The sequence below is a fragment of the Mesorhizobium sp. WSM4809 genome, assembly GCF_055811655.1.
Map to the genome: position 1 here is coordinate 1 of NZ_JBVVQW010000005.1, position 54,622 is coordinate 54,622.

At 63.8% G+C, this 54,622-nt stretch carries 57 protein-coding genes (1 of these 57 cut by a window edge); 26 read left to right on the forward strand and 31 right to left on the reverse strand.

Annotated features, from left to right (window positions below; all coding sequences use genetic code 11):
- Window positions 1-351 precede the first annotated feature (351 nt).
- The gene (locus AC0L24_RS13920; protein ID WP_292695260.1) at window positions 352-534 is read left to right on the forward strand and encodes a hypothetical protein; all 183 of its coding nucleotides are present in this window, start codon (window positions 352-354) and stop codon (window positions 532-534) included.
- Between the two features lie 153 nt (window positions 535-687).
- Here the strand turns inward: AC0L24_RS13920 and AC0L24_RS13925 are convergent, their stop codons facing one another.
- Window positions 688-1,200 carry a hypothetical protein gene (locus tag AC0L24_RS13925; protein WP_164895779.1) on the reverse strand — a complete coding sequence of 171 codons (513 nt, stop codon included), beginning with the start codon at window positions 1,198-1,200 and terminating at the stop codon, window positions 688-690.
- A 289-nt stretch (window positions 1,201-1,489) separates the two neighbouring features.
- Between AC0L24_RS13925 and AC0L24_RS13930 the strand changes: the two genes are divergently transcribed.
- Entirely contained in the window at window positions 1,490-2,557 is a 1,068-nt protein-coding gene (locus tag AC0L24_RS13930; protein WP_128289832.1) for a cyclic nucleotide-gated potassium channel, read from the forward strand.
- Window positions 2,558-2,678: 121 nt separating this feature from the next.
- On the opposite strand, the gene lepA is transcribed toward AC0L24_RS13930, so the two are convergent.
- Window positions 2,679-4,484: a translation elongation factor 4 gene (gene lepA, locus AC0L24_RS13935; RefSeq protein WP_128289831.1), complete on the reverse strand. Its 1,806-nt coding sequence runs from the start codon at window positions 4,482-4,484 to the stop codon at window positions 2,679-2,681.
- Between the two features lie 258 nt (window positions 4,485-4,742).
- Here lepA and AC0L24_RS13940 point away from each other — a divergent pair, with 258 nt between their 5' ends.
- From AC0L24_RS13940 to msrA, 4 genes are all read left to right on the forward strand, one after another.
- Complete coding sequence (locus AC0L24_RS13940) at window positions 4,743-5,795, forward strand: TadE/TadG family type IV pilus assembly protein (RefSeq protein ID WP_473563854.1); 1,053 nt, start codon at window positions 4,743-4,745, stop codon at window positions 5,793-5,795.
- Between the two features lie 146 nt (window positions 5,796-5,941).
- On the forward strand, window positions 5,942-6,634 hold the full coding sequence (locus AC0L24_RS13945) for a DUF1223 domain-containing protein (protein WP_473563855.1): 693 nt from the start codon (window positions 5,942-5,944) through the stop codon (window positions 6,632-6,634).
- A 101-nt stretch (window positions 6,635-6,735) separates the two neighbouring features.
- Window positions 6,736-7,014, forward strand: a complete 279-nt coding sequence (locus tag AC0L24_RS13950; RefSeq protein ID WP_473563856.1) for a hypothetical protein — start codon at window positions 6,736-6,738, stop codon at window positions 7,012-7,014.
- Window positions 7,015-7,332: 318 nt separating this feature from the next.
- Window positions 7,333-8,064 (forward strand): peptide-methionine (S)-S-oxide reductase MsrA, encoded by a 732-nt coding sequence (gene msrA / locus AC0L24_RS13955; protein WP_473563858.1) that lies wholly within the window; start codon window positions 7,333-7,335, stop codon window positions 8,062-8,064.
- 184 nt (window positions 8,065-8,248) lie between these two features.
- Here the strand turns inward: msrA and AC0L24_RS13960 are convergent, their stop codons facing one another.
- Both AC0L24_RS13960 and AC0L24_RS13965 read right to left on the reverse strand, forming a co-directional pair.
- A complete protein-coding gene (locus AC0L24_RS13960) occupies window positions 8,249-9,253 on the reverse strand; it encodes a cytochrome d ubiquinol oxidase subunit II (RefSeq protein WP_473563859.1) in 1,005 nt (334 codons plus the stop codon).
- 295 nt (window positions 9,254-9,548) lie between these two features.
- Window positions 9,549-10,910, reverse strand: a complete 1,362-nt coding sequence (locus AC0L24_RS13965; RefSeq protein ID WP_473563860.1) for a cytochrome ubiquinol oxidase subunit I — start codon at window positions 10,908-10,910, stop codon at window positions 9,549-9,551.
- A gap of 260 nt (window positions 10,911-11,170) precedes the next feature.
- On the opposite strand from AC0L24_RS13965, the gene AC0L24_RS13970 reads away from it, so the two are divergent.
- Window positions 11,171-12,097, forward strand: coding sequence for an ABC transporter ATP-binding protein (locus tag AC0L24_RS13970; RefSeq protein WP_127268578.1), 927 nt, complete (start codon window positions 11,171-11,173; stop codon window positions 12,095-12,097).
- Window positions 12,094-12,855 (forward strand): ABC transporter permease, encoded by a 762-nt coding sequence (locus tag AC0L24_RS13975; protein WP_127268577.1) that lies wholly within the window; start codon window positions 12,094-12,096, stop codon window positions 12,853-12,855. The genes AC0L24_RS13970 and AC0L24_RS13975 overlap by 4 nt, the downstream gene beginning before the upstream one ends.
- A 175-nt stretch (window positions 12,856-13,030) precedes the next feature.
- Here AC0L24_RS13975 and AC0L24_RS13980 read toward each other — a convergent pair whose 3' ends face one another.
- Window positions 13,031-14,068, reverse strand: coding sequence for a phosphatidylglycerol lysyltransferase domain-containing protein (locus AC0L24_RS13980; RefSeq protein WP_473563861.1), 1,038 nt, complete (start codon window positions 14,066-14,068; stop codon window positions 13,031-13,033).
- Between the two features lie 352 nt (window positions 14,069-14,420).
- Between AC0L24_RS13980 and AC0L24_RS13985 the strand changes: the two genes are divergently transcribed.
- On the forward strand, window positions 14,421-15,611 hold the full coding sequence (locus tag AC0L24_RS13985) for a flavin-containing monooxygenase (RefSeq protein ID WP_473563862.1): 1,191 nt from the start codon (window positions 14,421-14,423) through the stop codon (window positions 15,609-15,611).
- Here the strand turns inward: AC0L24_RS13985 and AC0L24_RS13990 are convergent.
- Together AC0L24_RS13990 and AC0L24_RS13995 are read right to left on the reverse strand one after the other, a co-directional pair.
- On the reverse strand, window positions 15,603-15,827 hold the full coding sequence (locus tag AC0L24_RS13990; protein WP_013528677.1) for a hypothetical protein: 225 nt from the start codon (window positions 15,825-15,827) through the stop codon (window positions 15,603-15,605). The two genes, AC0L24_RS13985 and AC0L24_RS13990, sit on opposite strands and share 9 nt — an antisense overlap.
- Before the next feature lie 225 nt (window positions 15,828-16,052).
- A complete protein-coding gene (locus tag AC0L24_RS13995; RefSeq protein WP_473563863.1) occupies window positions 16,053-18,056 on the reverse strand; it encodes a PhoX family protein in 2,004 nt (667 codons plus the stop codon).
- Between the two features lie 558 nt (window positions 18,057-18,614).
- On the opposite strand from AC0L24_RS13995, the gene AC0L24_RS14000 reads away from it, so the two are divergent.
- Window positions 18,615-19,082 carry a hypothetical protein gene (locus AC0L24_RS14000; protein WP_473563864.1) on the forward strand — a complete coding sequence of 156 codons (468 nt, stop codon included), beginning with the start codon at window positions 18,615-18,617 and terminating at the stop codon, window positions 19,080-19,082.
- 282 nt (window positions 19,083-19,364) lie between these two features.
- Here the strand turns inward: AC0L24_RS14000 and AC0L24_RS14005 are convergent, their stop codons facing one another.
- Together AC0L24_RS14005 and AC0L24_RS14010 are read right to left on the reverse strand one after the other, a co-directional pair.
- A complete protein-coding gene (locus AC0L24_RS14005) occupies window positions 19,365-20,024 on the reverse strand; it encodes a response regulator (protein ID WP_023813468.1) in 660 nt (219 codons plus the stop codon).
- Window positions 20,021-21,415 (reverse strand): sensor histidine kinase, encoded by a 1,395-nt coding sequence (locus AC0L24_RS14010; RefSeq protein WP_292635536.1) that lies wholly within the window; start codon window positions 21,413-21,415, stop codon window positions 20,021-20,023. Before AC0L24_RS14010 ends, AC0L24_RS14005 begins: the two co-directional genes overlap by 4 nt.
- 172 nt (window positions 21,416-21,587) lie before the next feature.
- Between AC0L24_RS14010 and AC0L24_RS14015 the strand changes: the two genes are divergently transcribed.
- The 5 genes from AC0L24_RS14015 (at window position 21,588) to AC0L24_RS14035 (ending at window position 26,703) form a co-directional block, all read left to right on the forward strand.
- Window positions 21,588-21,929, forward strand: a complete 342-nt coding sequence (locus AC0L24_RS14015; RefSeq protein WP_013528672.1) for a hypothetical protein — start codon at window positions 21,588-21,590, stop codon at window positions 21,927-21,929.
- Between the two features lie 14 nt (window positions 21,930-21,943).
- On the forward strand, window positions 21,944-22,663 hold the full coding sequence (locus tag AC0L24_RS14020) for a phosphatase PAP2 family protein (RefSeq protein ID WP_127267185.1): 720 nt from the start codon (window positions 21,944-21,946) through the stop codon (window positions 22,661-22,663).
- A gap of 244 nt (window positions 22,664-22,907) precedes the next feature.
- Window positions 22,908-23,186: a helix-turn-helix domain-containing protein gene (locus AC0L24_RS14025; protein ID WP_127320695.1), complete on the forward strand. Its 279-nt coding sequence runs from the start codon at window positions 22,908-22,910 to the stop codon at window positions 23,184-23,186.
- Between the two features lie 69 nt (window positions 23,187-23,255).
- A complete protein-coding gene (locus tag AC0L24_RS14030; RefSeq protein ID WP_473563865.1) occupies window positions 23,256-24,989 on the forward strand; it encodes a SulP family inorganic anion transporter in 1,734 nt (577 codons plus the stop codon).
- A 625-nt stretch (window positions 24,990-25,614) separates the two neighbouring features.
- Window positions 25,615-26,703: an adenylate/guanylate cyclase domain-containing protein gene (locus tag AC0L24_RS14035; protein ID WP_473563866.1), complete on the forward strand. Its 1,089-nt coding sequence runs from the start codon at window positions 25,615-25,617 to the stop codon at window positions 26,701-26,703.
- Between the two features lie 128 nt (window positions 26,704-26,831).
- Here the strand turns inward: AC0L24_RS14035 and AC0L24_RS14040 are convergent, their stop codons facing one another.
- The 4 genes from AC0L24_RS14040 to AC0L24_RS14055 all read right to left on the reverse strand — a co-directional run bounded on the left by AC0L24_RS14040 (window position 26,832) and on the right by AC0L24_RS14055 (window position 28,245).
- Window positions 26,832-27,116: a hypothetical protein gene (locus AC0L24_RS14040; protein WP_292682818.1), complete on the reverse strand. Its 285-nt coding sequence runs from the start codon at window positions 27,114-27,116 to the stop codon at window positions 26,832-26,834.
- Between the two features lie 118 nt (window positions 27,117-27,234).
- The gene (locus AC0L24_RS14045; RefSeq protein ID WP_128307096.1) at window positions 27,235-27,753 is read right to left on the reverse strand and encodes a hypothetical protein; all 519 of its coding nucleotides are present in this window, start codon (window positions 27,751-27,753) and stop codon (window positions 27,235-27,237) included.
- Entirely contained in the window at window positions 27,746-28,090 is a 345-nt protein-coding gene (locus AC0L24_RS14050; RefSeq protein ID WP_127398858.1) for a hypothetical protein, read from the reverse strand. Before AC0L24_RS14050 ends, AC0L24_RS14045 begins: the two co-directional genes overlap by 8 nt.
- A gap of 11 nt (window positions 28,091-28,101) precedes the next feature.
- Window positions 28,102-28,245, reverse strand: coding sequence for a hypothetical protein (locus AC0L24_RS14055; protein ID WP_127331916.1), 144 nt, complete (start codon window positions 28,243-28,245; stop codon window positions 28,102-28,104).
- Window positions 28,246-28,420: 175 nt separating this feature from the next.
- On the opposite strand from AC0L24_RS14055, the gene AC0L24_RS14060 reads away from it, so the two are divergent.
- Entirely contained in the window at window positions 28,421-29,392 is a 972-nt protein-coding gene (locus AC0L24_RS14060) for an AraC family transcriptional regulator (protein ID WP_473563867.1), read from the forward strand.
- 72 nt (window positions 29,393-29,464) lie between these two features.
- Here AC0L24_RS14060 and AC0L24_RS14065 read toward each other — a convergent pair whose 3' ends face one another.
- From AC0L24_RS14065 to AC0L24_RS14075, 3 genes are all read right to left on the reverse strand, one after another.
- Window positions 29,465-30,271, reverse strand: coding sequence for a C40 family peptidase (locus AC0L24_RS14065; RefSeq protein ID WP_127808496.1), 807 nt, complete (start codon window positions 30,269-30,271; stop codon window positions 29,465-29,467).
- Between the two features lie 81 nt (window positions 30,272-30,352).
- Window positions 30,353-31,285, reverse strand: coding sequence for a CHAD domain-containing protein (locus tag AC0L24_RS14070; RefSeq protein ID WP_127268426.1), 933 nt, complete (start codon window positions 31,283-31,285; stop codon window positions 30,353-30,355).
- Complete coding sequence (locus AC0L24_RS14075) at window positions 31,282-31,755, reverse strand: CYTH domain-containing protein (protein ID WP_127268427.1); 474 nt, start codon at window positions 31,753-31,755, stop codon at window positions 31,282-31,284. Before AC0L24_RS14075 ends, AC0L24_RS14070 begins: the two co-directional genes overlap by 4 nt.
- Before the next feature lie 90 nt (window positions 31,756-31,845).
- Here AC0L24_RS14075 and AC0L24_RS14080 point away from each other — a divergent pair, with 90 nt between their 5' ends.
- The 4 genes from AC0L24_RS14080 to AC0L24_RS14095 are packed head-to-tail and all read left to right on the forward strand — an operon-like array spanning window position 31,846 to window position 35,549.
- A complete protein-coding gene (locus tag AC0L24_RS14080; protein WP_127397826.1) occupies window positions 31,846-32,532 on the forward strand; it encodes a CerR family C-terminal domain-containing protein in 687 nt (228 codons plus the stop codon).
- 13 nt (window positions 32,533-32,545) lie between these two features.
- The gene (locus AC0L24_RS14085) at window positions 32,546-33,499 is read left to right on the forward strand and encodes an HlyD family secretion protein (protein WP_023813487.1); all 954 of its coding nucleotides are present in this window, start codon (window positions 32,546-32,548) and stop codon (window positions 33,497-33,499) included.
- Entirely contained in the window at window positions 33,496-34,416 is a 921-nt protein-coding gene (locus AC0L24_RS14090; RefSeq protein WP_127808494.1) for an ABC transporter ATP-binding protein, read from the forward strand. The genes AC0L24_RS14085 and AC0L24_RS14090 overlap by 4 nt, the downstream gene beginning before the upstream one ends.
- Window positions 34,413-35,549, forward strand: coding sequence for an ABC transporter permease (locus AC0L24_RS14095; RefSeq protein WP_127808492.1), 1,137 nt, complete (start codon window positions 34,413-34,415; stop codon window positions 35,547-35,549). The genes AC0L24_RS14090 and AC0L24_RS14095 overlap by 4 nt, the downstream gene beginning before the upstream one ends.
- An 83-nt stretch (window positions 35,550-35,632) precedes the next feature.
- On the opposite strand, the gene AC0L24_RS14100 is transcribed toward AC0L24_RS14095, so the two are convergent.
- From AC0L24_RS14100 to AC0L24_RS14110, 3 genes are all read right to left on the reverse strand, one after another.
- Window positions 35,633-36,232 (reverse strand): DNA-3-methyladenine glycosylase, encoded by a 600-nt coding sequence (locus tag AC0L24_RS14100; protein ID WP_127808490.1) that lies wholly within the window; start codon window positions 36,230-36,232, stop codon window positions 35,633-35,635.
- 97 nt (window positions 36,233-36,329) lie between these two features.
- Window positions 36,330-37,313: a threonine/serine dehydratase gene (locus AC0L24_RS14105; protein WP_127808488.1), complete on the reverse strand. Its 984-nt coding sequence runs from the start codon at window positions 37,311-37,313 to the stop codon at window positions 36,330-36,332.
- 295 nt (window positions 37,314-37,608) lie between these two features.
- Window positions 37,609-37,932 (reverse strand): hypothetical protein, encoded by a 324-nt coding sequence (locus AC0L24_RS14110; protein WP_127808486.1) that lies wholly within the window; start codon window positions 37,930-37,932, stop codon window positions 37,609-37,611.
- Window positions 37,933-38,108: 176 nt separating this feature from the next.
- Here AC0L24_RS14110 and mbfA point away from each other — a divergent pair, with 176 nt between their 5' ends.
- Window positions 38,109-39,092, forward strand: a complete 984-nt coding sequence (mbfA, locus tag AC0L24_RS14115; protein ID WP_127269751.1) for an iron exporter MbfA — start codon at window positions 38,109-38,111, stop codon at window positions 39,090-39,092.
- 165 nt (window positions 39,093-39,257) lie between these two features.
- Here the strand turns inward: mbfA and AC0L24_RS14120 are convergent, their stop codons facing one another.
- From AC0L24_RS14120 to AC0L24_RS14130, 3 genes are all read right to left on the reverse strand, one after another.
- Window positions 39,258-39,602, reverse strand: a complete 345-nt coding sequence (locus AC0L24_RS14120; protein ID WP_473563869.1) for an antibiotic biosynthesis monooxygenase family protein — start codon at window positions 39,600-39,602, stop codon at window positions 39,258-39,260.
- The gene (locus AC0L24_RS14125) at window positions 39,599-39,931 is read right to left on the reverse strand and encodes an NIPSNAP family protein (RefSeq protein WP_013528650.1); all 333 of its coding nucleotides are present in this window, start codon (window positions 39,929-39,931) and stop codon (window positions 39,599-39,601) included. The genes AC0L24_RS14120 and AC0L24_RS14125 overlap by 4 nt, the downstream gene beginning before the upstream one ends.
- A 63-nt stretch (window positions 39,932-39,994) precedes the next feature.
- Window positions 39,995-40,210 (reverse strand): DUF1127 domain-containing protein, encoded by a 216-nt coding sequence (locus AC0L24_RS14130; RefSeq protein ID WP_473563870.1) that lies wholly within the window; start codon window positions 40,208-40,210, stop codon window positions 39,995-39,997.
- Window positions 40,211-40,278: 68 nt separating this feature from the next.
- Here AC0L24_RS14130 and AC0L24_RS14135 point away from each other — a divergent pair, with 68 nt between their 5' ends.
- Entirely contained in the window at window positions 40,279-40,953 is a 675-nt protein-coding gene (locus AC0L24_RS14135; protein WP_292137191.1) for an ArsR/SmtB family transcription factor, read from the forward strand.
- Between the two features lie 12 nt (window positions 40,954-40,965).
- Here AC0L24_RS14135 and ligD read toward each other — a convergent pair whose 3' ends face one another.
- Both ligD and ku read right to left on the reverse strand, forming a co-directional pair.
- Complete coding sequence (gene ligD, locus AC0L24_RS14140; protein WP_473563871.1) at window positions 40,966-43,482, reverse strand: DNA ligase D; 2,517 nt, start codon at window positions 43,480-43,482, stop codon at window positions 40,966-40,968.
- A 12-nt stretch (window positions 43,483-43,494) separates the two neighbouring features.
- Window positions 43,495-44,364, reverse strand: coding sequence for a non-homologous end joining protein Ku (gene ku, locus AC0L24_RS14145; RefSeq protein ID WP_473563971.1), 870 nt, complete (start codon window positions 44,362-44,364; stop codon window positions 43,495-43,497).
- 376 nt (window positions 44,365-44,740) lie between these two features.
- On the opposite strand from ku, the gene AC0L24_RS14150 reads away from it, so the two are divergent.
- Together AC0L24_RS14150 and AC0L24_RS14155 are read left to right on the forward strand one after the other, a co-directional pair.
- Complete coding sequence (locus AC0L24_RS14150) at window positions 44,741-44,881, forward strand: hypothetical protein (RefSeq protein WP_013528645.1); 141 nt, start codon at window positions 44,741-44,743, stop codon at window positions 44,879-44,881.
- A 253-nt stretch (window positions 44,882-45,134) separates the two neighbouring features.
- Window positions 45,135-45,521 (forward strand): thiol-disulfide oxidoreductase DCC family protein, encoded by a 387-nt coding sequence (locus tag AC0L24_RS14155; protein WP_281062270.1) that lies wholly within the window; start codon window positions 45,135-45,137, stop codon window positions 45,519-45,521.
- 43 nt (window positions 45,522-45,564) lie between these two features.
- On the opposite strand, the gene AC0L24_RS14160 is transcribed toward AC0L24_RS14155, so the two are convergent.
- The 3 genes from AC0L24_RS14160 to AC0L24_RS14170 form a co-directional block, all read right to left on the reverse strand.
- Window positions 45,565-45,948 (reverse strand): DUF1850 domain-containing protein, encoded by a 384-nt coding sequence (locus tag AC0L24_RS14160; RefSeq protein ID WP_473563872.1) that lies wholly within the window; start codon window positions 45,946-45,948, stop codon window positions 45,565-45,567.
- Complete coding sequence (locus tag AC0L24_RS14165; RefSeq protein ID WP_127395884.1) at window positions 45,945-48,050, reverse strand: TRAP transporter permease; 2,106 nt, start codon at window positions 48,048-48,050, stop codon at window positions 45,945-45,947. The genes AC0L24_RS14160 and AC0L24_RS14165 overlap by 4 nt, the downstream gene beginning before the upstream one ends.
- A gap of 86 nt (window positions 48,051-48,136) precedes the next feature.
- A complete protein-coding gene (locus AC0L24_RS14170; RefSeq protein WP_127395885.1) occupies window positions 48,137-49,096 on the reverse strand; it encodes a TAXI family TRAP transporter solute-binding subunit in 960 nt (319 codons plus the stop codon).
- Between the two features lie 259 nt (window positions 49,097-49,355).
- Between AC0L24_RS14170 and AC0L24_RS14175 the strand changes: the two genes are divergently transcribed.
- On the forward strand, window positions 49,356-49,724 hold the full coding sequence (locus AC0L24_RS14175) for a YciI family protein (RefSeq protein ID WP_473563873.1): 369 nt from the start codon (window positions 49,356-49,358) through the stop codon (window positions 49,722-49,724).
- Window positions 49,725-49,731: 7 nt separating this feature from the next.
- Window positions 49,732-50,976, forward strand: a complete 1,245-nt coding sequence (locus tag AC0L24_RS14180; protein ID WP_127382779.1) for an RNA polymerase sigma factor — start codon at window positions 49,732-49,734, stop codon at window positions 50,974-50,976.
- A gap of 3 nt (window positions 50,977-50,979) precedes the next feature.
- On the opposite strand, the gene AC0L24_RS14185 is transcribed toward AC0L24_RS14180, so the two are convergent.
- The 4 genes from AC0L24_RS14185 to AC0L24_RS14200 form a co-directional block, all read right to left on the reverse strand.
- The gene (locus AC0L24_RS14185) at window positions 50,980-51,606 is read right to left on the reverse strand and encodes a glutathione S-transferase family protein (RefSeq protein ID WP_127267554.1); all 627 of its coding nucleotides are present in this window, start codon (window positions 51,604-51,606) and stop codon (window positions 50,980-50,982) included.
- A 130-nt stretch (window positions 51,607-51,736) separates the two neighbouring features.
- Window positions 51,737-52,717 (reverse strand): cysteine synthase A, encoded by a 981-nt coding sequence (cysK, locus tag AC0L24_RS14190; protein WP_127267553.1) that lies wholly within the window; start codon window positions 52,715-52,717, stop codon window positions 51,737-51,739.
- 194 nt (window positions 52,718-52,911) lie between these two features.
- A complete protein-coding gene (locus tag AC0L24_RS14195) occupies window positions 52,912-53,529 on the reverse strand; it encodes a LysE family translocator (RefSeq protein WP_473563874.1) in 618 nt (205 codons plus the stop codon).
- A gap of 278 nt (window positions 53,530-53,807) precedes the next feature.
- On the reverse strand, window positions 53,808-54,622 hold the 3' portion of the coding sequence (locus AC0L24_RS14200; protein ID WP_128362857.1) for a PQQ-dependent sugar dehydrogenase. It continues 535 nt past the right edge of the window; the window shows 815 of its 1,350 coding nt (coding positions 536-1,350); its start codon lies beyond the right edge, outside the window; its stop codon occupies window positions 53,808-53,810.

Consider the following 54,622-nt stretch of genomic DNA (forward strand, 5'->3'; position numbering starts at 1 on the left):
GTTCGCCGCAGCGCCGCGCCAACCCAACCGCTTGGCGCTGCCGCGAACCCATCATAAGGGGGAAAACTGTTACCTATCTATCCGGTTCAAACTGTTACCCATCTATCGGCTGGACACTGGCAGGCAGGTGAGGGGCAGCGCCCACATTGGTCTTCCCTGCTCCGTGAGGTTGAGGCAAGGCGCGTCAGCGCGCATCGCCAGCACCTATATTTCATGTACGGCGCAAAACGTGCGGTGCCAGGCGGTGGACCGCCGCCGCCACAGGGCGCATGGTTGCGCTGTCGCTGGCCACTGTATGGGCGCTGGTGCTTGAGAGTGTCAGCGTGCTCCCGCCCCGTCGGGAGCAATGCAATGGAAGGACCCCACGGCCCCGCGCTCACTTTCCATGCGTTGCGAAGGGCATTCAAGACATCCATTGCCGAACGCCTCATCCCTGAGGCGCAATGGGCGGACCACGCCAAGGCCTTGGTGCGCAAACTCACTGATAAGGCGCATGTCGACAGCGGCCTCGTCGACTGGATCATTCGCAAGTGAAGCAGAAGTGGCCGGCGCGAATGCCGGTGAGGCAGTTGCCTGAGCCCGCGCCGGCCACTGGCGACCTGATAAGGTCCGCCGCCCGGATTTTTTACCGTTCCGGCGATGCCGGATCAACCAGGTCGGACGTTTGGTACGGAAGCGGACAAAGGCTCACCGTTCCGCCCTCAGCAACGTCCAGATCCAGCCAACAAAGGTCAGCACCAGGAACGGATAGCCGGCGGCGGGCAGCGGCGCCGAGGTTGGCAGCAAGGGCGCGCCCCAGAGGATCATGCAAGCCGAGATGACAAACAGCACGGCAGCCACCAGCGCGGTGAGCCGCATCCACAGGGCGAAAGTCTTCGGCGCGCTGACCATGACCAGTGCCGCCGCCCACAGCGAGATGCCGCCGACATAGGAGGGCACGCTGGCCTCCAGTCCTGCCGCATTGCCCGCCAGCAGCAGGGTCTCGCCGGCGAGGAAGGTCAGGAAGCCGGCAGCTATGCAGTCATTGCCCAACCGCTGATATTTCATGGTCAGCAGGGCGGTCGCCACCACGAGTGCCACGCCGTCGATCGTCCAGAGCGTTTCGCGCAGCGGGGCGCTGGCGACGAAGGTGCCGGCTAGGCCGAAGGCACCGCCGATGGCGAGGCCGATCGCGGCGATGGTGTCTAAAGTGGTGCGCATTTGATGTCTCCCCAAGCTGGCTCGAGGATACCGCAGGACGGTGTCTGATCCAATGCTCGCCGATGGCGAGGCGCTCTCACCTGTTTGACTTCCCGACGCGGCTCCAGTGTCAGCCCGAAATCGACAAGGCGTGAAGGCAGAGACTGTCGAGAGAGCGGTCCGCAGCGCGTCCGCAGTTGACAAAGTCAGCCTTGCCCGAGAACCGATATCGGCGGATCGCAGCAAGCACCTTTACGCTTCCCTTGAAGGCAGCCTACTTTGGCAAATAGTAGCCGCTCGTGGGCACAGAATGTCGGTACTGCCTTTCCTGAGAATTTACGCGCCGCTCAACGCGGTGCTGGCTGCCCCTGGGCTTCTGGTGGTGGCTGCGCTCACGACACCGAACCTGTCCGGACGAAGCAGACTGGCTCTGACCGCACTGCTCGCGGTCATTTGGGGCGCCTATCTTCTGCAGATGGCCGCGACGCTGCTCAAGCACCGGGCGGGAGACCTTCGGGACAGGACGCCGGCAATCGCCATCGATGTGCTCGCGGTTTTGGTTCCACTCGCCGCATTTCTGCTCGGCGGCACGCCCGACTGGAGCCTCTACTGTGGTGTCTGGCTGCTGAAACCGCTGCGCGACTCGACCTTCTTCCCGGTGCTGGGCAGGGTGCTGGCCAACGAAGCGCGCAACCTGATCGGCGTCACCACGCTCTTCGGCGTCGTTCTGTTTGGTGTCGCACTCGCCGCCTATGTCATCGAGCGCGACATCCAACCGGAAAAGTTCGGCAGCATCCCCGAGGCAATGTGGTGGGCGGTGGTCACGCTGTCCACCACCGGCTATGGCGACCACATTCCGCAAACCTTCGCCGGCCGCGTCCTTGCCGGGGCGGTCATGATGACTGGCATCGGCATCTTCGCGCTCTGGGCCGGCATTCTTGCCTCCGGCTTCTATCAGGAAATCCGTCGCGAGGATTTCGTCCGCAATTGGCAATTGGTCGCCGGCGTGCCCTTGTTTGAGAAGCTCGGCCCGGCCGTGCTGGTCGAGATCGTGCGCGCGCTAAGACCTCGCAACTTGCCGGCGGGCGCCGTGATCTGCCGCAGTGGCGAGACCGGGGATCGGATGTTCTTCGTCGTGGAGGGGCGCGTCAGCGTCGCGACGCCGAACCCGGTGGAGCTTGGCCCTGGCTCCTTCTTTGGCGAGATGGCGCTGATCAGCGGCGAACCGCGTTCGGCGACCGTCAACGCCGCGACAGCGGTCTCCCTCCTGTCGCTGCACGCGGCGGATTTCCAGATGCTGTGTAGCAGCAGCCCGGAGATCGCGGAAATCATCCGCAAGACCGCGCTCGAGCGCCGCGGCGCGGCACCGATGGCTTGATCCCAATCGTGCAGCTCCACCGCCGCGCTGGCAGGGTGCGCGCTGCCTCCGGCAGCTCCCACCCGGACTTGTGCTCGCATCGACCAACCGGGTCGATGCGTTCGGCCGAAGGCCGAACCGCTTAGTCGCCCATCTTAAGCGCCTGGATAAACGCCTCCTGCGGAATATCCACCTTGCCGAACTGCCGCATCCGCTTCTTGCCTTCTTTCTGCTTGTCCAGCAGCTTGCGTTTGCGCGAGACGTCGCCGCCGTAGCATTTGGCGGTGACGTCCTTGCGCAGCGCCGAGATGGTTTCCCGCGCAATGACCTTGCCGCCGATGGCGGCCTGGATCGGAATCTTGAACAGATGGTTCGGGATCAGCTCCTTCAGCTTCTCGCACATCTGCCTTCCGCGCTTTTCCGCCGCCGTGCGGTGCACCAGCATGGAGAGCGCGTCGACCGGCTCCTCATTGACCAGGATCGACATTTTTACCAGGTCGCCCTCCTTGTAGTCGGTCAGGTGATAGTCGAAGGAGGCGTAGCCCTTGGAGATCGACTTCAGCCGGTCGTAGAAGTCGAAGACGACTTCGTTGAGCGGCAGATCGTAGATCAGCATGGCGCGCTTGCCGACATAGGAGAGGTCGGCCTGGATGCCGCGCCGGTCCTGGCAAAGTTTCAGGATGCCGCCGAGATAGTCGTCGGGCGTCAGGATGGTGGCGCGGATCCATGGCTCCTCGATCGCCGAGATCTTCACCACGTCGGGCATGTCGGCCGGGTTGTGCAATTCCTTCATCGAGCCGTCGGTCAGAGCCAGCCGGTAGACGACGCTCGGTGCCGTGGCGATCAGGTCGAGGTTGAACTCGCGCTCCAGCCGCTCCTGGATGATTTCCAGATGTAAGAGGCCAAGGAAGCCGCAGCGATAGCCGAAGCCGAGTGCGGCGCTGGTTTCCATTTCAAAGGAGAAGCTGGCGTCGTTGAGGCGCAGCTTGCCGACCGCGGCGCGCAGATCCTCGAAATCGGCGGCGTCGACCGGGAACAGGCCGCAGAACACCACCGGCTGCGCCGGTTTGAAGCCGGGCAGCGCCTTGGCCGTGGTGCGCTTGTCCTCTGTGATGGTGTCGCCGACGCGGGTGTCGGCCACCTCCTTGATCGAGCCGGTGAAGAAGCCGAATTCGCCGGGGCCGAGCTCGTCGACATTGATGCGGGCCGGCGTGAACACGCCGGTGCGCTCGACCAGGTGCTTGGCGCCGGTGCCCATCATGCGGATGGTCTGGCCCTTTTTCAGCACGCCGTCGATGACGCGCACCAGCACGATGACGCCGAGATAGGCGTCATACCAGGAGTCGACCAGCATCGCCTTCAACGGGGCCGACGCGTCGCCTTCGCGCGGCGGCGGCAATTGGTGGACGATGGCCTCCAGCACGTCGGGAATGCCAAGGCCGGTCTTGGCCGAGATCAGCACGGCGTTGGAGGCGTCGATGCCGATCACCTCCTCGACCTGCTCGCGGATGCGCTCGGGCTCGGCGGCCGGCAGGTCGACCTTGTTCAGCACCACGACGATCTCGTGGTTGTTGTCGATCGCCTGGTAGACATTGGCCAGCGTCTGCGCCTCGACGCCCTGGGAGGCGTCGACCACCAGCAGCGAACCCTCGCAGGCGGCCAGCGAACGCGACACTTCATAGGCGAAGTCGACATGGCCGGGAGTGTCGATCAGGTTGAGGATATAGTCCTCGCCATTGTTGGCGCGGTACTTCAGCCTCACCGTCTGCGCCTTGATGGTGATGCCGCGCTCGCGCTCGATGTCCATCGAGTCCAGCACCTGCTCCTTCATGTCGCGCAGCTCCAGTCCGCCGGTCAGCTGGATCAGCCGGTCGGCAAGCGTGGATTTGCCATGGTCGATATGGGCGACGATGGAGAAATTGCGGATGTGGTCGAGGGGCGTGCTCATGGCGCGCGTTTAGCAGGGGGCGCTTGTCCGGGCAAGCGGCAGGCTGCCGCCGCACATGTGGCGCGGCCCGCTGCCTGGCAAGCCGTACAGCCGCTGCCGGGAAAGCAGAGCAGGCGGCTGCCGAGGCGAGTGGTGCGGGCGCTTGTCGCCTTTCCCCCGGATTCCTCGAAAAATAGATAAATTTTAACCACACGCGTTAGAGCATAATTTGTGATCGGCATGTTAGCGGAGGGAAATATCTGATGTAAGGACGAAGGCATGCGGGGGCTTGCAGGCAGTTTTATCGAGTCGCGGAGCGGCTCGTTCGCACCGATACTTGTTCTCGCCATGATACCGCTGATCACCGCGGTCGGCTTTTCCGTCGACTACACCTCCGGGGTTCAGACCAGGTCGAACGAGCAGGCGGCACTCGACGCCGCGATCCTGTCCATCACCACGATGGATACGGCCTCGACGAAGCCGCAGCGCCAGGTGGTGCTCCAGGATACCTACAGAGAAAACGGCGGACGGGGCGCAGCGACCCTGAACAGCTTCGACGTCAGCGCCAACGGCACCGCCACCGCGCTGGCCGAGGCGAGTTTCGCCATGCCAACCGTGTTCATGCAGATCGCCAGGATCCCCACGGTGGCGATCGGTGTCTCGTCGGCGGTGAACAAGGCGCCGGCCCTGGTGGAGGCGACCTTCAAGGTCACCGGCGTGTCGGGCTACTGGAACAAGACAATGACGCTCTACGGCACGATGTTCGGTGCGAAGGAGGGCAAGCCTCTGATGACGATCGATTACAAATACGGCGGGGGCACGGATCCCAAAGGGTACGGCACCACCACCGTCAGCAAGATCGACAGTCTGGGCGTCGCCACGGTGGCCCAAACGCAGGTTTGCAAGGTCGGCAAAAAGGCGCCTGACGGGGTGACGCTGAACACCGACCAGTTTGGCACGAAATATTACTGCGTCGACACGATGGCTGCCGGCAACACCGCCGGTGCCTCAATCGACGTCAGCCAGATGGCTGGCCTCTATCTGCAGATGAACGTCCCATCTGGCAATCCGCAAAACCTCTATTCGAACGATCCGGCCACGTCCAACCGGCTCTATAGCTCGACAAGCAAGGACATCCCCCCGGCCGAAATGGCGACCGGCCAAATCGTCGATATCTTTGGCCTCGTTCCTTGTGGATCGACAGCCTACCAGGCCTGGGAAGACGGCGGCAACAAGGTCCCGGCGCCCGTCAGCAACGCCGACTTCTTCTACAACGTCACCGGCAAGTGCGACTTCAACAAGCGGCCCAACAACACGCGGCTGACGCAGTAGAAGCTGCTCTTCTTGCCTTCTCCCCTTGCGGAGAAGGAAGAACGCTAGCGATCACAAACCGGTGAGCGCTGTAACGAAGGCGCCGACAGCGGCGAAGTGGGGATATCAGCGGTGCATTCAGGCGCCGCCGCCCACGGAGCAAGCCGATGTCCCGCAAGTTCGTCACAGTGTCCAGCCTCTCATCGCTTGCGCTGGCGGCATCGCTCGGTGCGGCCGCCGCCCAGCCGCTCAGCGTGGTCGAGCTGTTCACCAGCCAGGGCTGCTCGTCCTGCCCGCCGGCCAACGCCAATCTGATCAGGGTCAAGGACCAGCCCGGCGTGCTGGCGCTGTCGTTCAACGTCACCTACTGGGACTATCTCGGCTGGAAGGACATTTTCGGAAAACAGGAATTCACCCGGCGCCAGGTCAATTACGAGCCGGCGCTCGGTCATGACGGGCCGTTCACGCCGCAAGTGGTGGTCAACGGCCATGCCGATGTCGTCGGCGCCGCACCTGGCGAGATCGAAAAGCTGATCTCGGTGAGCGGCCGGACGAGCGGCCCGGCATTGTCGCTCGATGGCGGCAAGATCAGCATCGGCGCCGGCGCCGTACCTGGCGGCCACGCCGATGTCTGGCTGGTGCGCTATGCCAAGGGCATCGTCGAGGTGCCGGTGTCGCGCGGCGAAAACACCGGCCGCACCTTGCCGCACGCCAATGTCGTGCATGCGCTCGAAAAACTCGGCGGCTGGACCGGCGCGGCCGCGACGTATCCGCTGCCCGCCGCATCCGGCGGCCTGAGCACGGCCGTGCTCGTGCAGTCGCCCGGTGGCGGACCGATCCTGGCCGCCGCGACAAACTAGATCACGCTTCAACAAGAGATTGCGCAACGCCGCATGGAGCGGCGCCGCATAGCACGGCCGCCAAGAGGGCGCGCCTTCACGACCAACCCAAGGAGACCATCATGACCATTTCCCGCCTGACGCTGCCGGCGCTCGCTCTCGCTCTGTGCTCGACGGCGCTGTTTGCCGGCGGCATCGCCCGCGCCGACGACGCGACCAACGCGATGAAGCCGGCTGCAAATGCCATGAAACCGGCCGCGGATGCGATGAAGCCTGCAACGGATGCAATGAAGCCGGCCGATCCGATGGAAACCAATTCCATGAAGCCGGCCGCCGACGCCATGAAGCCGGCGACGGATGCGATGAAACCGGCAACGGATGCGATGGCTCCGGCCAACTAGTTCTGCCGCGTCTCAGCCGTTCATTCACAAGGGCGGCCCTTGGCGCTACCCCTCACCTGCCTGCCGGCATCCTCTCCCCGTATAGTGACGGGGAGAGGGGCGCTCATCGACGGTTTCGCCAATCATCGGTGTTGCAGGTAGAAACGCCAGCGTCGCGGCCAGCTGCTCTCTCCCCGTTCTACGGGGAGAGATGTCCGGCAGGACAGTGAGGGGCAGCGCTGACGGTAAGATTCCGCATTCGGCGCACGCGAATGTGCGTCGCGCCGCACTATTTGATGCAATAGACTGATCCCTATGGAAGCCACGAGGAGTGCAACCATGACCAACATCAAGATTTCAAACCGTTCGCTCGGCTTTGTCAAAGGCGCCCTCGCCGCGCTTGCACTTGCCGCCGCTGGCGCCGCCTTCTGGCTGACGCCGGCGGTTTCGGCCGAGGACGCGGTGAAGATCCCGCCGCCGGCAATCGACGAGAAGGCGGCCGCCGGCACTGAAAAGGCGATCTTCGCCGGCGGTTGTTTCTGGGGCGTGCAGGGCGTCTTCCAGCACGTCAAGGGCGTCACCAGGGCCGTCTCCGGCTACTCCGGCGGCGACAAGGACACCGCCGTCTACGAGACGGTCGGCTCAGGCAGCACCGGGCATGCCGAATCCGTCGAGATCACCTACGATCCATCGAAGGTGACCTATGGCCAGCTGCTGCAGGTCTATTTCTCGGTCGCCCACAACCCGACCCAGCTGAATTTCCAGGGTCCGGACTCCGGCACGCAATACCGCTCGACGATCTTCGCCGAAAACGATGCACAGAAGAAGATCGCGCAAAGCTACATCGCCCAGCTCGACCAGGCCAAGGTGTTCCCGGAGCCGATCGTCACCACGCTGGAAACCGGCAAGACCTTCTATCCGGCCGAGAATTATCATCAGGACTTCCTGACGCTGAACCCGACCTATCCCTACATCGTCTACAACGACCTGCCCAAGGTGGCGAACCTCAAGGCGCTGTTCCCGACGCTGTATAGCGACAAGCCGGTGCTGGTGCTGTCGGCGAGCAATTGAGCTGAGCGCTGGTAATCTCCCCCCTCGAGGGGGAGATGGCCGCGAAGCGGCCAGAGGGGGTCGGTCAGACTGGGCTCGGCCTCTTGCGATAGAAGGAAGTTGGCGCTCTACGTGTGGCGACCCCCTCTGTCGCCTTCGGCGACATCTCCCCCTCGAGGGGGGAGATTAGCTCCCGCCATCCCCTTCAATCATACGTCAGATCCGTCGCCTTGCCGCCGAACACCCGGTAGGCATAGAACGAATAGAAGATGATGACCGGCAGCACGACCACGGTGCCGGCGAGGATGATGGCCAGGCTCTCCGGCGCGGAAGCCGCCTGCCAGATGGTCAGGCGATCGGGCACCACGAACGGGTAGAACGACCAGGCGAGGCCGGCAAAGCCGAGCGCGAAGATGGCGGCCAGCGTCAGGAACGGCATCAGCGAATGGCGGTCGTCGGGCTTCGGCAGATGGAAGGTCTGTCGCCACAGCCACAGGAACAAAAGCGCCGACAGGATCGGCAGCGGCGACAGATAAAGCATTTCCGGCCAGACGAACCATTTGTCGAAGATGCGCGGGCTGGCGAAGGGCGTCGCCAGCGACACCGCCGCCATGCCGAGCGCGGTCAGCACCAGCGCGGTGCGCAGCCAGCGCACCGCTTTCTTCTGCAAGTCGCCTTCGGTCTTGTAGATCACCCAGGCGGCGCCCATCGCCGCGTAGGCGGCGGCAAGGCAGAACGCCACCAGCACGCCGAACGCCGTGCCGCCGAGGCCGACGTCGAGCCCGAGCACATAGACGCCCAGCATATAGCCCTGCGCCAGCGAGGCGATGAGCGAACCGAGGAAGAAAATACGGTTCCAGCGGTGCTTGCGCTCGGTCGGCACCTTGGCGCGGAAATCGAAGGCGACACCGCGCAGGATCAGCCCGAGCAAAAGCACGAAGACCGGAATGTAGAGCGCCGTCAGGATGACGCCATGCGCCAGCGGGAAGGCGACCAGCAGCAGGCCGACGGCCAGCACCAGCCAGGTCTCGTTGGCGTCCCAGAACGGGCCGATCGCGGCAATCATCGTATCCTGTTCGGCGTCTTCAGCGGCGGCGAACAGAATGCCGATGCCGAGATCGAAACCGTCGAGAATGACGTAGATCAGGATGGCGAGGCCCATCAGGCCGGCGAAGATCAGCGGAAGCGCGGTTGGCCAGTCGAAGGTCATCTTTTTCTCCTCACTCACCAAAGCCGGCTAATCGCGATGTGATCGGATGGGACTCTATCGAGGCTTCAGATCGATTGCCGAAGTCGGCGCCGCCCCTCATCACCCTGCCGGGCACTTCTCCCCGTATAGGGACGGAGAGAAGGGGGCTGGCCGCAATCTCGGCGCTTTTCTTGCAACGCTGGTGATTGGCGAAACCGTCGATGCGAGCGCCCCTCTCCCCGTCCCTATACGGGGAGAGGATGCCGGCAGGCAGGTGAGGGGCCGCGCCGGCGCCCGGCTGGAGTGCCATATCAAATCACTCCCCCGCAGCCGGCTGCGACATCGGCGCGTTGAGCACGCCGGGCAACGGCGAGTTGTCGCCGTCCTTCGCCGCCTTCAGCGCCAGGTGCACCAGCACGCCGAGATAGGCGATCAGCAAAAGCACATAGAGAATGAGATAGATGGTGAGCGTCAGCGCGACATGGCTGCCGGCCACCGGGCCAACCGCGTCGGCGGTTTTCAGCACGCCGGTCACCAGCCAGGGCTGGCGGCCGATTTCGGTGGTGTACCAGCCGGCCAGCGTCGCCAGCCAGCCCGACAGCGCCATCGGCACCATCAGCAGCGCCAGCGGCTTCGGCAAGCTGTGCCGGCGCTTGAGGAAGAAGGCCGCCGACCATGAGACGAGCAGCATCAATATGCCCGTGCCGACCATGATGCGGAAACCCCAGAACACCGGAAAGACCGGCGGATGATTGCCGGGATAGTCGTTCAGTCCCGGCACCACGCCGCTGGCCGAGTGCCGCAGCACCAGGCTGGCCCCATCGGGAATGGCGATCTCGAATTTGTTTTCCTTCGCCGCCTCATCGGGCAGCGCGAAGAGCACCAGCGGCACGTTGGGGCCGGTGTTCCAGTTGGCCTCCATGGCGGCGATCTTCTGCGGCTGGTGCTCCAGCGTGTTCAGCCCATGCTGGTCGCCGGCGAAGATCTGGATCGGGATCAGGATCGCCGCGGTGAAGACGCCGGTGCGCAGCGCCTTCCACATCGATTCCGAGCGGTCGCCGGTGAGATAGCGCAGCGCCGACAGGCCAGCGATCAGGAACGACACCGTCAGCCCCGACGCCAGCAGCATATGGGTCAGCCTGTAGGGCATCGACGGGTTGAAGATGATTGCCCACCAGTCGACCGCATGCGCCACGCCGTCGCGCATCTCGAATCCGGCCGGCGTCTGCATCCAGGAATTGAGCGCGATGATCCAGAATGCCGAGACGGTGGTGCCGCCGGCGACCAGCACCGTCGCCAGCGTGTGGATGCGGTTGGAGACGCGGCGGAAGCCGAACAGCATGATGCCGAGAAAGGCCGCTTCAAGGAAGAAGGCGGTGAGGATTTCGTAGGCCAGCAGCGGCCCGGCGATGTTGCCGACCTTTTCCATGTAGCCCGGCCAGTTGGTGCCGAACTGGAAGCTCATGGTGACGCCCGAAACCACGCCCATGGCAAAGGACAGCGCGAACACCTTCACCCAGGTGAAATAGGCGCGCATCCAGGCGGAATCGTTGGTCGCGTTGTAACGCAGCTTGAAGAACAGCAGCACCCAACCCAGCGCAATGGTGATCGTCGGAAATAGAATATGGAATGAAATATTCGCGCCGAACTGGATACGCGAAAGTATGAGCGGGTCCATGATGGGCTCCGGCTGCTGCAAATACTCGCGAAAGATAGGCCCGAAGCGAGTTCAGGTCAAAGCGGCGTCCTGCCGCGAGGCTGAACGCCACAGGACAATTTTGCCGGTTGCGTGCCGTGCAACTCCGGGCCTGTGCGCCGCACCTGCAACGGCCGGCCGGCACGATTGTCGAGAACTGTCAGCAGGGCATTGACTTACGGTTGCAAGCACCGACATTCGGCCTATATCAGGGGACCTCTTTCAAGCAGCCGTTTTCATCCATGCCTTCCATCCTGTCCATTTCCGGGGTCTCCAAGACCTACGCCACCGGTTTCACCGCGCTCAAGGAAGTCAATCTCGACATTCAGCGCGGCGAGATCTTCGCGCTGCTTGGACCCAATGGCGCCGGCAAGACGACCCTGATCTCGATCGTCTGCGGCATCGTCAACCGTTCGTCGGGCACCGTCACCGTCGACGGCCACGACATCAACAAGGATTATCGCGCCGCGCGCGGTCTGATCGGGCTGGTGCCGCAGGAACTGACAATCGACGCCTTCGAGAGCGTCTGGGCGACGGTCAATTACAGCCGTGGCCTGTTCGGCAAGCCGGCCAACCCCGGCTTTGTCGAGAAGGTGCTGCGCGACCTGTCGCTGTGGGACAAGAAGGACGCCAAGGCGATCACCCTGTCGGGCGGCATGAAGCGCCGGCTGATGATCGCCAAGGCGCTGTCGCATGAGCCGCGCATCCTGTTCCTCGACGAGCCGACCGCCGGCGTCGACGTCGAGCTGCGCCAGGACATGTGGGCGATGGTGCGCCGGCTGCGCGAGGACGGCGTCACCATCATCCTCACCACGCACTATATCGAGGAAGCCGAGGCGATGGCCGACCGGGTCGGCGTCATCAACCGCGGCGAGATCATCCTGGTCGAGAACAAGGCCGAACTGATGCGCAAGCTCGGCCGCAAGCGGCTGGTGCTGGAACTGCGCAATCCGCTGACGGCCATTCCCGAGGCGCTCTCGCGCTATGCGCTGGAGTTGTCGCCCGATGGCGGGCAGCTGACCTACACTTATGACAATCAGGCCGAGCGGCCCGGCGTCGCCTCGTTGATGCGCGATCTCGAGGCCGGCGGCATCCAGTTCCGCGATATCGACACGCAAAACTCTTCGCTCGAGGAGATCTTCGTCAATCTGGTGAGGAGGGAGCCGTGAACCTTCGCGCCGTATGGGCGATCTACCGGATGGAAATGGCGCGTGCTTTCCGCACCGTGCTGCAGAGCATCGTCTCGCCGGTCATCTCGACATCGCTGTATTTCGTCGTCTTCGGCTCGGCCATCGGCTCGCGCATCACCGAGATCGACGGCATCAGTTACGGCGCCTTCATCGTGCCGGGTCTGATCATGCTGTCGCTGCTGACGCAGTCGATCTCCAACGCCTCCTTTGCCATCTACTTCCCGAAATTCGTCGGCTCGATCTACGAGCTTCTGTCGGCGCCGGTCTCCTATCTGGAGATCGTCATCGCCTATGTCGGCGGCGCCGCGACCAAGTCGATCCTTCTCGGTCTGATCATCCTGGCCACCGCCTCGCTGTTCGTGCCGCTGACCATCCTGCATCCGTTCTGGATGCTCGCCTTCCTGGTGCTGACGGCGGTGACCTTCAGCCTGTTCGGCTTCATCATCGGCATCTGGGCGAAGAGTTTCGAGCAGCTGCAGCTGGTGCCGCTGTTGATCATCACGCCGCTGACCTTCCTCGGCGGCAGCTTCTATTCGATCAACATGCTGCCCGAGATCTGGCGCACGGTGACGCTGTTCAATCCGGTCGTCTATCTGATCAGCGGCTTCCGCTGGAGCTTCTACGGCAAATCCGATGTCTCGGTCGGTATCAGCCTCGGCATGACGATCGTCTTTCTGCTGATCTGCATAGCGATCGTCGCCTGGATCTTCAGGACCGGCTACCGGCTCAGGAACTGAGCGGCGAAAGCGCCCTGAGCGCCGCTAGGTCTGTTGAGATTCAGGTCAGGCCGAGTCGAAAATGGTGGATTCCGAGAACCGGAGCGGAGCGTACTTTTCGTACGTGAGCACCGGAAGCGCAGGAAGCGCAGGAAGCCGCCATTTGCAGGCCGGCCTCACCTGAATATCGCCAGACCTAGATCGCCTTGACCAGCCGCAGCAGCCCCAGCATCTCGACATACGTTCCCTGGCGGAAGGCGATGTAGACCGGCTCCTCGACGCCGTGGAAGCGGCGCTTGAACGCCGCCTGGCCCTGCAGGTTGAACCTGCGGCGATTGACCCAGGGCGAAGAATAGGCGCGCTGGAAGGCATTGCGCCAGAAATCGCTTTCGGCAAATCCGCTCGGGCCCACATCGACGAGCGGCGACAGGCCGAGCGTGACCACCGAGATGCCCTCTTCGCGAAAACGGTCGACGGCGAACTTGGTCAGGCCGATCTCGGCATGCGGTGAGGCGTCGAGATGCTTGCGCTTGAAGGCGGTGGTGTAGCCGATGACCTTGCCGTCGGCAAACAACGGGTCGAAGTCGAGCAAAGCGACCAGTTCGCCATCGGGACCGTGCAGGACGAAACGGCGCATGTCGGTGCCGAGATGGTCGGCGAAATGGCGGTTGAGAAAACCCATCTCCCAGCGCTTGACGATGCGGTCGCCGCGCCAGTTTTCCGAAAGCCGGGCGATCTCGTCGAGGTAGATCGTGCGCTTGTCCTCTTCGAACGAAAAGCCTTTCTTCAGCAGCCAGCGCTCGGAGTAGCGCACGGTCTCGTTGCGCTTCCCGGAAAAATCATGCTCGGGCAGGGCGAGGCGGGTGTCGATGCCGAGGCGATTGACCTTGTAGCCAAGGCCGGCCAGCACGCGTGCGGTGTCCTCGCCGACCTGCACGAACCATGGGCTGCCGGCGGTCTCGACGAAACGCTTGATGTAATCGGCCCGACGCACCGGAGCCGCCACCGGGTCGCCGAGCGCGAAATGGTGCTTCATCTTGGTACCGAAGGCGATGTAGCCGTCGGCATCGCCGAAATAGGAAAGCTTGCCTTGCACGGCGGTGGAATAGGCGAGCGAGAAGTCGCCATAGCGGCGCACCAGTGCCAGGCGTTCGATATGGGTCAGCGCCTGCCGCTCGACCTCGGGCGCGGCGGCCTCAAGGATCTTGTCGAAATAGAACCGCAAGGAGGGCATGGTCGAGATTCCGCGTGCCGCCTACAGCGCCGGCCGTCCAGGACGCGCCAAGGTGCTGTAACACTTTGATTCTGCGCATGACTCGAAAATCGGACTCGATTTCGGGCATGCGCGTGGGGGATAACCGAGACCCGCCAGCCACCCAAGGCCTCGAATCAATCACATTGCCGCGACCTGATTACCGTTGATATCGCGCATATGCCATATAGAGCGCAACCGCGGCCCGGCGTGTGGCGCTAAATCGCATCGCTCGAAATTCGGCCGCGGTTTGCTGCAGGGGATCCTGCGCGCGATCAAACGGTTACAGCGTCCTGCGAGCCTTACGGCGGGACGTCCAATGGGATTCGAGTGAATGACTGATACGACAATCAGATCGGTTGCGGCTCTGCCGACCACGGTCGAGCCGGCAATCGTCATCGGCGCCGGTGCTGCCGGACTGGCCGTCGCGCATGCCTTGATGAACGCCGGCGTGCCGACGGCGATCCTGGAAAAGGAAAGCCGGCTGGCCGAGCCTTGGCACCGGCGCCACCAGCAATTGCATCTCAACACCCATCGCGATCTTTCTTCGCTGCCTGGTCTCGCCTTTCCCCCTGGCACGCCCGCCTTTCCGCAAAGAATGGTCGTCATCCGCCACATGAACGATTTCCAGAAGGAGAACCGGCTGCCGGTGCAGTTTGGCGTCGCGGTCGAAGAGATCACCTTCAAGGGCGATCACTGGGCATTGCGCACCAGCGCCGGACCGCGCTTGGCCCGCAATGTCGTCATCGCCACCGGCCGCGACAGGCAGCCGTTCACCCCCGAATGGAAAGGCATGAAGGATTTCGTCGGGCGCATCATCCATTCGGCGGATTTCGGTGACGCGCAAGCCTATGCGGGCCAAAAAGTGCTGGTCGTCGGCGCCGGCAATTCGGGCTTCGATGCGCTCAATCATCTGGCCGGCATAGACACGGCCGCCATCTGGCTGTCGGCCCGCAACGGTCCCGCCCTGCTGCCCAAGCGCATCTGCAAGATCGCCGTGCACCGGCTTTCGCCGATCATGGCGCGCTTGCCGTTGCGGCTCGCCGATGCGGTGATGGCGGCAACGCAGCGGCTGGTTTTCGGCGACCTGACCAAATTCGGCCTGCCGCCCGCGCCTGCGGGCGGCGCCAGCCGCCTGAGCTCGGATTACACCGCGATCGCCGCCGACGACGGCGCCGTCGGCGCCATCAAGGCCGGCAAGATCACCGTCGTGCCGGGCATACGGGAATTCACCCGCGATGGCGTGATCCTGGCCAATGGCAGCCTGATCTATCCCGACATCGTCATTGCCGCGACAGGCTACCGCACGGGGCTGGAGCCCATGGTCGGCAAGCTCGGCGTGCTCGACGCCAAGGGCGTTCCGCTCTTCAACGGTGGCGAAGCCGATCCAAAATTGCCCGGTCTGTGGTTCACCGGCATGCGGCCAAGCATTCGCGGCTGCTTCGCCAATGCCGGCATCCTGGCCAAGGCGATCGCCAAACGAATTGCAAGGTCGGCCTCGCACCAATCCAGCGCATCACGCTGATTTCGGTTCCAGCCGCCGGAAACCGACGGCTTCCATCAGCATGTCCTCTTCCACCATGCCGGCATTGTGCAAAGCGAGCAGGTTAAGCGCGATTTCCCGCGCGTCGGCGGAATCGGGATGTGCCTCGCGCCGCCGGCAGGCCTCGTCGAACACGCGCTGCAGCTTGGCGATATCGGCTGGCTTGAGCAAGCCACGGTCATAGACGGACTTCGACATGGCGATCTCCTGATAAAGACCTAGAGCGCCATGTTTAAATTGCCAATCTTTCCCGAGGCTTGACCGACTTCCCCCCGTCGCCTCGCCATCCTGGGGCGGAGCAAGGGGCGAAGCGACGCGGCGCAGACCCCAGGAGCTGCTCCGCAGCCCAAGGGATACATGCCGCGGCTCAAGGCGCAGCAGCGGCGCAAATTCTGCTCCGCTGCTGCCCATACGAGTGGGCAATCAGACCGCGATCTTGCCGCCGCCCTGTTTGGTGATGGCGACGACCGACGGCCGCACCGGCATGTCGGGCTTGAAGTCGGGCCAGCGCGTCGACAGGTCCTCATAGTAGGACGGGCGCCCGAACGCTTCCCAGTCCTCTCCGCCGTCGCCCGGATGCTGGACGGCGACGAAGGCGGTCTGGTCGTCGGGCGCAAACAGCGGACCGCACATTTCGGCGCCGATCGGCACGCGGAAGAACAGTTTCGAGGTCGCCCGCGCCGCCCCCTCCGTGTCCACCGCCCATAAGCCATCGGTGCGGCCGGTGGCTTTCGGACCCTGGCCGTCGGTCGCGACCCAGAGACGCCCGGCCGAATCGACCGCGCAATTGTCGGGCATGCCGAACCAGCCATTGGCCGTCGTTGCCGTCGAGAAGGTGGCACCGACATCGGCAACCGAGGGATCGCCGCATTTCAGCAGCACTTCCCACTTGCCCTTGGCGGCCGTGAAATCACCGCCGTCCTCGGCGATCTCGATGATGTGGCCGAAGGCGTTTTCGGCGCGCGGGTTGGCGGCGTCGACCTGGTCGGCCTTGCGCTTCGAATTGTTGGTCAGCATGACATAGACCTTGCCGTTGACGCCATTGGGCTGAATGTCTTCCGGGCGGTCCATCTTGGTGGCGCCGAGCAGGTCGGCGGCGCGGCGCGTCTCGATCAGCACGTCGGCCTGGCCAGTGAAACCGTTTTCAGCCGTCAGCGGCCCCTGGCCGAACACGATCGGCAGCCATTCGACCGTGCCGTCTTCGGCGAACCTGGCGACATGCAGCGTGCCATCGTCGAGCAGGTCCTTGTTGGCGGCACGGTCGTTCGGATTGAACGCGGCCCTGGTCACGAATTTGTAGACGTAGTCGAAGCGCTCGTCGTCACCGAGATAGAAGACGACGCGGCCGTCCTTGGCGACGATCGATTCGGCGCCCTCATGCTTGAAGCGGCCCATGGCGGTGCGCTTCCTCGGCGTCGAGGTCGGGTCGTTGACATCGACCTCGACGATCCAGCCGAAGCGGTTGGCTTCGTTGGGTTCCTTGGCGAGGTCGAAACGCTCGTAATGCGCCGCCCATTCATAGGCGCCTTCGGGAATGCCGAGACGCTTGTAGTTCGCGGCTTCCTTGTGGTCTTCCGGCAGCTCGCCGGAAAAATAGCCATGGATGTTCTCCTCGGCCATCACATAGGTGCCCCAGGGCGTGACGCCGCCGGCGCAATTGTTGACGGTGCCGAAAACCTTGGTGCCGGACGGATCGGCTTTGGTCTTGACGCGGTCATGGCCGGCAACGGGGCCGGACAGCGCCATTTCGGTGTTGGCGGTGATGCGGCGATTGAGCTTGCCGTCGCGCACCACCTGCCATTTGCCACCGTCCTTGCGGATCTCGACGATGGTGCCGCCATGGGCGGCCATCTCGACATCGACCTGCTCCTTCGAGAGGGGCGCGACTTCTGCCGACTTCTTGCCGTCCTTTTCGACGATCTTCACGATGCCCGGGAACATCAGATGCGGATTGGTGTACTCGTGGTTGACCACCAGCAGGCCATGTTCGGCCGAGCCGTCGATCGGAATGTAGCCGACATAGTCATTGTTGTAGCCGAACTGTTTCGCCTGGGCCTCGGCCGACTGTTTCGTCGGGTCGAAGTCGGGCGAATCGGCAAAAAGCGGATCGCCCCAGCGCAGCAGGACATCGGCATCGTAACCCGGCGCGACATGGTGCTTGTCGTCGATACCGGCCTCGAGTTCGTCGAACGCGAAGGCGGAGCCTTCCGCTGCCCGGGCCTCGTCGGCGCTGATCAGCGCCAGCGGGCTTACGGTGGCGGCGATGGCCGAGACGGCCAGCGAGCCCTTGAGGAAGCCGCGGCGCGAGAACCGCGCGGCGATGATCTCGCCCATGGTGCGGTTGTCGGAGGCGTTGATGGCCGGGCCGTCGTTTTCCTCGAGCAGGCTGGTGCGGAATCGGGTGTCGGGGGAGCGAAGGTCAGTCATGGTGGCTTGCCTCTGGCTGTTGGGTGGCTGGAGCGTGGGGTACCTGTTTGACCCCCCTTATAATCGCCGGGTCACATTTTCGTGACATTGGGGACCTTTCAGACGCGACTGGCATTACGCGCAGCGCTGGCTCAGCCTTCCCGAAGGCCGTGAACTGCTCCGGAATCGTCTTTTCGAGATGAAGGAGACCTTCGGCGGCATGTTTCGCCGCGCATCCTGCGACGGCGCATGGCGTCAGCCGCTGCAACCGATCAACGGACAAAGCCGGCTCGACAAAGTCACCTCCGCCGCCCCCGGCGGAGGTGACTTGATGTTCGGCGTCTGCCGTCGTCAGCGTAGGGAAAGCGAGTCTCCCATTTAGCGATGGCGGTCGCGGCGCCGTTCATGCGAAGCTAATGTAGCATACGCTTGGGACTTTAGTCCAATCTTGCGCTTTCAAAGGTCCTGGTTGACAACCGCAACGGTCGGAGGTCGCTTCCGGGCGCCGCGTCTTTCGGCAATGTTGTTGCACTGCAACGTTGGGGTGGGGCGCGCCGGGCTCAGTCGTCGGAGATCAAAATGCACAGATCGGTCACGACCCGTTGTTGCCGGCTGGCGCTCAAATCGGCAGCGGCGCTGGCGTTGACGATTGCTCCCTACCAAATTGTCCTGGACGGCTCCATTTCCGGCATCCACACTGCCAGCGCATACGCCAAGGGTGGCGGTAACAGCGGTGGTGGCGGCGGCAACGGCGGCAATTCCGGCGGCGGCAATGGCGGGAACAGCGGCAATGGCGGGAACAGCGGGAATGGCAACAGCGGCAATAGCGGCAAATCGGGATCCAATCAGGGTAAGAGCGGAAGCCACGTCAATGCAAAGACCGGTGACAAGGTCGACGTGACCGGCAACAAGATCACGGTCCGGCATCCCGACGGCATAACGGAAAAGCTTGAGAACGGACGTTTCAGCATGAAGGACGCGCTCGGTCGCACGATCATCGACCGCCAGGCCACGCCGGCCGATGCCGATCGTCTCAAGGCCTTGTGAAGCTGGCCAACAGGCAACGGTCAGCCTTACATGTCACCTCCGCCGCCCCCCGGCGGAGGTGACCTCGTTTTTGGCGGTGCCACGCCAGTCCCGAGGCACGACGCGCTTTTGCGCGGTCCGCACCTTGCGGAGGCACGCAACCGTTCAATTATTGTTTTGCGCAATTCGGATGATTTCAGGTCGAAGCGGCCTGAAAAATGAATCCGCCTCTAAATCAAAGAGATAGAGCATGATGTCTTCCGAAAACCGCTTCACACCTTTCGGCATCATGCTCTAGTTGCTCTAGGAAGGCCTGTCGCGGTCGCGCAACTCACGCATCATCAAGGCCGCTTCGGTGCGGTTTCGCACATTGAGCTTCGACAGCACCCCGGTCATGTGATGCTTGACGGTCTTCTCCTGCAGCTCAAGCCGCAAGGCGACTTCCTTGTTGCTCAGCCCCTCAGCCACCAGCCGCAGGATTTCCGTCTGCCGATCGGTGAGCTGCCGCAGCCGTTCCGCAATGCCATCGGTCGGCTGCTGGGACTGGAGATCCGAAAGCAGCCGGGCCGACAGCGTCGGCGACAGATAGCTTTCGCCGGCTGCAACATTGCGCAGGATGTCGGCGAGCCCGCGCGACCCGACGCCTTTGAGGACATAGCCATTCACCCCTGCGTTCAGCGCCTTTGTCACATCGGCGTTGGCCTCCGAAACGGTCAGCATGACGATCTTCTGGGCCGGATGGCTGGCGAGGATGCTTGCGACGGCGGTCAGCCCGCCGCCCGGCATGGAGATATCGAGCAGCAAGATGTCGGGCCGCACCGTCGTGGCGAGGCGTTCGGCATCCTGCGCCGTGGCGCCCTCGCCAACCATCTCGAAGCCTCCGATCTCCGAAAGGCTGCGCGTCACACCTTCGCGAAAGAGGGGGTGATCGTCGACAATGGCGATGCGAATGGTCCCAGTCATGCTTGCTCCTCGACCGATAGACGGATCACCAAACGCGTACCTTGCGGCCCGGTCAAGGTTTCGAACTGTCCGCCAATGCTTTCGACCCGCTCCCTGAGGCCGGCGAGGCCGAGACCCTCGACCCGTGCCGCCGGATCGAAACCGGGTCCGCCGTCCGACACTTCGACAAAAAGCCGGCCACCTTTCATCCCCGCACTCACCGCCTGATCCTTGCCCAACCCATGGCGATAGGCGTTGTTCAGCCCTTCCTGGACGAAACGATAGATGCTGATCTTCTCGGAGGCGCCGGGCTCCGGCAACTGTCCGGTCAGCGTCAGCGTCACCGACGTTCCCGTCCTCTGCTCGTGTTCCTTGACCGCCAGCCGCAGAATGTCGGTTGCGGCAGCCGTCTCGATCTGCGGCAAAACAAGGCCGGTGCAGATGCCGCGTATTTCGCGCATCGCGTCCTCCAGTGTCTTGCGGATCATTGCGACCTCGGTCGAACGGCTTACGCTCGAATGGCCATCGCTGGAAAATATCGGGCTGTCCATGCGCAGCGCCGCCAGTGCCACGAGTTGGGCCGGGCCGTCATGGAGGTCGGCGCCGATCCGGCGCAGATATCTTTCGTTGAGCGCGGTGGCGCGGCGGGAGGCCCGTTGCACGCGCAGTCGCAAAGCACTGTTTTGCACCACCAGACCCTGCAGCTCCGAAACCTGGCGGCGCAGCGCCCCACGCTGATCGTCGATGGTGCGGCTGCCGCGCAGGACGATGCCCGACAGGAGCAGGAATGCCGCGAGCGTCGCGCCGGCCACGATCAGCCAGCTCGACCACAGGGCGGACGCCAGGGTGGCCTGGAAATCGTCGGCTATCTCATAAAACTCGGTGACCGCCACCACCTCGCCCGACCAGGGCTCGCGCACGGGATTGTATATCTCCAGCAATGGCAAGCCGATAGCCTTCTCCTCGCGTTCATCATCATCGAATGTATTGAATTCAGCGACGACATTGCCTTCGAAGGCGGAACGCAGATTGTCGCTCGGACCGAAGCGGCGGCCGATCAGGGACGCCTCCTTGGCGTAGAGAACCGTGCCGTCGCGGCGCCAGAGCACGAACGATTCGAGGCGCTTGCCGAGCGCGCCCTGGCCAAGCGTCTCGTCCAGCGCCTGCTTGACGGATTCGCTGAGCTCCTGGTCCTTGCGCAAGTCGGGAAGCAACGGCGCAATCACGCTGTCGACATAGAGCGCCGTCGTGGCGGCCGAATTGCGGATGACGCCGTCCCGGATCTGCGCCGTCACCCAGGTGCCCACCACCAACATGACGGCCAGCAGGCCAAAGCCGCCGGCAACGACGAATTGCAGGGCAAGGGAAAGCTCGCTCCAGCGCCGCATCAGGTTTTGAAAACTGCGAATCATGAGCCCCTGACCGCCCTTCGAACCGACAGATTGGGCGATGTTAGTACTTTGAGCTTCCGGCTTGCCATTGCCAAGGGCTTCGTTTGGTCGAGGTCGCTTGACGTCCCGGCGCGCTTGGGAAACAACGTCCGCGACGCATGCGGCGGGAGCCGCTTCGAGAGGGGGCGAAACGTTGAGTTTTTCGGGATTGCTGCAGCTCGGCTTTTCGACGGTCATTTTCCTGCTGGCGGCGACAGCCGCCAAGCAATGGGGCCTTGCGCCGAGCCTTGGCAAGATAGCGCTGACGCTGGCGCTCTATTCGCTGGGCAATCTGATCATGCTGCGGCTGATCCGCGAATTCGGCATGTCGGTGTCGTTCAGCCTTTCCGCCGTCATCCAGCTGGTCTCCGTGAACGTCGTGGCGCTGGTCTTCTTCGGCGAGCGCGTCAATGCGCTGCAGGCGACCGGCATCATGCTGGCGATCGCAGCGGTGGCGCTGATCACGCTGGGACCCTATCTGCAAGGCCGGCTGTAACGGGCGAATTGCCGATGAAGAACGCCGCGAACGCTTTGCTCAACCGGGTCGAATTCCCGGTGCTGCTGGCCGGCCTGGTCATCGCCGCCGGCCTGTGGGGATTCGAGGAGCTGATGGAGATTGCGCGCGCCACCACGCCGCACGCCTTCGACACCGAGATCCTGCTCGCCTTCCGCCAGGCGGGGCGCCCTGACAGCCCGATCGGCCCGCTGTGGCTGCAAGGGGCGATGCGCGACATCACAAGTCTTGGCAGCGGCAGCGTGTTGGTGCTGATCGTGACGGCGGTAATCGTCTATCTCCTGCTTATCCGCAGGCCGGCGACCGCCCTTTTCATCTTCGTGGCGGTGGCCGGCGGTCAGGTGCTGTCGAGCCTGCTGAAAGCCGGCATCGACCGGCCGCGCCCCGAACTCGTCTCGCATCTCGTCAACGAAACGACGCTGTCTTTTCCGAGCGGCCACGCCATGCTGTCGGCCGTGACCTATCTGACGCTCGGCGCGCTGGCGGCACGCTTCCTGCCCGGTCGAACGACGAAGATCTATGTGCTGTCGCTGGCGGTGCTGACGACGCTGCTGGTCGGCATCAGCCGCATCTATCTTGGCGTCCACTGGCCATCGGATGTGCTTGCCGGCTGGTGCGCCGGCTTCGTCTGGGCGATGCTGTGCTGGCTCGCTGCCCGGGCGTGGCAGCGATGGCGCGGGCAGCGCCTGAACGGCGACAGCGAGACTGGAGACTAGATCAGCCGGTCGATCAGCCCGTGCCCGCAGCCCACCGACAGCAAGGCCGCCCAGGTCATGAAGGTCTTGAAGAATTCAACCGCGTTACCCCCTGCCTAGATGGACACCCTAGGCACAATCCCGGGAAGTATCTAATGATCGGTCAGCCGCCCCCTTACGTCTCAGACGTTCATACTAATGCTTGAAACATCACAATGATGGTATTATACCTTATTCCTGCAGACTCAGACGGGGATTCCGGCCGATGATCACTGCCGCGCAGATGCGCGCCGCAAGGGCGCTGGCCGGCATCGATCAGAAGACGCTCGCCGAGCGCGCCGGCGTTTCGCTTCCAACCATCCAGCGCATGGAGGCGAGCGATGGCGTGGTCAGGGGCGTGGTCGACACGCTGATGAAGGTCATCCAGGCTCTCGACGAGGCCGGGGTGGAGCTGATCGGCGAGAACCAGACCAGCGAGCGCGGCGGCCGGGGCGTGCGCCTCAAGCCTGCCGTGCCGCGGGATCCCAAGGCTGAGCCGGCATAAAGTCGCGACGGCGACCGCCGACAGCCCTGCCGACGATCCCGCCGCCTTTCAGGGTGCGAAAGGCAGTCCATGGACCAGACGCAGCGGGCAGTGCATCAACCGGCCCACAGGTCGGCCCATAGGCCGGTAAAACCGACATTTTCCGAATTGTTCACGCCGAAGCTGGTGACGGTCTGGCGCGAGGGCTACACGTTCGCCGACTTCAAGGCGGACGCCATTGCCGGGCTGACGGTCGCCATCGTCGCGCTGCCCTTGTCGATGGCGATCGCCATCGCCTCGGGCGTGACGCCCGAGCGCGGCCTCTACACCTCGATCGTCGGCGGCTTCATCATTTCGGCCCTCGGCGGCAGCCGCTTCCAGATCGGTGGTCCGGCCGGCGCCTTCATCGTGCTGGTGGCCGCGACGGTTGCCCGGGTCGGCATCGATGGACTGCTGTTGGCAACGATGATGGCAGGGGTCTTCCTGCTCGCCATCGGCTATCTCCGCCTCGGCACCTACATCAAGTTCATTCCCTATCCGGTGACGGTCGGCTTCACCGCCGGCATCGCCGTCATCATCTTTTCAGGACAGATCGTCGAACTGTTCGGGCTGAAGCTTGCCGGCAGGGAGCCGGGACCGCTGGTGCCGAAGTTGATCGCGGTCGGTGAGGCGGCCGGCACCATCAATCTTGCGGCGACCTTCGTGGCGGTGTTGACCATCTTCACCATCGCCGGCCTGAAGCGCTGGCGGCCGACATGGCCTGCCATGCTCATCGCCATCGGGCTGGCATCGCTGGTCGTGGCGCTTCTCTCGCTGCCGGCGGAGACGATAGGCACTCGCTTTGGCGGCATCCCGCGTAGCCTGCAAATGCCTGCCTTGCCGCCGGTGAGCCTGGGCAGGATGATTGACGTGCTGCCGGATGCCATTGCCTTTGCCCTGCTCGGCGCGATCGAATCGCTGCTGTCGGCGGTGGTCGCCGACGGGATGACGGGCCGGCGGCATCGTTCCAACTGCGAACTGGTGGCGCAAGGCTTCGCCAACATCGCGTCCGCCCTGTTCGGCGGTATCTGCGCCACCGGCACCATCGCCCGCACCGCGACCAATGTGCGGGCCGGCGCCCACGGACCGGTTTCGGGCATCGTCCACTCCGCCATCCTGCTCGCTTTGATGCTGGTGGCGGCGCCGCTCGCCAGCTACATCCCGCTCGCAGCCCTGGCTGGCGTGCTGGCGGTCGTGTGCTGGAACATGTTCGAGAAGCAGGCCTTCGCCACCTTGCTGCGTGCCTCGCGCGGCGATGCGCTGGTGCTGACGGCGACCTTCCTGCTCGTCATCTTCCGCGATCTCACCGAAGGCATCGTCGTCGGCTTCGTGCTGGGCTCGATCCTGTTCATCGACCGCATGGCCAAGTCGACTGCGGTAGAGGCCGATCAGCCGCTGGTGCAGGAGGATGTCGCCGACAGCGCCAACGCCTACGATGCCAGCGAGGCGACCGACGCCGACACCGTGGTCTACCGCATCTCGGGCGCCTTCTTCTTCGGCGCGGCATCGACCGTCGGCACCGTACTCGACCGCATCGCCGACCAGCGCAGGAACTTCATCCTCGACTGCTCGGCCGTACCGTTCTTCGATTCGACGGCGGCCAACGTCATCGAGGGCGCCGCCCACAAGGCCAGGCGCGCCGGCGTCCGCTTCATCATATCAGGCGCCGCGCCGCAGATCCGGCGCATGCTGATCAACCACGGCGTGAAGCGTCCGCTGGTGACCTATGCAGCGTCGATCGAGGAGGCGCGGGCGCAGCTGAAAGGCAAGATCGAGGCGGGGTAGGGGCCGGGATTTGCCGGCCGGCGGTCGCTTGAACGTCAACTTTTTGATCTCAAGCAAGCGGGGAGCACGCTTTAGGCGAGCGGGCTCACTTTAGTCCCAGATGCAAGGAAAGTCGCTTCGCGGCGGCGTCGAATGCACCAATCTTCGTGACCTGAACAGGGAAGCCTCCGCCTATCCTGCTTCAGCTTTCACCGTGGTCCTTTGTCCGGACATTTTACTCTTTGCAGCCGCGTTTCAAAAATGAAACCGCAATCATGGTAGAGTTCGCGCACTGATTTGCCAGTAGAAGGCGGGTTTGCCAAATGCGTGACACGTCCCCGCGAAATCGAAGTGATCCTATGCCGACCGCGCCAACACTTGAACTTCGCCGCTATTCACGGCTGAGAAATTTGCGAGAGCGCGCAGAACGCCAAGGTGCTGCATTGCAGTTCTGGGCGCGTACGGCATCGCTCGCCGTGATCTCCTGCTTCTTTTCATTAATCAGCCGCTGGGATCCTCTCTGCTCTTCGTGCTGGCGGGCCTCATGTTGTTCCAGCTCGTCGGCCTGATCCAGTTTCGCTTTGCGCGCCGTCGCAACGCGCCATGGTGGATCGGTTATCTCGTCGGCACGCTGGACATCGTTCTGTTGACCGTTCTGCTGGTAACGCCCAACCCGTTTTCCCTGGAGGTCGCGCCGGCCGCGATGCAACTGCGCGAAGGCAGCTTCAAATTCCTGTTGATTTTCGTGTGCCTTGGCGCGCTGACCCTTTCGACCCGATTGGCGCTCTATCTCGGAGCGCTCGCAGCCTTGACGTGGACGATCGGGGTGGGATGGGTGATTCTTCATGCGGGAACCGTCCTTCCGGCGACGAACCTCTATTCGCTGCCGACGACAGAGCGACTGAACCTCTATCTCAATCCCAATTTCGTCGACACATTCGCGCAGGCGACCAACGTGTTGGTTGTGCTGATTATCGGCGCGATCATGGCGCTGGTCGTCTCTCGTTCCCGACATCTGCCGGAAGACTATGTCAAGGCAGAGCGCGCCCGCGCCAATCTCGCCCGGCATTTTTCGCCAAATGTCGTCGACCAGCTCGCCGCGGATGACGAGCCCTTCGGTCCGGTCCGCCGGCAGGATATCGCGGTACTGTTCGCCGACATCGTCGGCTTCACACACTATTCCGAGGATCATCCGGCCGAAGCAGTGTTCGAACTTCTGCGTCAGTTCCACCGTCGCATGGAGCAGGTCGTTTTCGACCACCATGGCACCGTCGACAACTATATCGGCGATTGCATCATGGCCACATTTGGGGTTCCGCAAGCCAGCCATAACGACGCGACCCGAGCCATCCAGTGCGCTGAAGCGATGATCGCCGCTCTCGAAGACTGGAATGTGCAGCGGGTGTCCAGGGGATACCCGTCGCTGGACGTTCGGATCGGTGCACAATATGGCGCAGTCGTCATCGGTGCAGTAGGCAGCGAGCGCAATCTTTCCTTCGCGGTGGTGGGCGACACCGTCAACGTCGCCAGCCGTTTGCAGGCGCTTTGCCGTGAACTTCAGGCAAACATTTGCTTTGGGTCACGACTGATAGAAGCCGCGAAGGCGGAATCGCCCACGACACAGTTGAATGCGCGCGATCATGGACCGGTGAGCATCCGCGGTCGGGATGAACCGGTCCATGTCTGGGTCGAACACAGAGCCGAAAACCAGGGTGCTGTTGCGGTTTCGGCATGATATAGCCGCCATGTGAAGCGCCTGCATCTGTCGGAAAGTTCACGCCTGAAGGCATCATGCGCTCGCAGGGCCTGAGCGAGGCCTCGATGTTCCTCTATCTGCGCGATCTCGAGGAGCTCGCAATCGTCTCAGCATGATTGCATCTGGCGGCTGAGCTGGCCGCGCACGGCCCTGGCGGTGCCGACGGCGCCATTGACCGCGCCCATCATCTTCATCTGCCCGGCGGTCTCGTTCATGCGCGCCCGGCAATCCTGCATTTTCTTGGTCGCCTCGACTGCAGCCAGGGCTTCGCCAAGACCTTCCGGCGAGTCCGGGCCGGCCGCCAGCTCCGCCAATTGCGCATGCTGGTCTGGCGTGATCGGCGGGCTGGCGGCCGTCTGGCTGCAGCTGGAAGCCAGCAGGCAGATAAGCATTGCGATCGGGCTGCCCCGCCTGACACGTGCCGTGGTTGGAAAAATGCCGCGATGTTCGGCCTCGAGGCTCCCGCTCGGAGTTGCTTTTCCCGCCACCCGTTTGCTTTTGCCCAACATCCTATCGCCCCATCGCCGGGCCGAGGATGAGGCTGCGGATTTTTGGCGTCAGCGGCCTGACGACATCGGCGAAGGGGTCGCCCTCGGCCCGCAAAGCCATCAACCCTTCGACCTCTTCGTCGATGGCCGCGATGGTCTCCGTCTTCTGTGCGTCGGTCAGCTCCCTCATGCCGGATATGGCATTCCTGAGCTTGACGAAAATGGCATCGAGTTCCGCGACCGGCATCGTCGCCAGGAACCCGCGGATGGTCTCGCCAAGCGCGACCTTCCAGCTGTCGGCGGTGAAGCCGGCTGTGCCGATCAAGCCCTTGTCCGCGGCATCGCGCTCGTACCAGTCGGCGGCGATCTCCTCGTCATAGGCGAACTGACCGAATTCGGGCTGCAAGGCCTCGATCAGGCCGACGACCGCCGACGCATCCCGCGCTGTCAGCGCCAAGGCATGCGGGCTGTCGAACATCATGCCGGCAAGTGCGAGCGCGCCGGCCAGCCGGCGCATGGCTGCGAAACGCCGCTCAGCCATAACAGTCCTCCACAACGCCGGCCCGGGCACTGCTCGTCGCCTGGGACTGCAGAACCGAGCCGCCGATCGAGGCGGCCTGGCCGGCAATGACCCCACCATTGCCGGCCAGACCGCCAAGACCCCCCGCCATCGACAGGACACCGCCGAGCAGAGCCGCATTGGTCTGCGCCTTCGCCGCCTTCTTCGCGGCCTCGGCGCAGGCGGTTTCCGTCGATGGTTCGTTCCGGGCCTTGTTGCTGCCGGCCGCGCTCGCGATCGATGCCGGGTTGCTGTCGGCCTGGCCCGTTTGGCAGCCCGCCAGGGCAATGGTCAGGGCCACGAAAATGCTTTTTTTCATGGTGCTCCTCATCATCGGGCAGCGCGCGGCGGCAGCTTGACCTCGCGGTGATCGGTCACCGTGTTGCCCAACGCGATCGACAGCAGATAGGCACGCGGATTGAAGCCCGCCGCAGCCAGTGCCGACAGCGTCTTGAACAGTTGCAAATGAAACATCGTGCCCCCTTGGATTGCCGCCAATACGGTCCCGGTTTCGGAATCGCGCCGCAAACTAGGGGCATCAAAGGGGGACAGCTTGGACAGAACGGCACTGAAAGCGGCCAAAACGGCCCGGTATTGACGTTTTGCAGGCCGCGGCGCATATGACCGCGCTCTTGGCATGGGGGTGTCGATGACTGCGACGATGGGGCCATCAGCTTCGTTCAGGCTGGCGACGGAGATGTTTCCGGAGCGGGATCGCGTCGAGATTACGCGCGAGGTTTACGGCCGCACGGTTCTGAGGGTGGACCTCGATCCGCTGGCGCCGGCGCAGATCGACATGCGGGTGCGCGCGTTGCCGGGCCTCGGCATCGCCACCGGCAGCTCATCGGAATTCCGGGTGCATCGCACATCGTCGCTGATCGACAACGACGACTTCGTTCTTCTGGCAGCCCTCGATGGGGGCAGCGTGATGAAGCACCGCGGCCGCGAGGAGGCGGTCGGCAACGGCCAGGCGCTGATAATGAGCGGTGAAGAGGTTGGCTTCAACCTGATCGGCGCCGGCGGGTTCCGCTTCATCAATATGAGTTTTTCGCGCAAGCAGCTTTCGCCTCTGATCGGCGATCCGGCAGCGGTCCTTATGCGGCCCTTGCCGACCCAAAGCGGGGCGATGCGGCTGTTGCTCGACTATATCAGCTCGATCCAGGAGGTCGGAGACGAGTTGACTGCGGAGGCCTGCCACCTTGCGACGACGCATGTCTTCGACCTTGCCGCACTCGCCATGGGCGCGACCAGGGATGCGGCCCAGATCGCGCGCGGCCGTGGCGTCAGCGTTGCCCGCTTGCGCGCCATCAAGGCCGATATCGTCGCGCATGGTGGCCATGTCGACCTGTCGGCGCGGGACGTCGCCGCCCGCCACGGACTGTCGGCCCGCTATGTCCGCAAGCTGTTCGAGAGCGATGGCACATCCTTGATTGATTTCATGATGAACCAGCGGCTGGCGCGTGCCCATCGCATGCTCGGCGATCCGCGCCATGCCGGACGCAGCATCACCGCGATCGCCTACGAGGCCGGCTTCAACGATCTTTCCTATTTCAACCGGGCGTTCCGCCGCCGTTATGACGCCACTCCCTCGGACGTGCGCGCTGCGGCTTGCAAGCACTGACGCCAAAGCGCCGCCTGCCGGGCGGCGCTGCCGTGCCGTGCCGTCCATGCCGTTGGACTCATTTGATCGCGTCTATTCGGCGGCCTTTGCCCCGGGATCGGCAACCTTGTCGTCCCAGACCATCTGCCGGTAGTCGAAACCATATTCCAGCGTCGGTTTGACGATGCGGAAATAGGGCGACAGGTCGAAATCGCGCGGCGTGTAGAGCGAGTGGTGGCGGATGTGCAGGATTTCCTTGCGCGAATAGTTCGACTGCGCGGAGGCTCGGCCGGGCGCACGGGTGATTTCGGGCAGGATCGGATAGCGGATCTGGCCATAGGCCTCGGCGATCAGCGTCGAGCAGATCGCCCGTGTCGGATCGCCGGAGCCGAAGGCCAGCATGCGGCGGCGCCAGCGCACCGGCACCGGCGGTGTGGGCAAGAAAAAACGCAGCATGTCGAAAATGTTCTTGAGGTCGTATTTCAGGCCGAGCCTGCCGATCATGAAGGCGACGACCTTGTCGCGATCCTCCGGCGCCAGCCCGCTCGCCCGGCAGATGCGGGTGTTGTAGGTGCGGTAGCGCGACAATGGCACGGCGACGCAGCCTTCGCCGATCGTGACCTCGATCAGGCGCGGCCGCTCCGAGCCGTCTTCCGGCGCGGGCAAGGCATCGCCGATATAGAAGGCCGCATGCGACCAGGTCGACTGGGTCAGGTACTTGATCGCCGCCGAGATCTTCTGGTTGCCCTCGATCAGCAGGATGTCGCCCGGCTCAAGCGTGCGGCGCAGCGTTTCGGCATCGGACGGAGTGTAGGGCTCGTAGCCGGACGATTCTCCCTGCAGCCGGCCGGCAAGCCAGCGGCCAAGTCGATCCAGAAGCGTGTCGCCGGGCTCGGTCATGCCCCATGGCGATTAGCATGGGCGGGTAATGAGGGCTAGCGCACGCCTTCCTCCCCCGTCCGGAGCGCGAGGAAGAGCGTCCTACGATGCCGCGGCCTCTTCCGGCGGCGCAGCCAGATCGTCGCGCGCCTTGCGGGCCAGTTTGCGTGTCGAGCGTTTGGGATTGTCGCCGAACAGCTCGGCCGCTTCGGCCAGGCAGCTCTTCTTCAGCTGCTTCTCCGACCGTTTCAACAGCTTGCCCAGAAGTTTCGTGTCCTCGGGCAGCCCGAGCGGCTGGTCGTCGGCCTCGAGCAGCGCGCGCATCACCAGCACATCGTGCAGGTCGCCCAGCCGCTCGCCCAGTTCGTCGACCGCCTTGCGCCGGGCCTTGATCGGTGTCGGCCACAGCCTGCCGAGCAGCGACAGATGCATGCCGTGGGTCTTGGCCGCCTTGCGCAAATCGTGGAAATCATCGGCCGCGCCCCGCGATCTGGCCTTGTCGAGCGCCTTCCTGGCACGGCGCAGCGTGACGCGGGCACCTTCGGCAAGCACGTCGGCCGCCTGTTCCGGCTGGTCGGGCAAGGCCAACGCTTCGACGCGTTTGAGGCCATCCTCGCAAGCGGCGGTCGCCGCGCCGATCGCCGCCTCGAGCCCGCTGCCTTCGTGCAGTTCATGCTGGCGCGCGATCAGCCTGTCGCGCGCAGCAGTAAGCCCATCGTCGGCGCTCTCCTTGGGAAAGCTCGCCGCCAGCCGGTCGATGGTTTCGATCAGCGCTGTCGCCTCGCGCGGACCGGCAAGCAGGCCGGCTACATTGCGATAGCACTGGTTCTCGGTCTCGCAGAATGTTTCGTCGCCGGAACGAACAAGCCGCAGCAGGGCGCGGGCGCTCTTCAGCCGCTTGCGGCACTTGTGCAGCGCCTGTTCCGGCCGGCTCCGTGCGGCGTCAAGGTGATGCAGCGCCTTGCCGATTTCCTCGGCAAGGATACGCCTGACCTCGCCGGTCAGCGGCAGGCGCGGATCGATACGAAAGCTCATGCGGCGATCTCCGGTATCCCCCCAAGGGCGAGCGACGCGTTGTAGAATTTTGACTCGCCGGTGACTTCGCGGCCGAGCCAATCAGGCAGCATTTCGTCCGGCACGTCCTCCGGCGTCTCAAGTTCGGCGATCACAAGTCCCGCAAGCGGACCGCCGAAAACATCGATTTCGTAGAGATAGCCACGGTGCCTAACATGGTGACGTGTCTTCTCGATGACACGTCCGATGGCAAAGTCCAGCATCTCCACCGCCTCCGAGAGCGGGATCGAGTATTCGAATTCGTCGCGTTCGCGCGCCTTGCTGCCGAATTTGAGTGTCAGCTTGGCGGAACCGCCATCGCTGATGCGGATACGCACCGTGCGCCCGGGGCCGGCAGCGAGATAGAACTGGAGAATGCGGATATTGGCCTCGGCCAGTTCCCGCCATGCGGTGCTGGTGACCAGGAATTTTCGTTCGACTTCCTTGCCCATGGCCGCGCACTAAAGCGTTTGCCGCCGTCGATGGCAAGATAATGACGAACAGAACTTGACTTTAATCAATCGATTGATTAAATTGCGCTCATGGTCAAACTGCCTGAGCCCAACATTCTTCGCCGCGAGCCCGCCGAGATGACGCGCGCGGCCCTTGTCCAGGCGGCGCTGAAGCTGTTCGGAAGGCAGGGCTTCGATGGCACCTCGACGCGCGAGATCGCCGCCGAGGCGCGAGCCAATATAGGCTCGATCGCCTATCATTTCGGCGGCAAGGAGGGTCTTCGCGCCGCTGCAGCCGACTTTATCGTCGAGACCATCCAGGGTGTAGCCGGCCAGGCGCTCGGCAATGTACAGGCGCCTGCGCCGGGACCAGCCAATCCGGAGGCGGCGCAAGCGCTACTCTTCGCGGCGCTGGAGCGGATGGTCGGCTTTGTCGTGGCCAGCCCGCAGGCCGGCGAGATCGTGCAGTTCGTGTTGCGTGAGCTTTCGCATCCGACGGCAGCCCTCGACCGCATCTATGACGGCGTCTTCGAGCCGACGCATCGCCGGCTGTGCCAGCTCTGGGAACAGGCGACCGGCGAGCCCGCCGAAAGCGAGGCCACAAGGCTCACCGTGTTCACGCTGATTGGCCAGGTCATCTATTTCCGCATCGGCCGCGAGGCGGTGATGCGCCGCATGGGCTGGAAAGACATCGGCGCCGCCGAGGCGGCCAAGGTGGTGGCGGTCACATCGGGTAATCTCAAGGCCATATTGGCTTCCAAAAAGAGCAAAGCATGAAGGGGCAAAGACCATGAGCTTTCTGTGTTCGCTGCCGCTCGCCGCGCAGCTCTTCTCGGCCTGTGCCCCGGCTGCCCCGCTGGCCGTCGGCTATGTCGAAGGCGACTATGTGCTGCTGGCACCGATCGAGGTGGCGCAGGTCGAGACCGTCACGGTGAAGCGCGGCGACCGTGTGGTGCCTGGCACGACCGTGGTGACGCTGGAAAGTGCCGATGCCAAGATCGCGGTTGCGCAGGCGCAGGCCGGCCTTGCCCAGGCGCAGGCGCAGTTGGCCGACCTGCAGATCGGCAAGCGGCCGGAAGAGATCGCCGTGCTGAAGGCCGAGGTCGACATGGCCAGCGCCCAGGCCGCCGACGCCAAGCGCAAATACGACCGCGCCGCCGATCTGTTCAAGCGCGGCGCCGGTACGCAGGCCGATTTCGACACCGCGTCGGCCACGCTCGAAACGGCCAATGCGCAGGTCGGCCAGGCCAATGCCAATCTCGCGGTCGGCGGCCTGCCGGCACGGCCCGAAACGATCAAGGCCGCCGACAACCAGGTCAAGCAGGCGCAGGCGGCCCTGGAGCAGGCGCAATGGCGGCTGTCGAAGCGTGTGCTGGCAGCGCCTTCGCCGGGCCGCGTCAACGATGTCATCCGCAATCCGGGCGACACATCAGGTCCGACCGCGCCGGTGATTTCGATCCTGCCCGACGGTGCGGTCAAGCTCAGCGTCTACATCCCGGAGAGCGCCTTCTCCTCGGTCAAGGTCGGCACCTTGCTCGGCGTCCATTGCGACGGCTGCGGCCCGGATGTGAAGGCGCGCGTCAGCTACGTGTCGCCGGATCCGGAATTCACGCCGCCGGTGATCTATTCGTTGGAGAACCGGCAGAAGCTGGTCTATCTGGTCGAGGCGCGGCCGGAGGGCGATGCCGGGCCGCTGCAGCCCGGCCAGATCGTCGATGTTGATCTCGCGGACAGCGCAAGATGAACGCCATCGACGTCCATGGCCTGGTCAAGCGTTTTGGCGACAAGACCGTCGTCGACCATGTGACGATGTCGGTCGCCGAGGGCGAGATCGTCGGCTTTCTCGGCCCCAACGGTTCGGGCAAGACCACCACCATCCGCATCATGTGCGGCCTGCTGACGCCGGACGAAGGCGAAGGCACGGTACTCGGCTTCAACATCCGCACCGACAGCCTGCGCATCAAGCGCGAAGTCGGCTACATGACGCAGAAATTCTCGTTCTACGAGGATTTGACGATCGGCGAGAATCTCGAATTCGTGGCGCGCCTCTATCGGCTGAAGCCGGTCGAAGACCATGTCGCGCGCACGTTGGAGGACCTCGGCCTGACGTCGCGCCGCAACCAGCTGGCCGGCACCTTGTCGGGCGGCTGGAAGCAGCGGCTGGCGCTGGCCGCCTGCATCATGCACAAGCCGAAATTGCTGCTGCTCGATGAGCCGACAGCAGGTGTCGATCCGAAGGCGCGGCGCGAGTTCTGGGACGAGATCCATCGCCTGGCCAGCGGCGGGCTGACCGTGCTGGTTTCCACCCACTACATGGACGAAGCCGAGCGCTGCCACCGCATCAGCTATATCTCCTACGGCAAGATGCTGGCCACCGGCACGGTCGCCGAGGTGGTGAAAAATGCCGGGCTGACCACCTTCGTCCTGCAGGGTCCGCGGCTCGATCAGGTCGCCGAAGCGCTTCAGGGCCGCCCCGGCGTCGACCAGGTGGCGCCGTTCGGCGCGACGCTGCATGTCGTCGGCTCCGACAAGAAGAAGCTCGAAGCCGCACTCGCCGATGTCGAGAAAGAGCACAAGGGCGTGAAAGTTTCGCCCGGCGAAACCAGCCTCGAGGACGTCTTCATCCAGTTCATGTCTGGGTCGAAGGACAACATGGCATGAACAGCGTCTTTTCCTTCGCCCGGCTTGGCGCTTTGCTGATCAAGGAATTCATCCAGATGCGGCGCGACCGCATCACCTTCGCCATGATGCTCGGCGTGCCGCTGATACAGCTGGTGCTTTTCGGCTACGCCATCAACAACGACCCGAAAAGCCTGCCGGCAGCACTCGTGGCGACGAGCAACGATCCCTACACGCGGGCCATTGTCGCGGCGCTGCAGACCACCGGCTACTATCGTTTCGACCATGTCGCACAAAGTGCCGCCGAAGCCGAGTTCCTGATATCGCGCGGCGACGTCGCCTTCGTCGTCACCATCCCCGCCGATTTCGCCAGGAGGGTGGAGAGCGGCAACAACCCGCAGATACTCATCGAGGCCGACGCCACCGACCCGGCGGTGGCCAGCGGCGCCATCTCGACGCTCGGCACCGTCGCCAGCCAGGCGCTGCTTAGGGCGCAAGGCACGCAGGAAGCCGCCGCCGAGGCCGCCAAGGGCCAGCTCGATGTCGTCGTACACCGGCGCTACAATCCCGAAGGCATCTCGCAATACAACATCGTACCCGGCCTGCTCGGCGTCATCCTGCAGATGACCATGGTGATGATGACCTCGATCGCGCTGACGCGCGAGACCGAGCGCGGCACGATGGAGAACCTGCTGGCCATGCCGTCCAGTCCGCTCGAGATCATGATGGGGAAGGTGCTGCCCTATCTGGCGGTCGGCGGCGTGCAGGTGGTGGTGGTGCTGGCGGCGGCGAAGCTTCTGTTCGCAATCCCCTTCACCGGGTCGATGTCGCTGCTCCTGACCGCCGTGCTGATCTTCGTGCTGGCGCTGGTGCTGCTCGGCTATACGATTTCGACCATCGCCCGCACGCAGATGCAGGCCCTGCAACTGACCTTCTTCTTCTTCCTGCCGTCGATCATGCTGTCGGGTTTTATGTTTCCTTATCGCGGCATGCCGGACTGGGCGCAAATCTTCGGCGAGATCTTCCCGCTGACGCATTTCCTGCGCATCACCCGCGCGGTGATGCTGAAGGGCGCGGAACTGCCGGCAGTGTCAACGGAGATCGGCTGGCTGGTGGTGTTCGTGGTCTTGTTTGCCGGCGTGGCACTGGTGCGGTTCAGGCGGACGCTGGATTAGATGCCGCACGACCTCCAGTCTTGGCACCAGCCTTTGCGGAAGGGAGAAATGCTTTCGCCAATCTCCATGGTTTGTAACTGCCACTAACCGTTGAGCGATTTCGGGCCGCTGACGAAGGCGCTCCCCTTGACGTAAAACCGCAGCGGGCGATCGGCATCCTTTGTAATGCCGATCCGGACGCCTTGGGCGATGTCGCCGGCTTGATGCTCGTCGGTTGCCAGCCATAGCGGGCCTTTGCGGCAAAGATCGAGCCCGTCGAGGGAACGATCGATCCGCAATGCCTGGGCCAGCCTTCCCGGTCCTCGCGCCAGGTCGCGCAAGCGGTCGATGCCGCGATTGAGCCGCATGAGCGCAATGCCTTCGAGCGGCTCGAGCGCCCTGATGAGCACGCCGGTTCCGACCCCTGCCATCTCGCTCGAAACGTTGAGCATGTAGGAGATGCCGTAGGCGAGATAGACATAGGCGTGCCCGGGTTCGAGAAACAGCGAACGGTTGCGCGGCGTCATCCCCCGGTAGCCATGCCCGGCGGCGTCACCGGTCACATAGGCCTCGGTCTCGACGATGCGGCCGCTGGCGATGCCTTCGGGCAGTTCGCGCACCACGATCTTGCCGATGAGGGTGCGGGCAAGGGATGCCGTATCGTCGGGCAGCTCGGAACGAGTGAGCGGGCGGTAGATGACCATGCTCAGCGCGGCGACGATTTGGCGGCGGGCGAGGAGTGATCCAAGGCGGAGCCTGTCGCCAGATACTCCACATCAGATACCCTTGGACATCGCCGTCTCAAGCAGCCGCCATGATCCCGGCATACGTCCCGAAATCGACATTGCCGCCGGACAGCACCACGGCAACGCATTTGCCGGACAGCTCGATCTCACCCGATGACAGTGCCGCCAGCGCCACGCAGCCGCCGGGCTCGACCACCAGCTTGAGATAAGCCATGGCGTCGCGCATCGCCTGCGCCGCCGCCTGGTCCGAGACGGCGATGCCACCGGTGAGGTTCCTGCGGTTGATCTCGAAGGTGATCACGCCAGGCTCGGCGGTCAGCAGCGCGTCGCAGATGGAGCTATGGCCGGGCTCGTTCGAAACCCTGGCACCGGCGGCCAGCGACCGGCGGGTGTCGTCGAAATGCTCGGGCTCCACGGCCCAGATCGCGGTGTCAGGCGAGGCGTCCTTGACGGCAACGGAGATGCCACTCGACAAGCCGCCGCCTCCACAGGGGACGATCACCGCGTCGAGGTTGACGCCAAGCGCTTTTGCCTGGCGCATCAATTCGAGACCGATCGTGCCCTGGCCGGCAATGATGGCCGGATCGTCGAAAGGCGGCACCAGCACCATGCCTCTTTCCATGTAAGGGCGGATCACGGTCATGCGGTCGTCGCGAAAGCGGTCGAACGGGACCACCTCCGCGCCCATCTTGCGCACGTTGGCAATTTTCATCGCCGGCGCGTCCGAAGGCATGGCGATCACCGCCTTGACGCCGAACATCGCGGCCGAGGCGGCGACGCCCTGCGCATGATTGCCCGATGAGAAAGCGACGACACCTTGGCTGCGTTCCGCCTCGCTGAGCGACGACAGCTTGTTGTAGGCGCCGCGGAACTTGAACGAGCCGGTGCGCTGCAGCGTCTCCGGCTTGAACAGGATGCGGCCCCCGAAGCGTCTGTTCAGCTCCTGCGATTCGATCAAGGGGGTTTCGATGATCAAGCCGGAGAGACGCGCGGCGGCGGCGTGGATGTCGGCGATGCCGGGAAGGGATATGGCGTTCATGTGAGGTCCAGTGGACAGGGTCTTTTCATGATGCCCGCAAACAGATGTGGCGCACCATGGGAAAAATGTGACCGTTACAAAGTTTAGCGGGACGGTCGCCAACACCACGGCTGCACGCCCCCCTCTGGCCTGCCGGCCATCTCCCCCTCGAGGGGGGAGATTACGCACTCAGTCGACTTCGCTACCTATTAACGCTGCAAGGTGAGCGGGACGCCGAAGCTGCCAATCTCCCCCCTTGAGGGGGAGATGTCCGGCAGGACAGAGGGGGGCGCTGTCCCGCAGACATCCCCCATGTTCAGCCCAACAGCGCCCTCTGCCGCTTGCTCCCACCCAGCTTGCGCCAGTTGTTGAACCGGTGGCTGGCAGCGGCAAAGGATATCTTCATCTGCTGGGCGACCGAGTAGCGCGACTTGCCCTCGTCGAACATGCGGTAGCAGCACTCGACGCCCTCCTCCGTCAGTTTGCCGTCCGGCGCCTTGTTGTGCGGGTTGGCGGGGTCGAATTTCTCGACCTGCTGCTCGACCAGGCCCTTCAGGCGCTGCAGGTCGGCCTCGATGCTGGCGATGAGATCGAGAACGGGCTTGGGATCATAGGGGTGCGGAGGCTGTTTTGCCGTCATCTGCCGGTTCCTTGTTCTTGGCTTGAGTCCAGCAATATAGGTGAACATTCACTGATAATGAAGAGTCACCGCGGGCGCGGGGCTTCAACAATTCTTGACCGCGACCCAAGCGCGCAATTGACCGAAGGTGTTCAAAACCCTAGTTTAGAACTATTCTAAACTAGGGTGAATTCCTCATGCTTTCCCGTGTTTTCGGCTTCGGCCGCCGCCCCTTCGAATCGCTCTCCGAACAGGAGATCCTGGCGCTGGCCATTTCCTCCGAGGAGGATGACGGTCGCATTTACCGGGCCTATGCCGACGGGCTGACGGAAAACTTCCCGCAATCGGCAAAAGTGTTCGAGGAGATGGCCGAGGAAGAGGATGGCCATCGCGATGCGTTGATCGAGCTTTTCCGCAAGCGGTTCGGCGAGCGCATACCGCTGATCCGGCGCGAACATGTGAAGGGTTATTACGAGCGCAAGCCCGACTGGCTGGTCCGGCCGCTCGGCATCGAGCACGTGCGCAGCCATGCCGAGGCGATGGAGCGGCAAGCCTACCTTTTCTATGTCGAGGCGGCCAAGCGCACGGCAGATGCTTCGACGCGAAAACTGCTCGACGATCTGGCGGTGGCCGAACTGGGCCATGAGACCCTGGCGCAGCGGCTGGAACAGAAACATGTGCCGGGCGCCGTCAAGGCCGAGGAGGCCAGCGCCGAGCAGCGCCAGTTCATCCTCACCTATGTGCAACCAGGGCTGGCCGGGCTGATGGACGGGTCGGTGTCCACTCTGGCGCCGATCTTTGCCGCTGCCTTTGCCACGCACGACACCTGGCAGACGCTGCTGGTCGGGCTTGCCGCCTCGATCGGCGCCGGCATTTCGATGGGCTTCACCGAAGTCGCTTCCGACGACGGCAAGCTGTCGGGCCGCGGCTCGCCGATCAAGCGCGGTCTGACCGTCGGTATCATGACGACGCTGGGTGGTCTCGGACACGCGCTCCCCTATGTCATTCCGCATTTCTGGACGGCCACCGGGGTTGCCGCGGTGGTGGTTTTCTTCGAATTGTGGGCGATCGCCTTTGTCCAGAACCGCTACATGCAGACGCCTTTCCTGCGTGCCGCCTTCCAGGTGGTGCTGGGCGGCGCCCTGGTGTTCGCGGCCGGCGTGCTGATCGGGAATGCATAGTTTTTTCCCTTCCCCCCTTGTGGGGGAAGGTGGATCGGCGCGCAGCGCCGAGACGGATGAGGGGTGTTCCAGCGGAGTGAGACGTTGGCGTTCCCGGGAACACCCCTCATCCGTCGCCTGCGGCGACACCTTCTCCCACAGGGGGAGAAGGAAGAAACTTGCCACTCACCCATTCACCGCCCGGCTATCCCTAGGCGCCTCGTCCCTCTCCGTCAGCCCATAATCCCTCACCACATGGGCGATGCGCAATCGGTAGCCGGAAAAGATACCGCCACGGCCGGCCTTCTGCGCCTGCCGGTGTTCCTCGGTGTTGCGCCAGGCCTTCACGGCTTCCTCGTCGCGCCAGAATGACAGCGACAGGATGCGGTTCGGATCGGCCAGGCTCTGGAAACGCTCGATGGAAAGAAAGCCGTCGATGCCGTCGAGCAGTGGACGCAGGTCCGCGGCGATGCTCAGATAGGCGTCGCGCCGGCCTTCCGTCGGCTCGACCTCGAAGATCACGGCAATCACGGCAGCACCAGTTTCGCGTGCGGGCCTGAGGCCAGTTTCAGGAACATGCGATCCTCCTTCAGGATGAACCTCTCGCGCTTGGCGAATTCGTAGTTTGCCTTGCCGGCGGGATCGGCGGCAAGCCGGGCGCGATAGGCTTCGTAGGCCGCCAGGCTCTCGATGTTGTAGGCGGCATAGGCGGTCGTCGCCGAGCCCTCATGCGGCGCGTAGTAACCGATCAGATCGGCACCGCAGCGTGGAATGGCCTGGCCCCAATTGCGCGCATACTCCTCGAAAGCCGCCTTGCCGAACGGGTCGATCTCGTAGCGGATGAAGCAGGTGATGGTCATTGTGGTCTCCTTGGGGTGCGTCGATAGTTCGAGCGGCATCGAAAAATTGTGTCGTCTGGTCTGCTAGGGCTGCCAGAAGGACTTCGCGCATTCGCGGCGCACGTCTTGCCGCGTTAGCCCAAGATCGCGCAGCTGATGATCATCCATCTCGGCAAGGTCCAGACGCTGCAAATGGCGGTCATACCAGCGGGCCAGCAGCCGCGAACGCAGCCAGGTGACGAACGGGAAGAATTGACGGCTGGGGAGCGGGGCTGAGGGGAAAGCGGTTCGTGCGGCCATCGTCGTCTCCTTGATCTCACCTGAGAATAGTGATTATCTGACAAGAACGCTTCGATGAGGAACGAACTATGCGTGAAGGACCCGACATCGCCCGCATCGCCAGCCTGGTCGGCGACCCGGCACGGGCAAACATGCTGAATGCCCTGATGGGCGGCACGGCGCTGACGGCGAGCGAACTGGCGCTCGAGGCCGGCGTTTCGCTGCCGACCGCCAGCTCGCACCTGGGCAAACTGATGGAAGGTGGGCTGCTCACGGTGGCGAGCCAAGGCCGGCATCGCTATTACGGCCTCGCCGGACCGCAGGTGGCGGGCATGATCGAAGCCATCACAGGCGTCGCGGAAGCCGTCGGTCCAAAGCGTGTGCGCCCGGGTCCGCGCGATGGTGCCATGCGCGTGGCGCGCGTCTGCTACGATCACCTCGCCGGGGAGCAGGCGGTGGCGATGCTCGATCGGCTCGTCGCCAAGAACGTATTGGTCCGCGACGAACAAGAGATCAGGCTCGGGCCATCGGCGGCATCGCATTTCGCAGCGATCGGCATCGACGTTTATACCAAGCCGCGCCGGCCGGTGTGCCGCGCCTGCCTCGACTGGAGCGTGCGCCGTTCGCACCTCGCCGGCACGCTGGGCGCCGCCATCCTCGAGAAGATCCTGGCCGAGAAATGGGCGCGCCGCGAGAAGGACAGCCGCGCGGTGATCTTCTCGCCGCCGGGCAAGCAGGCGTTTGAGAAGGTGTTTCTGTCCTGAACGGGCGAAGCGTTAACCCCGCCTCAGAGCCTTGCCCTGCTTAAAGAAATCCGACCACGGATCGGCTTTCGCCAGCTGTTTCAGTGTAGTCTTGCCGCCGATCGGGAAAGCGTTCGGCGCCAAGCCGGCCTCGATCTCTGGCCAGGTCACCGGCATCGACACGGTGGCGCCCTTCTTGGCGCGTGACGAATAGGGCGCGACCGTCGTCGAGCCCCTGCCATTGCGCAGATAGTCGACGAAGATCTTTCCCGTGCGTGCCTTCTTCGACAGCGTCGCCGTGTAGCGGTCGGGGGCACCCTGCTCCAGCGCACGGGCAAAATCATGGGCGAAGGTTTTGACCTCATCCCAATCCGCCGCTGGTCTCAGCGGCACCATGACGTGAAAACCCTTGCCGCCCGAAGTCTTGACGAAATTCGGCAGCGACAGCTCGTCGAGCTTGCCCCTGATATCGAGTGCCGCCTCGCGGACCGCTTTCACGTCGACACCTTCATCGGGATCGAGATCGAAGATGATCTGGTCGGGCTTTTCGATCTCGTCGATCGTGCACCCCCAGATGTGGATCTCGACCACGCCATACTGGACCAGTGCGGCGACACCATCGAAATCCCGGATGTACAAGATCTCCTCGCCGTCAGTCGGATCCTTCATGCGCGCGATCTTGTCGCTCATACCGGCCGAGGCATGTTTCTGGAAGAAACGCTGGCCACCGACACCGTCCGGCGCCCGCACCAGGCTGAGCGGCCGGTTGACGACAAACTGTTCCATGCGCGGCCAAACCTGCGCGTAATGGTCGAGCAGGCCCTGCTTGGATATGTTTTCGTCCGGCCACAGCAGCTTGTCGGGATGCGAGAGTTTTACCGTGGTCGTCATCGATCCGGCGGCTTTGCCACCCGATGCCGGCTTGGCCGTGCTCTTGCCTGTCGATGGCTTGCCTGTCGACGCTTTGGGCTTTTCCTGCACGACTTCCTCCGCCGGCTTGTCCTCGCGCAATCCCTGGAACGAGGCGTGGCGTATTATACGGTCCGAAGTCCAGCTGCGAAACTCCACTTCGCCGACAAGTTCGGGCTTGACCCAGACCAGGCCCTTGCCCTTCGGCACCGCGGTGGAGAAGGGCGATGTTTTTGCCGTCAATGCATCGAGTTTTGCCTTCAGCTCATTGGCGCCCTTGCCGGAGAAACCAGTGCCGACGCGGCCGGCATAATGCAGCTTGCCGCCCTCGTGGAAGCCGACCAGGATCGAGCGCAGGCCGCGCCCGGTCTTGTCCGACGGCAGATAGCCGCCGATGACGAATTCCTGCCGCGCCGTGCATTTCGACTTCACCCAGGTCGGGCCGCGGCCGCTGCGATAGGGTGCATCGGCACGCTTGGAGACGACGCCTTCCAGGCCCATCCGGCAGGCATGCTCCAGCATGATCTTGCCGGGTTCGGAAAAGTGGTCGCTGAAGCGGACCGCCGGATTGTCGGACTGCTTGCCGAGCAAATCCTGCAAGGCCTGCTTGCGCTCGACCAGCGGCTCGCGCCGCAAATCCCTTCCATCGAGGCGCATCAGATCGAATACGTAATAGATGAAGCGATTCGTCCGCTTCGCCGACAGATCCTGCTGCAACAGCGCGAAAGACGAGACGCCGCTGTCGGCCAGCACGACCACCTCGCCATCGATGATGGCGTCGCTGCACTTCAGCGCGGCCAACTCCGCGACGATCTCGCCGCCGAACTTCTTCGTCCAGTCGAGGCCGGTCCGGGTCAGCAGCCGCACGTCGGTGCCGGCGATCTGTGCCTGCATGCGATAGCCATCGAACTTCACCTCATGCAGCCAGTCCTTGCCCGGCGGTGCATCGCGCTCCAGCGTGGCCAGCTGCGGCTCGATGAAGTCGAGTTTCTTGCCCGCGGCCTTCGTCTTGCCGGCGGCCGGCTTGTTGGAATGCCAGACTTTCGGCGTCTCACCCTTCGCGGACTTGCCCTCGCCGACCTCCTCGATGGTCAGGCCCGACTTCACCGATTCCGGCGCCTCCTTGAGGATGTCCTCGCCGGGACGCGCTGCGGCATCGTCCGACTTGATCAGCAGCCAGTTGTCGCGCTTTTCACCCGCACGCGGCTTCAGTCGCACCAGATGCCATGCCCCATGCAGCTTGTGTCCCTTGAGCTCGAAGCTGATATGGCCCTTCTTCATCGCCTTGGCCGGGTCGATCTCGGGGGTCCAGGTGCCCTCGTCCCAAACGATGACCGAACCGCCGCCATATTCGCCCTTGGGAATGGTGCCCTCGAACGGCGCATAGTCGATCGGGTGATCCTCGACATGCACGGCCAGTCGCTTCTCATGCGGATCAAGGCTCGGGCCGCGCGTCACCGCCCAGCTCCACAGCACGCCGTCATGCTCGAGCCGCAGGTCGTAATGCAGCCGCGTCGCGGCATGCTTGTGGATGACGAAGATGCCGCCCGCGCCGCCCTGCTTGGTCCGGGCGACCTTGCCGGCCGGTTCGGCGGTTTTCTTGAAATCGCGCTTGGAGTGATATTGTTCGAGGCTGGCCATCCGTTGGGTTCCTCAGGCCGATTTGCGTTTGGGCGCGCTGGCTTTCGGCTTGGCGCGTTTGGCCGCCGGCTTGGCTTTCGCCGACGAAGGCTTTTTCGATGATCCGGAATCTGACAGGCTCTTCTTCAGCGCGTCGAACAGATTGACGACATTGGAAGGCTTGGGCGCCGCCTTGGCCTTCGGCGCCTTGTGGCCAGCCTTCTTGGCGCGGATCAGCTCCAGCAGCGCGTCCTCGTATTTGTCGTCGAATTTCGAGGGATCGAACTTCGTCTTCTTCTTGTCGATGATCAACTCGGCGAGGTCGGTCATCTCCTGATCGGTATTCACCGACTCGATGTCGCCGAAGACGGTGTCCTGCTGGCGCACCGTGTTGTCGTAGCGCAGCGTCGTCAGCACCATGCCTTTGCCGAGCGGCTCGATAACCACCGGCCGTTCGCGTCGGTAGAGCACGATACGCGCCAACCCGGCCATCTTCTTGCCCGTCATCGCGTCCCGGATGACGGCGAACGCTTCTTCCGACACCTTGTCGGCCGGGGCGACATAATAGGGCGTATCGAGATAGATCTGCTGGATCGAAGCTTTGTCGACGAAACCGTCGAGCGCCATCGTGTGCGAGGATTCGATCTGCACCGCCTCGATCTCGTCTTCCTCGATATGGATGAAATCGCCATCGTCGAGTTCATAGCCCTTGATCTCGTCATCCTCCTCCAGAGGCTTGCCTGTTTCGGCGTCGACATAGAGCCGCTTCACCGTGTTGCCGGTCTTGCGGTTGAGAATGCGAAACGAGACCCGCTCCGTGTGGGTGACGACATTGGTGAGTTCGACGGCACAGGTGACCAGCGAAAGCTTCAAATAGCCTTTCCAGGCCGGACGCGGCGCCATGATATCTTCCCTTCCAGACCAGATGAAGGTGAGAACGGACAGACCGCGCTCCAGTTCCGCGCTCACGGACCGATCTGGATGCCAAGGGCGCGCCCGAGGCCTTATGGCCGCCAGCACCTGAATTTTGGGCGCGGCAAAAGTTGAAACAAAACCGCGCGCGCGCGACATTCAAACGAAACATATGTGATGCAAAAGTCACATTGGCCGGAATGCCGACGAACTGCACCGAAAGACCCCGAATCAGCCGCAATCCAGCCACGAAGCGAGGCATTTTCGACCAGATATTAACATCACGTTCACCGACTATTCACGCCTCGACGCTATGATGACCGCAATTCGGAAGGGACATCCGAAAATCGGGACAGGGACAAGGGTAATGAACTTCCTCGCGCACCTCATCGGCTATGCCGCCGCCATCCGCGAATTCGTCGCGCCGACCTATCGGCCCGAGCGCTATTACATGCGCGGCCCCGGCCCTGCTTGCGCCCGTCGCGGCAACTCGCTGGGCGCGCACTGATCATGGCTTTCGAAAATCGCCACAACAGCAGGATCTGCAGGCCGGCCGCCTCTACCCGCGCCACCACCTATCGCGCCGAGCGTCCCGCTCTCGCCGACAGGCGCCGTGCGACATCGCCACGGCTTTGATACCGACGCTGGCCGGCTTAGTGTCATAGGACACGAGCAGCCGAGGCCAGCGTGACCGACCATTCCCAACCCAGTCGACCCCAGTCAAATCGTCCCTCCGCAACAACTCTCGACGCACGCCACGATTGATCGTTTTCGATGGCGTCTGCGTGCTCTGCTCAGGCTTCGTGCGCATGGTGGTCAGGCTCGATCGCCAAGGCCGTTTCCGCTTCGCCACCGCGCAGTCGCCCTTCGGTGAAACGCTGTTTCGGAAGCATGGACTGCGCACGGACTCTTACGAAACCAACCTCGTCCTGATCGACGGCGTCGCCTTCACGCGGCTCGACAGCTTCGTCGCTGTCATGGCGGAACTCGGCTGGCCCTGGCGGGCGGCAAAAACGCTGCTGCTGCTGCCGCGCCCGCTGCGCGACTGGCTCTATGATCGCGTTGCCAGGAATCGCTACGCGCTGTTCGGCAGGAAGGACAGCTGCGAGGTTCCTTCTCCGGAGCTGCGCGAGCGGTTCCTTGACTGAGGATGTGGCTGCTGGAGCCGCCGCTCAGCGCATTGATCGGGCGCTATCGCGGTTGGCTCGAACCGGTGGATTCGCACGGCTTCAGCACGATCGCGTCGCCGGCCCTTTTGCCCAGTTCCCTGCAGCCTTGAACCGAGCACAGCGTCCAGCCGTCGCCGGTTGCGCCGGAGGCGGCGAGTATGACGCGCCGCTGTGGGCCGACCGTGGGCGTATAGGCCCACCAGCTATTCTTCAGCACCGCGCCTTCCGATGGCTCCATGCCGGCGCTCGAGCCCTTGACCCGCGCCTCGACCAGCTGCAGGCCGATAGGCGTGACCTTCCAGTCTTCCTCCCAACGCGTCCGTTCCACCGAATGCGTCCAGGACAGCGTAAAGGCGGCGACGGAGAACGTCACCATCTTGCCGGCGGCCAGGATGCAAAGGCTCATGTTTTGACTGAAGCCTGCCGCGCACGAAAGCAGTGCCAGCCGATCCAGGCCAGCGCCAGCGCCCAGCCGGCCTCGTCGGTCAGCGGTACCGCGGCGACCAGAAGCACGCCGGCGGCGAAGGCAAGCAGGCGTTCCCACCCCGCCATGCGGCGGGCGAGAAAGCCGACGGCGGCGGCACCCCACAGCACGATGCCCATGCATGCCTTGGCGACGATGTAGGCGACCTCGACGGGATAGCCGAACTGGGCGGCGATCGGCCCGGCGTCCTGCAGCATCAGAGCCGGCGTGTAGACCGCCATGAACGGCACGACGAAGCCGGCAATGGCGAGTTTAGTCGCCTGGATGCCGATCTTCAGGCCACTTTCCCTAGCCATGGGTGCCGCGGCAAAGGCGGCCAGCGCCACTGGCGGCGTCAGATCGGCCATGATGCCGAAATAGAAGACGAACATGTGGCTGACCAGCAGCGGCACGCCGAGTTCCAACAGCGCCGGCCCGGCCAGCGACGAGGTGATGATGTAGTTGGGAATGGTCGGGATGCCCATGCCGAGCACCAGGCAGGTGAGCATGGTCAGCAACAGCGACAGGAACAGATTGTTCTCGCCGATGGAGATGATCCAGCCGATGAAGGTCGAGGCGATGCCGGTCAGCGTCAGCGTGCCGATGACGATGCCGACGATGGCGCAGGCAATGCCGACCGGCAGCGCGTTCTTCGCCCCTTCTGCGAGAGAGTCGACACAGATTTGCAACGTCTCGCGGCCGCCCCTGAACGTGAAGCAGGCGACGACCAGTGCGGCGATCACCAGGCCGAGGAGGTTGACGCCGAACTTCATGAACGAAGCGGCGGCAAGCCCGAGCGCTATCCAGAAGACGATGCGGAAGGCGAGCGGTCCGATCGCTGCTGCCAGCGGCGTGCCGAGGATGAGCACGATGGTCAGCGCCAGGCCCATCGTGCCGGCGAAGATCGGTGTATAGCCGGCAAACAGCAGGTAGATCAGGGCTGCCAGTGGCAGCACCAGTGGCCAGTGTTGCCGCACCGCGTCCCATGGATTGGGCAGCTCCGCTTTGGCCATGCCGTGCAGCCCGGCCTTGCCGGCTTCCAGATGCACCTGCCAGAAGCACGCGCCGAAATAGAGCAGCGCTGGGATGATCGCCGCCTTGACCACATCGGCATAAGGCACGTTCAGCGTCTCGGCCATGATGAAGGCGACCGCGCCCATCACCGGCGGCATGATCTGGCCGCCCATGGAGGAGGTCGCCTCGACGGCACCGGCAAAGGCCGAGCGGAAGCCGAAGCGCTTCATCAGCGGGATGGTGAACTGGCCGCTGGCCACCACATTGGCGACGCCCGAGCCGGAAATCGTGCCCATCAGCGCCGACGACAGCACGCAGACCTGCGCCGGGCCGCCGCGCCACGTGCCGACAAGGCCGAGCGCGAAATCGTTGAACAGCGCGATCATGCCGGCGCGTTCGAGAAAGGCGGCAAAGACAACGAAGATGAAGATGTAGGCGGCCGAGACATAGATCGGCGTGCCGTAGATGCCTTCGGTGCCGTAGGCGAAGGTGTCGACCAGCTGGGCGAAATCATAGCCGCGATGGACGAGCGGCGGCGGCAGATGGTTGCCGAAAAAGCAGTAGGCGAGAAAGATGAAGGCGATGATCGCCAGCGGCAGCCCCATCAGCCGCCGCGCCGCCTCGAAGACCAGCACCACCAGCACCGCGCCGACGATGAGATCCGGCGTGGTCAGGAAGCCGGAGCGGCGGATGAGGTCGGTGTAGAACACCCAATTGTACAGGCCGGTGCCGAAGCCGAGCGCGCCGAGCGCCCAGAACGCTGCTTTGGCCGGCATGCTCTTGGCGCGCAGGTTGGCGATCAGGCCGAAGCCGAGCAGCAGCAGGAAGCCGACATGCATGGCCCGCACCACCTGGCTCGGAATGCTGCCATAGGCGGCGACATAGATCTGGAACACGGAAAAGGCGACGGCGATGAGAAAGGCGGCCTTGCCGGCGATGCCGTCGCCGAAGCCGGGTGGCAGTCCTTCGACTTGTTCTTCGACGGCAGGCAGATGGAAGGTGGCGGATTTGCCGTCGGTTATTTCGCTCATCCGACGCACTCCAAAGCAAGCGAATTGTAGCGCCAGGCGCCCCCCTCTGCCCTGCCGGGCATCTCAGATAGCCGAGCCATGCTCCGCTATTTCAACAACCCCTTCTCCTTGTAATAACGCTCAGCGCCGGGGTGCAGCGGCACCGGCATGCCGGCGAGCGCCTTGGCCGGGTCGATCGCCTTGGCGGCGGCATGGGCCGCGGCCAGTTGGTCGAGATGGTCGAACATCAGCTTGGTCATCTGATAGGCGGTTTCGTCGGAGACATCGGCGCGGGTGATGAGGAAATTGCCGACGGCGGCGGTGGCGACATCCTCGCTCTGGCCCTCATAGGTACCCTTGGGAATGACCACCGAAAGATAGGGCGAGCCGATCTTCGCAACATCCTCGGCCGGCACCGCCACGACATTGATCGGCACCGAGGTGGCGAGGTCGCGGATCGAGGCGACGCCGAGCCCGGCCGATTGCAGCGTGGCGTCGAGCTGCCGGTTCTTGATCAGCTCGACCGATTCGGCGAAGGGCAGGTATTCGACTCGGCCGAGATCCTCGTATTTCAGCCCCGCGGCGGCGAAGATCGCGCGCGCATTGAGTTCGGTGCCCGACGCCGGTGCGCCGACCGACAGGCTCTTGCCCTTGAGGTCGGCCAGCGTCTTGATGCCGGACTCCTGGCTGGCGACGATCTGGATGTAATTGGGATAGATGGCGGCGATGCCGCGCAATTTGTCGAGCTTGCCTGGGAAACCGGCCTCGGCATTGCCTTCGGCGGCCATCTTGACGGAATCGCCGAGCGCAAAAGCGATCTCGCCCTTGCCCTGCTGCAGCAGATTGAGGTTTTCAACCGAAGCCTTGGTCGCCTGCACCTGGGTGCGCGCGCCTTCGATGCCCTTGCCGTAGATTTCCGACAACGCCACGCCGAGCGGATAATAGACGCCGGATGTGCCGCCGGTCAGCACGTTGATGAATTCCTGGGCTCCTGCCGACACAGCGCCAAGGCCAAGTGACAGCGCCACAGCGCCGGCTGCAACAAGTTTCGTTCTGAAATGAAACATCCGATTTCCCTCCCTGAAATATCGACGACCGCACCGCCTCCCAGGTGCGAACCGGGGCGAGTTTAGACAGTGGGCCGGAAATGCCAACCCGCAATTGTGCTCGTTAGACGAACGGTTGAGAGATCGGGAAGCAGATGGCGGCTTGCACAAAAATCCGTCGGAGCGGAAAGTTTTTCCGCAGCCTGTCGAAATCGTGCGCTGCTGCGCGACATACGTCCGGCTCGCAACGACGCGGCCTTCGAAACAACGGGAGAAGACCATGCGATACATGATTTTGATTTACGCCGACGAAGCCGCGATGGCGAATGCCCCGGCCGAGGCGACCTACCAGATGAGTGCCGCCTATGGCGCCTATACTGAGGCCCTGAAGAAATCCGGCGCGTGGCTGGCCGGTGACCGGCTGCGCCCGAGTCAGGCGACCACCTCGGTTCGGGTGGCTGGTGGCAAGACCAACGTCCTCGACGGCCCCTATGCTGACACCAAGGAGCAGCTTGCAGGCTTCTACATGATCGAGGCCGCGGATGCCGACGCCGCGATCGCCTGGGCGGCGCGCTGCCCGGCGGCCAGCGCCGGCACTGTCGAGCTGCGGCCGATCTGGGAACTGGCCGAGTACCTGTCTGAGAAATGACGATGTGATGGACAGTCGTTCCGAGACCGCCCGGGCGGCCGCCGAGGCTGCCGCCCGGCAGAGCTACGGCAAGCTGGTCGCCTGGCTCGCTGCGCGCACGCGCGACGTGGCCGCCGCCGAGGACGCGCTGGCCGATGCCTTTGCCGCCGCCCTCGAGCGCTGGCCGCGAACCGGCGTGCCGGAAAAGCCAGAAGCCTGGCTGCTGGCGGTGGCGCGGCGGCGCCGTGTCGATGCGGTGCGGCGGCGGCTCACCAGCGAGGCCGGTCGCGAGCATCTCAAGCTGATTGCGCAGGAGGCGGAGGCACGCATGACCGAGGAAGACCTGCCCGACGATCGGCTGCGGCTGATGTTCGCTTGCGCCCATCCGGCGATCGAATCGAGCGTACGTTCGCCGCTCATCCTGCAGACCGTGCTGGGGTTCGACGCCGCGACGATCGCCTCCGCCTTCCTGGTCTCCCCCGCAACCATGGGCCAGCGCCTGGTGCGCGCCAAGAGCCGCATCCGTGAAACCGGCATTCCGTTCCGCGTGCCGGAGCGGGCCGAACTCGGCGAGAGGCTGGACGCGGTGCTGGAGGCGATCTATGCCGCCTTCGCCGAAGGCTGGTCCGATCCGGCCGGCACCGAAACGCGGCGCCGCAACCTGGCGACCGAAGGCATCTGGCTCGGCCGGCTGGTGGCCTCGCTGATGCCGGAGGAACCGGAGGCACTGGGCCTGTTGTCGCTGATGCTGTTTGCCGAGTCCCGCCGCGCCGCACGGCGCAGCGCCGAAGGCGACTTCGTGCCGTTGGCGGAGCAGGATTGCCTTCTATGGGACCGTGCCCTCATCGACGAGGCGGAAGCGCTGCTTTCCCACGCAGCGGCCAAGGGCGTCATCGGCCGCTACCAGCTTGAGGCGGCCGTGCAGTCCGCGCATGCGGCACGAAGGCTCACCGGCCGCACCGACTGGGTGGCAATCCAGGAACTCTACGACGCGCTGCTTTCGATCGCAGGATCGCCGGTGGTGGCGATAAACCGCGCGGTGGCGATCGCCGAGGCCGAGGGCGCAGTGGCCGGATTGGCGGCTCTTTACGTGCTGGGCGACGACAAGCGGCTTGACGAGTACCAGCCCTATTGGGCCGCACGCGCCGGTCTCCTGGCCAGGCTTGGTCAGGTACCGCAAGCCTGCGAAGCCTATGACCGGGCGATCGGCCTCGAGCGCGACCCGGCGGTGCGCCGGTTCCTGCAAGGAAAAAGAGCGGTGCTCAGAAATTGAGCTTCAGCCCGGCCACATCTCGTGCGAGGTGTTGAGCGTCTTCATCAGCGGATGGTCGCGCAGCCGCGCCCACAGGCGTTCGATGTTCGGCCATGCCGTCCGCGCGCTGTCGATGTCGGGATACCAGGCCACCAGCATGACCAGATAGATGTCGGCCAGCGACATCCGGTCACCGACCAGCCAGTCACGGCCTTCGAGCGCGGCATCGAGAACGGCAAAGCCGCGGTCCATCTCGGCCACGGCCGCCTGCTTGACCGCCTTGGTGCCTTCGGGATCGGCAGTGTAGCGGTATGCGTAGTAGAAACGCAGCACCGCCGAATAGAGCACAGACGACATAAAGGCCATCCAGCGCAGGAAATCCGCGCGGGCAGGCGCTTCTGCTCCCGGCGCCAAATTGGCGTCGGGGTGGCGCTCGGCAAGCACGATGCAGATCGCTGCGGATTCGGTCATCGAGCTTCCGTCGGGCAAGGTCAGCACCGGCACCTGGTTCAACGGACTGATGTCGAGGAAGGCGGGATCGGGCCGGTCGGTCTTCGGCACGTCGATCTGCTCAAATGGTACATTGGCCAGCGCCAGCGCTGCCTCGACCACGAAGCCGCCGCTGCCGGGACGGGTATAAAGCTTGTACATAAATTCTCCCCCGACCTGCGCAAAGCAGGCCGGGGGAGATATGAACCGGAAGCGGTGTCGCCCTCAAGCCGCCGATGGCGGCCACGGGCGTTTTTTCAGCGGGCCAGCTTGGTCACGAAGAAGCGTCGGATTACGATCCCAGCCCCTCGAACAGGATGGTCGACAGATAACGCTCGGCGAAGGACGGGATGACCACCACAAGGTTCTTGCCCTTGTTCTCCGGCCGCGAGCCGACGACGATGGCCGCCTGCAGGGCGGCGCCCGAAGAGATGCCGACCGGCACGCCTTCGAGGCGGGCGACGAGGCGGGCATTGGCCACGGAATCCTCGTTCGACACTTTGACGATCTCGTCATAGATCGTCGTGTCGAGGATTTTGGGCGCAAAGCCGGCGCCGATGCCCTGGATCTTGTGCGGGCCGGGCTGGCCGCCCGACAGAACAGGCGAGGAGTCCGGCTCGACGGCGACGACATGCACGGAGGGCTTGCGCTTCTTCAGCACCTGGCCGACGCCGGTGATGGTGCCTCCGGTGCCGATACCGGCGACGAAGATATCGACCTCGCCATGCGTATCGTTCCAGATTTCCTCGGCCGTCGTCGTGCGGTGGATTTCTGGATTGGCCGGGTTCTCGAACTGCTGCGGGATGATCGCGTTGGGGATCGTCGCTGCCAGTTCGTCGGCCTTGGCGATGGCGCCCTTCATACCTTTCGGGCCTTCTGTCAGCACCAGTTCGGCGCCCAGCAGCGCCAGCATTTTCCGGCGCTCGATCGACATCGTTTCGGGCATCGTCAGGATCAGCTTATAGCCCTTGGCGGCAGCGGCGAAGGCAAGCGCGATGCCGGTGTTGCCCGACGTCGGTTCGATCAGCGTGGTCTTGCCGGGAGAGATCTTGCCCGACGCCTCCAGCGCCTCGATCATCGCCACGCCGATGCGGTCCTTGACCGAGGCGATCGGATTGAAGAATTCGAGCTTGGCGATGAGATTGGCGACGATGCCCTTTTCCCGGGCGAACTTGTCGAGCCGCACCAGGGGCGTATCGCCGATCGTGTCGGTGATGGAATCGTAGACGCGGCCGCGGCCGGGCACACGGGCTGATGTGGCGGGCTTCTTCATTTGTTTCGCTCCCAGAACTTCAGGCGAGTAAGGATTTCAGGCAAGTGGAATTGCAGGCAAGATAGGACCTTCGACCGTGCAAGATAGACTGTCGATTGGAAATATCCGAGTGGGACCTGTGTCTAAAACAGTGCCGTCTCGGAAAAGCATTTCCCGCAAAGGCCTGTTTGCGAAATGCTTTGGCCGAAAGCTCGCTATTGGCGGGCGGCAATCGCTGCAGCGGCACCGACCATGAAGCCGGCAGCCGTGCGGTTCAGCGCCTTGAGCGCGCGCGGAGATTTCAGGAACCAGCGCGCCTTGGCAGCCAGCGCAAGATACGGCACCAGCACCACCAACAGCACGACAACGGTCAGCGCGACGAGGATACCATAGTCTGCCAGCGTGATGGTTTTCAGATCGACGATGGTCGGCGTGATGGCGAGATAGAAGATCATCGTCTTCGGATTGCCGAGCGTGACAGTCAGGCCGGCGGCAAAGCTCGACAGCAATCCCGCCCTGCCCGTTCGGGCTTCGACGGTCTCGGACGTGATGCCGCTGTTCCAGAAGCGCCAGCCGAGGAAGGCGAGATAGGCGACGCCGAGCCATTTGATGGCCAGGAAAACCATGTTGAAACTCTGTGCGACGAAGGCGAGGCCGAGCACCACGGCGGTCAGATAGGTGATGTCGCCAACCATCAGGCCAAACGACATCGCCAGCGACGAGCGGAAGCCGGAGCCGAGCGCACGCGCGACCAGCGCGGTGATGCCGGGACCAGGGATCGCGGCTGCGATGCCGAGGGCGGCGCTGTAGGCGAGGAATCCGGTAAGGGTCATGGCATTCGTCTCAGATCAGAATGCCTTGTCGCATGGGACCGGCTAAGATTGAATTCCCTGGGGTCGGATTCTATTGCACCAGATATCGGGGGCCTCGCCTCACGAAGCCCCCTCATCCGGCCGCTTCGCGGCCACCTTCTCCCCGAGGGGAGAAGAGACGGGCGCCAGCGCCTGCTGACTCCTCTCCCCTCGGGGAGAGGTCGGATTGCCCCGAATTGCTGTTGCAATTCGGTTTTGGCAATCCGGGTGAGGGGGCTGTGCGGTCCAGGTAAAATTGCTCAGGAGCGACCGTCGCCATGGGTGACACGCCAGATGGTACCGTTGCCGTCCTCGGTGACGATCAGCGCGCCATCCATGGTCACCGCCACACCGACCGGCCGGCCCCAGACCTCGCCGTTGGAGACGAAGCCGGTGATGAAATCCTCATATTCGCCGGTCGGCTTGCCGTCCTTGAACAGCAATCGCACCACCTTGTAGCCGGTCCGGTTGCCGCGGTTCCATGAACCGTGCAGAGCGACGAAAGCATCGCCCTTGTATTTGGCCGGAAAGCTCTTCCCTTCGTAGAAGGCGATGTTGAGCGGAGCCGAATGCGCCTGCATCAGCACATCGGGAACGGTCGTTTTGCCGGCAAGATCGGGGCGCTCACCCTTGTGGCGCGGATCCTCATTGTCGCCGATATAGTACCAGGGCCAGCCATAGAAGGCGCCCTCCTTGACCACGGTCGCGTATTCGGGCGGCACATTGTCGCCAAGCGCATCGCGTTCGTTGACGACGCACCACAGCGCGCCGGTCGCCGGCTGCACGGTCATGCCCGAGCAGTTGCGCAGGCCGGTGGCAAGGATGCGGCCATTCTTGCCATCGGGATCGAAGGCCAGCACGCCGGCGCGGCCGTCCTCGGATCCCCATGTGGCGCCGAGCGGCTGCGATTTCGCCCAGGCGTCGAGGCCGCCCTTCGGTTCCTTGCCCATGCGCTCGGCCACATTCGATCCCGAGCCGACCGACAGATAAAGCGTCTTGCCATCCGGCGAGAAGGCGATGTCGCGGGTCCAGTGATGACTGGCAGGGATGTTGCCGACGATGGTTTCCGGATCGC

Excerpts from the sequence above, each read along its gene's own strand:
- AC0L24_RS13920 (WP_292695260.1), top strand. The coding sequence starts at position 352 with ATGGAAGGACCCCACGGCCCCGCGCTCACTTTCCATGCGTTGCGAAGG.
- AC0L24_RS13925 (WP_164895779.1), bottom strand. The coding sequence starts at position 1,200 with ATGCGCACCACTTTAGACACCATCGCCGCGATCGGCCTCGCCATCGGC.
- AC0L24_RS13930 (WP_128289832.1), top strand. The coding sequence starts at position 1,490 with ATGTCGGTACTGCCTTTCCTGAGAATTTACGCGCCGCTCAACGCGGTG.
- lepA (WP_128289831.1), bottom strand. The coding sequence starts at position 4,484 with ATGAGCACGCCCCTCGACCACATCCGCAATTTCTCCATCGTCGCCCAT.
- AC0L24_RS13940 (WP_473563854.1), top strand. The coding sequence starts at position 4,743 with ATGCGGGGGCTTGCAGGCAGTTTTATCGAGTCGCGGAGCGGCTCGTTC.
- AC0L24_RS13945 (WP_473563855.1), top strand. The coding sequence starts at position 5,942 with ATGTCCCGCAAGTTCGTCACAGTGTCCAGCCTCTCATCGCTTGCGCTG.
- AC0L24_RS13950 (WP_473563856.1), top strand. The coding sequence starts at position 6,736 with ATGACCATTTCCCGCCTGACGCTGCCGGCGCTCGCTCTCGCTCTGTGC.
- msrA (WP_473563858.1), top strand. The coding sequence starts at position 7,333 with ATGACCAACATCAAGATTTCAAACCGTTCGCTCGGCTTTGTCAAAGGC.
- AC0L24_RS13960 (WP_473563859.1), bottom strand. The coding sequence starts at position 9,253 with ATGACCTTCGACTGGCCAACCGCGCTTCCGCTGATCTTCGCCGGCCTG.
- AC0L24_RS13965 (WP_473563860.1), bottom strand. The coding sequence starts at position 10,910 with ATGGACCCGCTCATACTTTCGCGTATCCAGTTCGGCGCGAATATTTCA.
- AC0L24_RS13970 (WP_127268578.1), top strand. The coding sequence starts at position 11,171 with ATGCCTTCCATCCTGTCCATTTCCGGGGTCTCCAAGACCTACGCCACC.
- AC0L24_RS13980 (WP_473563861.1), bottom strand. The coding sequence starts at position 14,068 with ATGCCCTCCTTGCGGTTCTATTTCGACAAGATCCTTGAGGCCGCCGCG.
- AC0L24_RS13985 (WP_473563862.1), top strand. The coding sequence starts at position 14,421 with ATGACTGATACGACAATCAGATCGGTTGCGGCTCTGCCGACCACGGTC.
- AC0L24_RS13990 (WP_013528677.1), bottom strand. The coding sequence starts at position 15,827 with ATGTCGAAGTCCGTCTATGACCGTGGCTTGCTCAAGCCAGCCGATATC.
- AC0L24_RS13995 (WP_473563863.1), bottom strand. The coding sequence starts at position 18,056 with ATGACTGACCTTCGCTCCCCCGACACCCGATTCCGCACCAGCCTGCTC.
- AC0L24_RS14000 (WP_473563864.1), top strand. The coding sequence starts at position 18,615 with ATGCACAGATCGGTCACGACCCGTTGTTGCCGGCTGGCGCTCAAATCG.
- AC0L24_RS14005 (WP_023813468.1), bottom strand. The coding sequence starts at position 20,024 with ATGACTGGGACCATTCGCATCGCCATTGTCGACGATCACCCCCTCTTT.
- AC0L24_RS14010 (WP_292635536.1), bottom strand. The coding sequence starts at position 21,415 with ATGATTCGCAGTTTTCAAAACCTGATGCGGCGCTGGAGCGAGCTTTCC.
- AC0L24_RS14020 (WP_127267185.1), top strand. The coding sequence starts at position 21,944 with ATGAAGAACGCCGCGAACGCTTTGCTCAACCGGGTCGAATTCCCGGTG.
- AC0L24_RS14025 (WP_127320695.1), top strand. The coding sequence starts at position 22,908 with ATGATCACTGCCGCGCAGATGCGCGCCGCAAGGGCGCTGGCCGGCATC.
- AC0L24_RS14030 (WP_473563865.1), top strand. The coding sequence starts at position 23,256 with ATGGACCAGACGCAGCGGGCAGTGCATCAACCGGCCCACAGGTCGGCC.
- AC0L24_RS14040 (WP_292682818.1), bottom strand. The coding sequence starts at position 27,116 with ATGCTTATCTGCCTGCTGGCTTCCAGCTGCAGCCAGACGGCCGCCAGC.
- AC0L24_RS14045 (WP_128307096.1), bottom strand. The coding sequence starts at position 27,753 with ATGGCTGAGCGGCGTTTCGCAGCCATGCGCCGGCTGGCCGGCGCGCTC.
- AC0L24_RS14050 (WP_127398858.1), bottom strand. The coding sequence starts at position 28,090 with ATGAAAAAAAGCATTTTCGTGGCCCTGACCATTGCCCTGGCGGGCTGC.
- AC0L24_RS14055 (WP_127331916.1), bottom strand. The coding sequence starts at position 28,245 with ATGTTTCATTTGCAACTGTTCAAGACGCTGTCGGCACTGGCTGCGGCG.
- AC0L24_RS14060 (WP_473563867.1), top strand. The coding sequence starts at position 28,421 with ATGACTGCGACGATGGGGCCATCAGCTTCGTTCAGGCTGGCGACGGAG.
- AC0L24_RS14065 (WP_127808496.1), bottom strand. The coding sequence starts at position 30,271 with ATGACCGAGCCCGGCGACACGCTTCTGGATCGACTTGGCCGCTGGCTT.
- AC0L24_RS14070 (WP_127268426.1), bottom strand. The coding sequence starts at position 31,285 with ATGAGCTTTCGTATCGATCCGCGCCTGCCGCTGACCGGCGAGGTCAGG.
- AC0L24_RS14075 (WP_127268427.1), bottom strand. The coding sequence starts at position 31,755 with ATGGGCAAGGAAGTCGAACGAAAATTCCTGGTCACCAGCACCGCATGG.
- AC0L24_RS14080 (WP_127397826.1), top strand. The coding sequence starts at position 31,846 with ATGGTCAAACTGCCTGAGCCCAACATTCTTCGCCGCGAGCCCGCCGAG.
- AC0L24_RS14085 (WP_023813487.1), top strand. The coding sequence starts at position 32,546 with ATGAGCTTTCTGTGTTCGCTGCCGCTCGCCGCGCAGCTCTTCTCGGCC.
- AC0L24_RS14090 (WP_127808494.1), top strand. The coding sequence starts at position 33,496 with ATGAACGCCATCGACGTCCATGGCCTGGTCAAGCGTTTTGGCGACAAG.
- AC0L24_RS14095 (WP_127808492.1), top strand. The coding sequence starts at position 34,413 with ATGAACAGCGTCTTTTCCTTCGCCCGGCTTGGCGCTTTGCTGATCAAG.
- AC0L24_RS14100 (WP_127808490.1), bottom strand. The coding sequence starts at position 36,232 with ATGGTCATCTACCGCCCGCTCACTCGTTCCGAGCTGCCCGACGATACG.
- AC0L24_RS14105 (WP_127808488.1), bottom strand. The coding sequence starts at position 37,313 with ATGAACGCCATATCCCTTCCCGGCATCGCCGACATCCACGCCGCCGCC.
- AC0L24_RS14110 (WP_127808486.1), bottom strand. The coding sequence starts at position 37,932 with ATGACGGCAAAACAGCCTCCGCACCCCTATGATCCCAAGCCCGTTCTC.
- mbfA (WP_127269751.1), top strand. The coding sequence starts at position 38,109 with ATGCTTTCCCGTGTTTTCGGCTTCGGCCGCCGCCCCTTCGAATCGCTC.
- AC0L24_RS14125 (WP_013528650.1), bottom strand. The coding sequence starts at position 39,931 with ATGACCATCACCTGCTTCATCCGCTACGAGATCGACCCGTTCGGCAAG.
- AC0L24_RS14130 (WP_473563870.1), bottom strand. The coding sequence starts at position 40,210 with ATGGCCGCACGAACCGCTTTCCCCTCAGCCCCGCTCCCCAGCCGTCAA.
- AC0L24_RS14135 (WP_292137191.1), top strand. The coding sequence starts at position 40,279 with ATGCGTGAAGGACCCGACATCGCCCGCATCGCCAGCCTGGTCGGCGAC.
- ligD (WP_473563871.1), bottom strand. The coding sequence starts at position 43,482 with ATGGCCAGCCTCGAACAATATCACTCCAAGCGCGATTTCAAGAAAACC.
- ku (WP_473563971.1), bottom strand. The coding sequence starts at position 44,364 with ATGGCGCCGCGTCCGGCCTGGAAAGGCTATTTGAAGCTTTCGCTGGTC.
- AC0L24_RS14150 (WP_013528645.1), top strand. The coding sequence starts at position 44,741 with ATGAACTTCCTCGCGCACCTCATCGGCTATGCCGCCGCCATCCGCGAA.
- AC0L24_RS14160 (WP_473563872.1), bottom strand. The coding sequence starts at position 45,948 with ATGAGCCTTTGCATCCTGGCCGCCGGCAAGATGGTGACGTTCTCCGTC.
- AC0L24_RS14165 (WP_127395884.1), bottom strand. The coding sequence starts at position 48,050 with ATGAGCGAAATAACCGACGGCAAATCCGCCACCTTCCATCTGCCTGCC.
- AC0L24_RS14170 (WP_127395885.1), bottom strand. The coding sequence starts at position 49,096 with ATGTTTCATTTCAGAACGAAACTTGTTGCAGCCGGCGCTGTGGCGCTG.
- AC0L24_RS14175 (WP_473563873.1), top strand. The coding sequence starts at position 49,356 with ATGCGATACATGATTTTGATTTACGCCGACGAAGCCGCGATGGCGAAT.
- AC0L24_RS14180 (WP_127382779.1), top strand. The coding sequence starts at position 49,732 with ATGGACAGTCGTTCCGAGACCGCCCGGGCGGCCGCCGAGGCTGCCGCC.
- AC0L24_RS14185 (WP_127267554.1), bottom strand. The coding sequence starts at position 51,606 with ATGTACAAGCTTTATACCCGTCCCGGCAGCGGCGGCTTCGTGGTCGAG.
- cysK (WP_127267553.1), bottom strand. The coding sequence starts at position 52,717 with ATGAAGAAGCCCGCCACATCAGCCCGTGTGCCCGGCCGCGGCCGCGTC.
- AC0L24_RS14195 (WP_473563874.1), bottom strand. The coding sequence starts at position 53,529 with ATGACCCTTACCGGATTCCTCGCCTACAGCGCCGCCCTCGGCATCGCA.